The sequence below is a fragment of the Oligoflexia bacterium genome, from assembly GCA_034439615.1.
In the GTDB taxonomy this organism is placed as follows: Bacteria; Bdellovibrionota; Bdellovibrionia; order JABDDW01; family JABDDW01; genus JAWXAT01.
The window spans coordinates 1-57671 of record JAWXAT010000036.1; the positions used below are offsets into that span (position 1 = coordinate 1).

55 protein-coding genes (1 of these 55 running past the window's edge) are annotated in these 57671 nt (G+C 39.3%); 13 read left to right on the forward strand and 42 right to left on the reverse strand.

The genetic code is table 11. The features are described from left to right. From SGI74_08940 to SGI74_08960, 5 genes are all read left to right on the forward strand, one after another. Positions 1-216: hypothetical protein (locus SGI74_08940; protein ID MDZ4677619.1), on the forward strand; the 216-nt coding region annotated here is incomplete at its 5' end. 67 nt (positions 217-283) lie between these two features. After that, the gene (locus SGI74_08945; GenBank protein MDZ4677620.1) at positions 284-1426 is read left to right on the forward strand and encodes an ATP-binding protein; all 1143 of its coding nucleotides are present in this window, start codon (positions 284-286) and stop codon (positions 1424-1426) included. A gap of 257 nt (positions 1427-1683) precedes the next feature. Further along, a complete protein-coding gene (locus tag SGI74_08950) occupies positions 1684-5253 on the forward strand; it encodes an Ig-like domain-containing protein (GenBank protein MDZ4677621.1) in 3570 nt (1189 codons plus the stop codon). A 268-nt stretch (positions 5254-5521) separates the two neighbouring features. After that, positions 5522-5839 carry a hypothetical protein gene (locus SGI74_08955; protein ID MDZ4677622.1) on the forward strand — a complete coding sequence of 106 codons (318 nt, stop codon included), beginning with the start codon at positions 5522-5524 and terminating at the stop codon, positions 5837-5839. Then, entirely contained in the window at positions 5829-9011 is a 3183-nt protein-coding gene (locus SGI74_08960) for a hypothetical protein (protein MDZ4677623.1), read from the forward strand. Before SGI74_08955 ends, SGI74_08960 begins: the two co-directional genes overlap by 11 nt. A gap of 361 nt (positions 9012-9372) precedes the next feature. On the opposite strand, the gene SGI74_08965 is transcribed toward SGI74_08960, so the two are convergent. From SGI74_08965 to SGI74_08985, 5 genes are all read right to left on the reverse strand, one after another. Next, complete coding sequence (locus tag SGI74_08965; GenBank protein ID MDZ4677624.1) at positions 9373-10518, reverse strand: DUF4143 domain-containing protein; 1146 nt, start codon at positions 10516-10518, stop codon at positions 9373-9375. A 130-nt stretch (positions 10519-10648) separates the two neighbouring features. Beyond that, a complete protein-coding gene (locus SGI74_08970; protein ID MDZ4677625.1) occupies positions 10649-11836 on the reverse strand; it encodes an ATP-binding protein in 1188 nt (395 codons plus the stop codon). Between the two features lie 173 nt (positions 11837-12009). Then, on the reverse strand, positions 12010-13206 hold the full coding sequence (locus SGI74_08975; GenBank protein MDZ4677626.1) for an ATP-binding protein: 1197 nt from the start codon (positions 13204-13206) through the stop codon (positions 12010-12012). 136 nt (positions 13207-13342) lie between these two features. Continuing rightward, positions 13343-13642, reverse strand: a complete 300-nt coding sequence (locus SGI74_08980) for a helix-turn-helix transcriptional regulator (protein MDZ4677627.1) — start codon at positions 13640-13642, stop codon at positions 13343-13345. Positions 13643-13644: 2 nt separating this feature from the next. Then, complete coding sequence (locus SGI74_08985; protein ID MDZ4677628.1) at positions 13645-13932, reverse strand: type II toxin-antitoxin system mRNA interferase toxin, RelE/StbE family; 288 nt, start codon at positions 13930-13932, stop codon at positions 13645-13647. Between the two features lie 601 nt (positions 13933-14533). Between SGI74_08985 and SGI74_08990 the strand changes: the two genes are divergently transcribed. Beyond that, positions 14534-15592: a kelch repeat-containing protein gene (locus SGI74_08990; protein ID MDZ4677629.1), complete on the forward strand. Its 1059-nt coding sequence runs from the start codon at positions 14534-14536 to the stop codon at positions 15590-15592. Positions 15593-15685: 93 nt separating this feature from the next. Here the strand turns inward: SGI74_08990 and SGI74_08995 are convergent, their stop codons facing one another. The 15 genes from SGI74_08995 to SGI74_09065 form a co-directional block, all read right to left on the reverse strand. After that, on the reverse strand, positions 15686-16972 hold the full coding sequence (locus tag SGI74_08995; protein MDZ4677630.1) for a flagellar hook protein FlgE: 1287 nt from the start codon (positions 16970-16972) through the stop codon (positions 15686-15688). A gap of 84 nt (positions 16973-17056) precedes the next feature. Further along, positions 17057-17506 (reverse strand): TIGR02530 family flagellar biosynthesis protein, encoded by a 450-nt coding sequence (locus SGI74_09000; GenBank protein MDZ4677631.1) that lies wholly within the window; start codon positions 17504-17506, stop codon positions 17057-17059. After that, positions 17493-18545, reverse strand: a complete 1053-nt coding sequence (locus SGI74_09005; GenBank protein ID MDZ4677632.1) for a flagellar hook assembly protein FlgD — start codon at positions 18543-18545, stop codon at positions 17493-17495. The genes SGI74_09000 and SGI74_09005 overlap by 14 nt, the downstream gene beginning before the upstream one ends. 57 nt (positions 18546-18602) lie before the next feature. Further along, positions 18603-20567, reverse strand: a complete 1965-nt coding sequence (locus SGI74_09010; GenBank protein ID MDZ4677633.1) for a flagellar hook-length control protein FliK — start codon at positions 20565-20567, stop codon at positions 18603-18605. Positions 20568-20611: 44 nt separating this feature from the next. After that, the gene (locus tag SGI74_09015; GenBank protein MDZ4677634.1) at positions 20612-21349 is read right to left on the reverse strand and encodes a hypothetical protein; all 738 of its coding nucleotides are present in this window, start codon (positions 21347-21349) and stop codon (positions 20612-20614) included. Continuing rightward, positions 21349-21798, reverse strand: coding sequence for a flagellar export protein FliJ (gene fliJ / locus SGI74_09020; protein ID MDZ4677635.1), 450 nt, complete (start codon positions 21796-21798; stop codon positions 21349-21351). Before fliJ ends, SGI74_09015 begins: the two co-directional genes overlap by 1 nt. Next, a complete protein-coding gene (locus tag SGI74_09025; GenBank protein ID MDZ4677636.1) occupies positions 21795-23102 on the reverse strand; it encodes a FliI/YscN family ATPase in 1308 nt (435 codons plus the stop codon). The genes fliJ and SGI74_09025 overlap by 4 nt, the downstream gene beginning before the upstream one ends. Positions 23103-23139: 37 nt before the next feature. Next, positions 23140-23910 carry a FliH/SctL family protein gene (locus tag SGI74_09030; protein MDZ4677637.1) on the reverse strand — a complete coding sequence of 257 codons (771 nt, stop codon included), beginning with the start codon at positions 23908-23910 and terminating at the stop codon, positions 23140-23142. Beyond that, entirely contained in the window at positions 23903-24928 is a 1026-nt protein-coding gene (gene fliG, locus SGI74_09035; GenBank protein ID MDZ4677638.1) for a flagellar motor switch protein FliG, read from the reverse strand. The genes SGI74_09030 and fliG overlap by 8 nt, the downstream gene beginning before the upstream one ends. 12 nt (positions 24929-24940) lie before the next feature. Continuing rightward, positions 24941-26596 carry a flagellar basal-body MS-ring/collar protein FliF gene (gene fliF / locus SGI74_09040; protein ID MDZ4677639.1) on the reverse strand — a complete coding sequence of 552 codons (1656 nt, stop codon included), beginning with the start codon at positions 26594-26596 and terminating at the stop codon, positions 24941-24943. A 19-nt stretch (positions 26597-26615) separates the two neighbouring features. Next, positions 26616-26960, reverse strand: a complete 345-nt coding sequence (fliE, locus tag SGI74_09045) for a flagellar hook-basal body complex protein FliE (protein MDZ4677640.1) — start codon at positions 26958-26960, stop codon at positions 26616-26618. 30 nt (positions 26961-26990) lie between these two features. Next, on the reverse strand, positions 26991-27428 hold the full coding sequence (gene flgC, locus SGI74_09050; GenBank protein ID MDZ4677641.1) for a flagellar basal body rod protein FlgC: 438 nt from the start codon (positions 27426-27428) through the stop codon (positions 26991-26993). Further along, positions 27428-27841, reverse strand: a complete 414-nt coding sequence (gene flgB / locus SGI74_09055; GenBank protein ID MDZ4677642.1) for a flagellar basal body rod protein FlgB — start codon at positions 27839-27841, stop codon at positions 27428-27430. The genes flgC and flgB overlap by 1 nt, the downstream gene beginning before the upstream one ends. Then, on the reverse strand, positions 27834-28790 hold the full coding sequence (locus tag SGI74_09060) for a sigma-54 dependent transcriptional regulator (GenBank protein ID MDZ4677643.1): 957 nt from the start codon (positions 28788-28790) through the stop codon (positions 27834-27836). Before SGI74_09060 ends, flgB begins: the two co-directional genes overlap by 8 nt. Beyond that, on the reverse strand, positions 28787-31525 hold the full coding sequence (locus SGI74_09065) for a tetratricopeptide repeat protein (GenBank protein ID MDZ4677644.1): 2739 nt from the start codon (positions 31523-31525) through the stop codon (positions 28787-28789). Before SGI74_09065 ends, SGI74_09060 begins: the two co-directional genes overlap by 4 nt. A gap of 464 nt (positions 31526-31989) precedes the next feature. Here SGI74_09065 and SGI74_09070 point away from each other — a divergent pair, with 464 nt between their 5' ends. The 6 genes from SGI74_09070 (at position 31990) to trmFO (ending at position 37408) form a co-directional block, all read left to right on the forward strand. Beyond that, positions 31990-32484 (forward strand): hypothetical protein, encoded by a 495-nt coding sequence (locus SGI74_09070; protein ID MDZ4677645.1) that lies wholly within the window; start codon positions 31990-31992, stop codon positions 32482-32484. Positions 32485-32496: 12 nt separating this feature from the next. Beyond that, a complete protein-coding gene (locus tag SGI74_09075; GenBank protein ID MDZ4677646.1) occupies positions 32497-33291 on the forward strand; it encodes an ABC transporter permease in 795 nt (264 codons plus the stop codon). Further along, the gene (locus tag SGI74_09080; GenBank protein ID MDZ4677647.1) at positions 33279-34013 is read left to right on the forward strand and encodes an ABC transporter ATP-binding protein; all 735 of its coding nucleotides are present in this window, start codon (positions 33279-33281) and stop codon (positions 34011-34013) included. Before SGI74_09075 ends, SGI74_09080 begins: the two co-directional genes overlap by 13 nt. A 1-nt stretch (position 34014) precedes the next feature. Next, positions 34015-34851 (forward strand): MlaD family protein, encoded by an 837-nt coding sequence (locus SGI74_09085; protein MDZ4677648.1) that lies wholly within the window; start codon positions 34015-34017, stop codon positions 34849-34851. After that, on the forward strand, positions 34848-35738 hold the full coding sequence (locus SGI74_09090) for a M23 family metallopeptidase (GenBank protein MDZ4677649.1): 891 nt from the start codon (positions 34848-34850) through the stop codon (positions 35736-35738). Before SGI74_09085 ends, SGI74_09090 begins: the two co-directional genes overlap by 4 nt. A gap of 362 nt (positions 35739-36100) precedes the next feature. Continuing rightward, positions 36101-37408, forward strand: coding sequence for a methylenetetrahydrofolate--tRNA-(uracil(54)-C(5))-methyltransferase (FADH(2)-oxidizing) TrmFO (gene trmFO, locus SGI74_09095; protein ID MDZ4677650.1), 1308 nt, complete (start codon positions 36101-36103; stop codon positions 37406-37408). Positions 37409-37811: 403 nt separating this feature from the next. On the opposite strand, the gene SGI74_09100 is transcribed toward trmFO, so the two are convergent. Together SGI74_09100 and arfB are read right to left on the reverse strand one after the other, a co-directional pair. Then, on the reverse strand, positions 37812-38075 hold the full coding sequence (locus tag SGI74_09100; protein MDZ4677651.1) for a YkgJ family cysteine cluster protein: 264 nt from the start codon (positions 38073-38075) through the stop codon (positions 37812-37814). Positions 38076-38218: 143 nt separating this feature from the next. Beyond that, a complete protein-coding gene (arfB, locus tag SGI74_09105) occupies positions 38219-38617 on the reverse strand; it encodes an alternative ribosome rescue aminoacyl-tRNA hydrolase ArfB (protein MDZ4677652.1) in 399 nt (132 codons plus the stop codon). A gap of 131 nt (positions 38618-38748) precedes the next feature. Here arfB and SGI74_09110 point away from each other — a divergent pair, with 131 nt between their 5' ends. Beyond that, entirely contained in the window at positions 38749-39957 is a 1209-nt protein-coding gene (locus tag SGI74_09110; GenBank protein MDZ4677653.1) for a hypothetical protein, read from the forward strand. Between the two features lie 24 nt (positions 39958-39981). Here the strand turns inward: SGI74_09110 and SGI74_09115 are convergent, their stop codons facing one another. The 20 genes from SGI74_09115 to SGI74_09210 all read right to left on the reverse strand — a co-directional run. Beyond that, positions 39982-41028: a hypothetical protein gene (locus SGI74_09115; GenBank protein MDZ4677654.1), complete on the reverse strand. Its 1047-nt coding sequence runs from the start codon at positions 41026-41028 to the stop codon at positions 39982-39984. A 10-nt stretch (positions 41029-41038) separates the two neighbouring features. Next, positions 41039-41656, reverse strand: a complete 618-nt coding sequence (gene hisH / locus SGI74_09120; GenBank protein ID MDZ4677655.1) for an imidazole glycerol phosphate synthase subunit HisH — start codon at positions 41654-41656, stop codon at positions 41039-41041. Continuing rightward, positions 41653-42702, reverse strand: a complete 1050-nt coding sequence (gene pseI, locus SGI74_09125) for a pseudaminic acid synthase (protein MDZ4677656.1) — start codon at positions 42700-42702, stop codon at positions 41653-41655. The genes hisH (SGI74_09120) and pseI overlap by 4 nt, the downstream gene beginning before the upstream one ends. Further along, positions 42699-43265 carry a UDP-4-amino-4,6-dideoxy-N-acetyl-beta-L-altrosamine N-acetyltransferase gene (pseH, locus tag SGI74_09130; GenBank protein MDZ4677657.1) on the reverse strand — a complete coding sequence of 189 codons (567 nt, stop codon included), beginning with the start codon at positions 43263-43265 and terminating at the stop codon, positions 42699-42701. Before pseH ends, pseI begins: the two co-directional genes overlap by 4 nt. Before the next feature lie 9 nt (positions 43266-43274). After that, positions 43275-44294 carry a UDP-2,4-diacetamido-2,4,6-trideoxy-beta-L-altropyranose hydrolase gene (pseG, locus tag SGI74_09135; GenBank protein MDZ4677658.1) on the reverse strand — a complete coding sequence of 340 codons (1020 nt, stop codon included), beginning with the start codon at positions 44292-44294 and terminating at the stop codon, positions 43275-43277. Beyond that, positions 44291-46327 (reverse strand): aminotransferase class III-fold pyridoxal phosphate-dependent enzyme, encoded by a 2037-nt coding sequence (locus SGI74_09140; GenBank protein ID MDZ4677659.1) that lies wholly within the window; start codon positions 46325-46327, stop codon positions 44291-44293. The genes pseG and SGI74_09140 overlap by 4 nt, the downstream gene beginning before the upstream one ends. Next, positions 46324-47220 carry an aldo/keto reductase gene (locus SGI74_09145; GenBank protein ID MDZ4677660.1) on the reverse strand — a complete coding sequence of 299 codons (897 nt, stop codon included), beginning with the start codon at positions 47218-47220 and terminating at the stop codon, positions 46324-46326. The genes SGI74_09140 and SGI74_09145 overlap by 4 nt, the downstream gene beginning before the upstream one ends. Continuing rightward, the gene (pseC, locus tag SGI74_09150; GenBank protein MDZ4677661.1) at positions 47217-48380 is read right to left on the reverse strand and encodes a UDP-4-amino-4,6-dideoxy-N-acetyl-beta-L-altrosamine transaminase; all 1164 of its coding nucleotides are present in this window, start codon (positions 48378-48380) and stop codon (positions 47217-47219) included. Before pseC ends, SGI74_09145 begins: the two co-directional genes overlap by 4 nt. After that, positions 48377-49372, reverse strand: a complete 996-nt coding sequence (gene pseB / locus SGI74_09155) for a UDP-N-acetylglucosamine 4,6-dehydratase (inverting) (protein ID MDZ4677662.1) — start codon at positions 49370-49372, stop codon at positions 48377-48379. Before pseB ends, pseC begins: the two co-directional genes overlap by 4 nt. 6 nt (positions 49373-49378) lie before the next feature. After that, a complete protein-coding gene (locus SGI74_09160; GenBank protein ID MDZ4677663.1) occupies positions 49379-49669 on the reverse strand; it encodes a helix-turn-helix domain-containing protein in 291 nt (96 codons plus the stop codon). Positions 49670-49721: 52 nt separating this feature from the next. Next, positions 49722-50375, reverse strand: a complete 654-nt coding sequence (locus SGI74_09165; protein ID MDZ4677664.1) for a class I SAM-dependent methyltransferase — start codon at positions 50373-50375, stop codon at positions 49722-49724. A gap of 190 nt (positions 50376-50565) precedes the next feature. Further along, a complete protein-coding gene (locus tag SGI74_09170) occupies positions 50566-51423 on the reverse strand; it encodes a hypothetical protein (GenBank protein ID MDZ4677665.1) in 858 nt (285 codons plus the stop codon). Positions 51424-51483: 60 nt separating this feature from the next. After that, positions 51484-51888: an MBL fold metallo-hydrolase gene (locus SGI74_09175; GenBank protein ID MDZ4677666.1), complete on the reverse strand. Its 405-nt coding sequence runs from the start codon at positions 51886-51888 to the stop codon at positions 51484-51486. A 13-nt stretch (positions 51889-51901) separates the two neighbouring features. After that, positions 51902-52903, reverse strand: coding sequence for a class I SAM-dependent methyltransferase (locus tag SGI74_09180; protein ID MDZ4677667.1), 1002 nt, complete (start codon positions 52901-52903; stop codon positions 51902-51904). A gap of 53 nt (positions 52904-52956) precedes the next feature. Next, positions 52957-54087, reverse strand: coding sequence for an N-acetyl sugar amidotransferase (locus tag SGI74_09185; protein ID MDZ4677668.1), 1131 nt, complete (start codon positions 54085-54087; stop codon positions 52957-52959). A 10-nt stretch (positions 54088-54097) separates the two neighbouring features. Then, positions 54098-54898, reverse strand: coding sequence for an imidazole glycerol phosphate synthase cyclase subunit (locus SGI74_09190; GenBank protein MDZ4677669.1), 801 nt, complete (start codon positions 54896-54898; stop codon positions 54098-54100). Further along, complete coding sequence (locus SGI74_09195; GenBank protein MDZ4677670.1) at positions 54891-55442, reverse strand: GNAT family protein; 552 nt, start codon at positions 55440-55442, stop codon at positions 54891-54893. The genes SGI74_09190 and SGI74_09195 overlap by 8 nt, the downstream gene beginning before the upstream one ends. Position 55443: 1 nt before the next feature. Continuing rightward, complete coding sequence (locus tag SGI74_09200) at positions 55444-56202, reverse strand: imidazole glycerol phosphate synthase cyclase subunit (protein ID MDZ4677671.1); 759 nt, start codon at positions 56200-56202, stop codon at positions 55444-55446. After that, entirely contained in the window at positions 56196-56816 is a 621-nt protein-coding gene (gene hisH / locus SGI74_09205) for an imidazole glycerol phosphate synthase subunit HisH (GenBank protein MDZ4677672.1), read from the reverse strand. Before hisH (SGI74_09205) ends, SGI74_09200 begins: the two co-directional genes overlap by 7 nt. Beyond that, on the reverse strand, positions 56813-57671 hold the 3' portion of the coding sequence (locus SGI74_09210; GenBank protein MDZ4677673.1) for an N-acetyl sugar amidotransferase. 296 nt of this gene lie beyond the right edge of the window; 859 of the gene's 1155 nt are visible here — the last part of the coding sequence; its start codon lies beyond the right edge, outside the window; its stop codon occupies positions 56813-56815. Before SGI74_09210 ends, hisH (SGI74_09205) begins: the two co-directional genes overlap by 4 nt.

Genomic DNA, 57671 nt, shown 5'->3' on the forward strand with positions numbered 1-57671 from the left:
ACACAAGGTGGTACAGGTGGAGCAAGTGGTTCAAGCAACACAGGCGGTGGCGGTGGTGGTGGAATAACCAGTTTAAAATATTGCATAAATAATTCTAATATCCCGGAACTCTCGGCAAATCTTTCTGTTAGTGGAGGAGGAAGCGGCGGGAATAGTGGAGCTCCTGGAATTAAAACTAAAAGTGAGGGAATGTCAGACATTTGTAGCATCCCTTAAATCTTGTATGAGCGCCACATTGATTTATTGGACTTGACTCCATTTTACTCATGAGTAAAATGGAACTATGTCTACTTTACTCATAAGCAGCCGATACATTAAACCTCAGGTTTTAGACGACTTACAAAGAAAAATGGTCTTTGTCGGAGGGCCTAGACAAGTAGGCAAAACGACTTTTGCTCAATCTCTTATTCGTGGTTACAAACCAAACCACGTGGCCTATTTGAACTGGGATGATCGTGAACAGCGCGATAAAATTCTCAATAAAATATGGCCTGCAAATCAAAAACTAATTATCTTTGATGAAATACACAAATATGCTCGTTGGCGTAATTTACTTAAAGGTTACTTTGATACGCAAAAAGAAAATCACTCATTCTTGGTAACGGGTTCAGCTCGCCTTGATCATTACCGCAGAGGTGGTGATTCACTTCTTGGAAGATACCATTACTACCGAATGCACCCGTTTTCGCTTCCTGAATTAAATTATGAATCTGGCGCATTAAAAACCTTACTGCAATTCGGTGGATTTCCAGAACCGTTATTGCGACAAGAAGACCGCACTTTAAGACGATGGCATATTGAGCGACTCACGCGACTCATCGAAGAAGATCTGCGCGATCTCGAACATGTTCGTGAGTTATCATTAATTGAACGTCTCGCTGAGGCCCTACCACTGCGCGTTGGTTCACCTCTTTCAATAAAAAATTTGGCTGAAGATCTAGAAGTTGATTTTAAAACAGCCGATCGATGGATCACCATCTTAGAAAATCTATACTTCGCATTTCGTATTTCACCCTATGGGGCGCCTAAAATTCGGGCCGTCAAAAAAGAACAAAAACTTTATCTCTGGGATTGGAGCCAGATACCCTCACCGGGCGCACGCTTGGAAAATCTTGTAGCCAGTCATCTTTTAAAATACTGTCATTACATTGAAGATACTGAAAGTTACCGAATGGAACTTCGATTTTTAAGAGATACAGATCGTCGTGAAATTGATTTCGTTGTAATCAAAGATAAAAAACCGATTTTTGCTGTAGAATGTAAGACAGGTGAGAAATCGATTTCTCCACATATCGCATATTTTGCAGCACGCACAAATATTCCAGCATTCTATCAGGTACATCTTGGCAAAAAAGATTTTGGCCATCCAAAATCTGGTCGCGTACTGCCGTTTGAAGTATTTTGCAAAGAGCTCAAATTGGTTTAATTGCGCTGTTTAAAAATAATCAAATAAACATAGCGGTAATAATGCAACGTAATTTTACCACTATGTTATGTGACACCACCTTTCAGCTACTTACAGACATTTAAGTATTCCTAGACTTTAGCCGAGAAGAACTATGGCAGGAGTGTATTCTCTGCCATGGGGGACGTAGATCGTGATTGGTAAGTTCACGCTCAAAAAATTGAGTGTACTTATATTAAACCTGGGGTTGGTGATGACCAATACGGGCTTGCTTACCTGTGACTCCAGAAATTAAATCACTTCTTGATCTCATATCAAAAAATAAATTTGAAATCGTTGGCGTGAAAGCCATAGCCGGAAATGATGTTGTTTATGATGAATGGCTTGGAACCATTACCGACTTTGAACTTCTTTGGAAGGAATCAAAAAAAGCCGCTAAGTACGAAGTCACAATTAAAAATGGAGTAAACTCAGCCATTGTTTGTAATACAATAACAATCTCAGGTGCAATAAAGACGACCATTAATGGCGGCTTATGTACGCCAGCCTTAGTCGTCAATGCTTCCTACACAGCAAATGTAACCGCTATTGATAGCGATGGCAAAAAGATTGAAGCAAAACCATTTCAGTTTACTACTGACATGAGCCCACCCAATACACCCAGCTTCAATTTTCCTTCTGGCGCAACAAACATCACCAATACTGCTTACACATTTGATTGGAACGGTGGCGACGTTGGTGCTTCAGGCATGGATAAATATATGGTTGAAATTCTCACAGGTACAACTTGCGGATCAGGAACTATAGTTTCAACCGCTTATTTTATAAATCAAAATTTCACATTAAATAGTTGGGCAAATGGTGTTAAGCATTTTGCTCGTGTCACAGCTTACGATAAAGCTGGTAATTCAAGTGGACCCGTTTGTTCAAATGACGTCACAAGTGACACTACTCCGAGCGCAACAATGAGTCTTATAAGTGCTACGACCAATCCAGTTACAGCAGGTGCTACTTCTGTAATCACGGTTATGACAAAAAATGCTGGAGGCGTACCCATCACTACAGGTGGCGCTACAGTTACATTTTCTAAAACCAATGGAACAAGTTTAAGTTCAGGCACTTTTTCTGCAGTAACTGATAATAGTGACGGTACATATACAACTATATTTACTGGTACAACTTCTGGTTCAGCGACCACAATTCAAGCTGTGCTTAACGCAACGACAATGTCGAACAACGTAGGAATGACTGTAAATCCCGGCGCCTCCGTAGCTGCAGCTATCGTCTTACCAGGCCAAACCTTTACGAATGGGACTGGTGTAAGTGGATCGCCTCCAGTGTTTAATACCACATCAGGATACACAGCCACAGTCTACGCTGTGGATGCTTTCAATAACATTAACATCGGAGACAATATATCGCCTGTAGATTTCGATACGATTACTGACATCTTAGATACAGAAGTTAGTGCTTCCATTTTTGTAAGTGGAGCTAAAACATTTACTATTGACCCTGTGGAAACAGGAACTAACGAAGTATTTAGAGTATACGCTTTTTCAAATACGTACGATACAGCACCATATACTGTTGTACCTGGAATACCTACCCAGCTAGTGGTTGTAATGCCTGGACAAACATTTAATAATGGCGGACAAATATCTTTAACAAATGCCATCACTGAAACACCCTCACCACAAACAGCTGGCATCGCATATAATATTAATGTTTACGCACTTGATGCTGATTTTAATCTTGTAACAACAGCTACACCGCTTGTGGCAATAACTAGCGACGATGGTGCGGCTGTATTGCCTACTTCTCAGAATTTAGTCAATGGTACAAATACTTTCTCGGTAGAAAACCGAACTGCTGGCCCAAGTATTTGGAAACTCTCTGCCACATCTGATGGTTACTTAAGTCCACTTACCCCGATGTACACTGTAATTCCAGGTGCGATAAATAATTTTATTGTTTCAGGAATCAGTAGCTCCACAACTGCAGGCGTTGCAAATACAATGACAGTCACAGCAAAAGATGCTTTCAGCAATGTGAAAACGAATTATACGGGGACAGTTGTATTCACCTCAGGTGATCCTCAAAGTGTTTTACCTGCAACCTATACATTCGTTGGTGGTGATAATGGTAGTCACACTTTCACAAGTGGCGTCACTCTAAAAACCGCAGGCGTTTGGTCAGTTACAGCTACTGTTGACAGCGCCTCTGGATCTCATACAAGCATTAACGTTAGTGCTGCTGCCGCTACTACATTAGTCTATACAACATTTCCATCAATTCCACAGGCTGATCAATGTATGGAATTTCAAGTCAACGCCAAAGACGATTATGGAAACGCACAAAATGCGACATCAACATTAGCGGTCTCTGGTTATCCAGGCACGGCCACAGTTTACACTAATAATATTTGTACTACGACTGGCTCACTCAATATGTCGGGAATTTCTAACAAGTTTTTTTATATGCGTGATACCGCCATGGGATCTTATAATCTCATCGTCGGTGGTACGAGCGTACCTCTAAGCAGTGTTAGCCAAAATTTAAATATGACCAACAAACTCACGTGGGGTGAAGGGTGGGATGGAATTGGCACTGTTTCATCAAACATAAACGTAATGACAGACACTGCCACAATTTCAGGTCGTACTTTTTCAGCTATACGAAAATTAAATGGCGTTGCCGGCTCAGATAAAGTTTTAACGTTAGGCGGCGCCAGCATTACAGGAACCGACTTTACTGCTGGTGATGAAATTATGTGGATCGTCATGGGCCAAGGCGATGGTTCAGCTTGCAACGGAGGCTCCATTGGCTCGGGTGATTATGGCTTTGCTCGTGTTACATCTACATCTACAAGCACCCTCACTCTTGATCGCCCATTACCCACGGGCATTATTGGAGCCAATTTAATTGCGGCTGCAACACCAGGTACAAATTTTTGTCGTATACAAATTGTGCGTGTCGCAAATTTAATTGATTTAAATATCTACGCTAGCCTTGCCATAACATCCGATCTCTACACCCACACAACTGGCACCGGAGGAATTGTTGCCTTCAGAGTTAAAAATACATTTGCTGTTATCTCAGGTGCATCTTCAATTAATGTAACTGGCATTGGTTATCAAAATGGAAATGCTGGTTCGACCATAGGAACAAGCTTTCAAGGCACAAGTCATACTGGCGATGGACAACAAATTCCTGTAACTTCAAATACAACTGGCGGAGCTGCAGGATTCATCAGCGGCCCCACAAGCACTGGTGGTGGTGGGGCGGGCAATGCTGGTAAGGGTGGTTTCGGTGGTGGTGCAGGTACAGGTTTTAACTCAACTTACGCTCCCGGATGTACTGGAACCGTATGCGATATAAATAAAATTGTAGCAGGCGCTGGTGGTGGCGGAGCTGATAATGATAGTGCTCCCGGAGGAAGAGGTGGAGGTATCATCATGATCTTTGCAAAAAATATTTCTGGTGGAACACTTAATCTCATAGCAAATGGAAACCCAGGTTCAAGCATTACCTCCTCGGATGGAAAAGGAGCGGGCGGTGGTGCCGCAGGAATGATTAGATCACTTACTTGTGAACTCAAATCTGGCTCAACTCTCACACCATCCGCAATTGGCGGTAATGGTGGAGTTGGAGGAGGATCAGGTTCAGCATCAAAAGGTGGTGGAGCTGGTGGTGGTGGCGCCATTTTCAATCAAGTATTTACTCTCAATGGAACAGTAACTTCACCGATTGTGGCTGGTGGTAGCGGTGGTACTTCCTCTGGCGTCAACGGCGTCAGCGGAGAAGCAGGATTCATCTCAAACACATCCGGCGTCAGCTGCCCCCCATAAAAATGCACGGCCTTACTTTTTGTAATTTAATAATAACCTCGCTCCAGCAATACAAAGTAATAAAAGGTAGCGCCGTTTCTTTTATTAATAATTCAAAACTTTTATCACAATCATCTGAATATTACCAAACGCCAACCCCCCGTTTTATAACAACAATACCAGCAGTTCAAAACCGCGGCAAAACCGCGGCTGGACTTTAGTTTTTCCACAATAAGGCCGAAGAATATTCAGGAATAACCGTTGTACGTTTGGGGGACTAAAAATAGCCATGCTTTCAAGAGCCCGTTACAAATCATTTGTAAATACTCGTGTGCTCTTGGCATTTGTTGTCAGCTTTTCGTTTTTACTTACAGCTTGCGTTCCCGCTGTTCCAACGATTACAAAACTTAACAATAAGAAAAAAGAAGGCCCGGATAAATCAAAAAAAATGAGCCTTGCCAGTGCTGCGGGCGTTACGACATCAGGTACAATAAAAATAAAATTTAATATTGGCTATGCACCAGGTGATTTTGCTGGAGCACCAGTAGCAACTTCAGGTTCTACGAAGATCCGCGTATCTTCAGCAGGTGTGCTCAATGGCCAATAAAATAATCTTTGTACTCATTTTCATATTAAATTTTATACTTTTGTTTAACGCGCAAAAAGTTAATGCTGCGGGCACAACGGCTCCACCATTTTTACCATTTCAAGCACAACTCACAGATGCTGCTGATGCTCCGATAACGGGAGCTGTTTCAATACAAGTTCAAATTATTGATAACGCGATATCAAATTGTATTTATTTTGATCAAACACTTGGCGCGGTTGCAGATAGTAAAGGTCTTGTGTTTTTATCCTTAGGAAAATCTGGCGGAACTGTTGCCGCTCCCTTTTCTAATATTTCACAAATTTTTGAAAATGTGCTTTTTGTTACATGTTTAGCCGGAAGTACAACAGGAGCTTACACACCTGTTGCTAGTGAAAGTCGCATGATTCGTTTTAATGTTGGGGGCGCAGGTTTTTCAGCGGCCATGGATATAGGTTCTGTCATGTTCTCACATTATGCGAATCTTGCTCTGAATTCAGAAAATGCATACAAAATTAATGGTGTCACTGTTAATGCTCCCGCACCATCAGGAGGACAAGTTTTAACTTTTAGTGCTGGCCAATGGATAGCTGCCGCAGGTGGAGGTGGTGGAATTACTGCACTTGGTGGTGGCGGTGATGTCACAGCCACCGGTCCTGGAAGTGTCGCTGCAACAGTTGTCACAGTTGGTAGTGTTTCTGCTGCTAACGTTGCCAGTGGAGCAAACCTTGCTAATGCGGCAACAGATGCTAGTACTAATGGTACAATTGTAAAACGGCATGGTACAACAGGAAATTTTTCTACGAGCGGTACGATTACAGCTGCTACATTCTCTGGAAATTTATCAGGTACCGCAACAACAGCTACTTCAGTGACCACCAACGCCGACTTAACTGGCCCTATCACAAGCACTGGTAATGCGACTTCAATTGCTTCTCAAACAGGAACTGGTTCTACATTTGTGATGAATACCAGTCCTACATTAGTAACACCGATCATTGGAGCAGCTACAGGTACATCTTTATCAGTGAGTGGATCTCTCACCTCGACAGTAGCAACTGGAACAGCACCATTAGTCGTGTCATCCACAACTCAAGTTGCAAACTTGAATGCAGCAACTGCTGGTACGGCTGGTAACGTTACTGGAGTTGTTGCGGTTGCAAACGGTGGTACAGGTTCAAGCACACAAAACTTCGTAGACTTAACTACTACTCAAACAATTGGGGGAAATAAAACCTTTAACGGCGCAACAACAATCTCTGGTACAAACACTTTTGCAACAGGTAGTGGCGCTGTTTCACTTAATGGTAATACAACCATCGCTGCTGGTAAAAATTTAACTGTTGGTAACATTGAGTATCTAGGTATCACCACAGGTTCAGCCCCTGCTGTTTCAATAGCTAGCACAGGCCGCATTTACTACAATTCCACAGATCAAAAATTTAAAGTTTCACAAAACAATGGAGCTTATGTCGATTTAGTTGGTGGTGGCGGTGGCATCACCTCTTTAGGTGGCTTAACAAGTGCTACACAAACTTTAAGTGTTGGCACAAGTGGAATTGTTCTAAACTGGTCTACCGCTGGCTCTGATCATGCGCTTAATATTCCACTGGCATCTGCTGCTACTGTAACGGCAGGATTAATTTCAAAAGCTGAATTTGATGGATTCAATGCAAAAATAGATAAAGCGTCTACATTTACAACCGGTTCAATTCCCTTTGCTTCTGGTGGCAATCAATTAAATCAGAACAACGCAAATTTATTTTGGGATAATACAAATAATCGTCTTGGCATTGGAACTAGCTCACCAACTGCAAGATTACATTTACCAGCAGGTACTATCAATGCTAATACGGCGCCATTAAAATTTGTTTCTGGTCCTATTATGACTGCCACACAAATGGGTGCGGTAGAATTTGATGGCACTGATTTTTTCTTAACCATTAATAATGGTACACGCAGTCGCGTCGTCACGGGTGCCGCTGGTGCTGGTAGTTTTTTAATGACTGACGGTGCTAACAACATGACAAACGCAATTAATGCATTTGATGGTAACACTGGACAACCTGGTTTTACATTTTCAGGTGACACCGACACTGGCATCTCTCACCCCGCCGGAAATTCAAACACATTATCGTTCTCTACAAATGGTGTCGAAAGATTAAAAATCAATGGCGATGGTAATATCGGCATTGGTTTGATAAATCCAAATTCACCATTTGAAGTTCAATCAACAAATGCAAATACTGGAAATACTATTGAATCTGGAGTTTACACCAATTTGATTGTTTCTCCAACTGCAGACACCGCTGCTAACGCCTCAAGAACATCATTAACAGCAGAGACATCTGTGGGTAATGGAAATAGTGTTCAATATCTGAAAGGAATATTCACTTCAGCACAGCAATCCCAAAATGGTACCTTCACTGAGATTCAGGGAATCAATGCATCAGCTATGCATACGGGCTTAGGAAACGGTTCAAATATAATAGGTGCAAATATTTATGCAAATTCATCTGCAGGTGCGGTGACTAACATTATTGGTACAAATAATTCAGTAAACTCATCTGGAGGATCAGTAACTACTCTTGTAGGTCAACAAAGCATATTGCAAGTGAGTGGCGCTGGAACGGTCACCAATTTGATTGGTAATTATATTAAAGAAAATATCAGTAGTGGCACTGTTACAAATCGTTACTCACTTTATATTGATATGCCTACAGGCAATTCAGTGATTGCAGACGACTTTGCACTATATCAAATGGGCGGTAGTCGAAAAAACTATTTTGCCGGTAATGTCGGCATCGGAACCACACCATCAGGAGGAGATAAACTGCAAGTGTTAGGTAATGTTGTTTCCACAGGCCAAATTCGTAGTGGTTATTTAAATGCTGGGACGTTTGCTGCAACTTCGATGGCACTCGATATGAATCAAGGAAATACTCATGAATTAGTGCGAACTAGTAATACTGGGAATGTGACGATCACACTTAATAATACAGCTCCCGGTGGTACATATACTGTATTAGTTCAAAATACTTCAGGCAACGCATTTCAAAGTGACTTCGCAATAGGTGGAACTACTATTTTCTATTCACCAATTAATTCAAATATACCAAATGGAGTTAAGAGATTATTTCGCATTACGCCTATGGGTGGATCAAAAGCCTATATCACCTCATCCGATTTCTAATATTTACTAGACTCAAGCTTCCAACAAATACTGACAAAAATCCTGTAAAGGCACAATCTATAGTTGTCTCTGACTTTTATCGCCTCTGCCACTACAAGGTTTTCAAATAAATGACCTGCCTGCGGAACACTTAATATACCATTGAAAACCAGGGCGCACGATTTGAAAATATAGTTGCCTGTCACCTTCTCAAATTATGCCATCACTGGAGTGATACCGGGATGGCGCAGTTAGAACTCAAATATCTTAGAAACAAAGAAAAAAATGAGATTGATTTTATAATTATTTAAAATAAAAAACCTTGGTTTACGGTTGAAGCAAAATTAAATGCAATTCAACTAGATAAAAAATATCAACAAAATTACTTCCCAACTTCGCTTAACTGCGATAGCCCAACAAACGTGACCTTATGCTCACCAATTTTTTTTACATAGGGCTTACTCACATCTTCTGCGACAACATAATTTTTAGTGCCCGGGTGATATGATCGAAAATGATAAAGACACTTTGGGTTAAAATTTTCAGCTTTCCATTTGCATTCGATAGCAATGGGTTCTTTACCTCGAGTTTTAATAACAAAGTCTATTTCATTTTTTGCTTTATCACGCCAATGATGAATATCTCGTATATCGTGAGTGTAAAGCAGCTCGTTCAAGGCTAGATGTTCCCACAAATAACCCAAATCTCGGCTATGGAGCTCGGTCCAACCATGAAAATAAGAAATAAAACCAGTATCGAAAAAAAATATTTTTGAGGCTGAAGTAATTTCTCTATTTTTATTTTTTGAATAAGGCCTTAATCGAAGAGCCACATTAGTGAGTTCTAAAACATTAACGAAAGAATTAATCGTATTATGTGAAACACCACAGGGGGCGGCAAAAGATTGCGCTTCAAATAGACCTCCACTTTGAAGTGCCAAAAGTTCAAAGAATTTAAGAAAGCTGTCAGATTTGCGAATCGAAAATTGACTCTGTACATCTTTTGCCCAAAATGAATCAACCCAGTCTTTAAAATCAGATTCTTGATATTCAGGTTTTAAAGAAAATCCAGGAAGCCCACCCTTTAAGAGTCGATCATTGGTTTTTATATGATCAAAAATATCAAGATCTTTACTATTCATCGGTGTTAGCCATACTTCTCGCTTGCGGTCAGTGAGTGTGTCTTTAAATTTCTTATGGGCCCCCAAAGTTGATGAACCCGTTGCGATAACACGCAACTTAGGAAAATAATCTGCCGCTATCTTTAAAACCTCTGAAGGATTATCTAGGCGATGAATTTCATCAAGAGCTATAGTCTTTGACATGAGGTTTGAGAAAAAACTTTCTGGATCTTCAAGCGAGCGACGGACCCGGGGAAGTTCGCAGTCAAATAATTCGACTCCGGGAATAGACTTACAGAGCGTTGTTTTACCCGAACGACGAACACCACGAAGCCAAACTATCGATTTTTCTTTCCATGCGTTTTCAATTTTTTGAAGCCAATGCTTACGCTTTTCTATAAATACCATATGTAAGTATACTGACATATAGTACTACTATACGTCAATATACTTACGTTTAGTTAGTGACGATATAGACTAAATACCAATCGACCCTATGATTATAAATTAAATTCATCACAATTATTTCTTTTAATTTTTATTTAAGGAGCAGCGATCCTAGACTGTGAATGGGCGAAGCCATTGTCTCTTTATCAAGATTGATTTGCTCACCACCCGCGATGACAACTATTTTTTTATGTGGTAATTTAAATACTTTTTTCGCTTCAGCATCTAATTTAAATGGCATCGCACCATGTATGGCTAATTTTGCTTCAAGAAATGTATAATCGCTTCCATTTTGCAAAATAAAATCAATTTCGTTTTTTTCTTTTGTTCGCCATGTGAAAAGACGCCAATCTTTAAGAAAATTATCTTTTGTTTTAATAATTTCAGAAAACACGAGGGTTTCAAATAACCCACCCGCCTGTGATGAATTCCATAAAAGCGACTCATCGTTATGACCTTGAAGTCTTGCACAAAGACCTACGTCATAAAAAAATAGTTTTTTCATCTTTGTAATTCTTTTAGATAAGTTAGAATGAAATGGCTCAACTAATTCAATAATGTGATTTCTCTGCAAAATGTCTATCCACGATTGAATAGTTTTCTGATCAACTCCAGCTGCCCCTGCAACTTCGCTGACATTTAAAAATTGTGCTGTCCGAGCTGCTAACAGGCCTAATACTGTTTGAAACTCACCGAGTTTTTCAATTCCGGCACTTGCTGCAATATCTTTTTCAATAAAGCTTAATATATAATCGTTTAAATATCTTTGAGGCGACATTTCTTGGTTAATATAAAGTTCAGGAAACCCACCCCTCCATAATAAGGTTTTAATCGGCAATTCAGGAAAATGAGCAAGAATTTCTCGAACAGAAAATCCATGCATAGAATAAAGATGGCAACGCCCCGCCAATGATTCTTTTACATTCTGATCGAGTAAAAGACGATTTGAACCCGTCAGATAATAAAGGGTAGATGATTTTTTACCTGTCTTAAGTCTTGTTCTGCGCAACCTATCAATTCTTAATTTTATCTCAGAAAATATATTAGGAGCATACTGAACCTCATCAATAAGGCATGGAAGTTTGTGATCATCTAATACGAAGGCCGGATCTTTTTGGGCTCTTTGACGAAGTGAAAGATCATCTAAAAAAAGTGTTGAGGCGGGCTTAAGCTCCATTAGCAAAGTAGTCTTACCAACCTGTCTTGGGCCCCAAAGCAAGACCGCCTCTAGGCTCGTTGATGCCTGCAATTTACCTAAAAGGTCTCTCTTTACAATCATTTGTCTATTTTGGATTGTTATTCCATAATTGTCAAATCAAAAGATCATTCAAGTCAATACATGTTCAATGGCCATGGCCCCAGTCTTGCTGACCAAATTATCGCCATATGAAAATATGGTCATGACGGTTTTTTCTCTGCGACCCCCTAGCCATTTTACCGACCAATGTTAACTCAAGCTTCCAACAAATACTGACAAAAATCTTGTAAAGGCACAATCTCAATTCCATCTGCTTCTAAACCTCTTTTACCAACTGCGGTTACAAAAGCCCGACGTATCTTCTTATTTGCAGAAGCTAGGGCCGCTGGTATTTGAAGTTCACCACTGCGTGTTGACCCCAGCTTAATTTGCAGAAGTGTCATGACCGTATCAGATTCAACAATAAGATCGATTTCTTCTTTTTCTTTTGTTCGCCAAAAATGCATGTTCCAGTTTTTACCATAGTGGTCTCTGGTTTTTATCGCCTCTGCCACTACAAGGTTTTCAAATAAATGACCTGCCTGCGGAACACTTAATATAGATTCTTTTTCTTGATGAGACTGCAGTCGAACGCAAAGCCCTGTATCAATAAAATACGCCTTAGGCATTTTAATAAGACGTTTATTCAAGTTAGAGTGATAGGGTTTTAATATGTACAAAATGCCATTTTGTTCTAAAAGTGAAACCCAATCTTTTACTGATTTTCCTGCGACTCCCGCATCATTGCCTATTGATTCAAAATTAAGAAGCTCCCCAATGCGCGCAGCTAGAAGTCGTAATGTTGTTGAAAATGCAGATAGCTTTTCAACCCCCGCAGTTTGTGCAATATCTTTTTCAATAAATGTTGAAATGTAATCATTCAAAAATGAAACAGCATTGAGCTCAGGTCGAATCCATAATTCAGGAAACCCACCATTGAATAAAATTTGTTTGAGACTTGTCGCTGAATCGAATCCCAAAATCTCATGAACCGAAAGGCCGTGAACATGAAATATACTAATTCGACCTGCAAGAGTTTCTTTTAATGCACTATCAATTTCAGTTTGGTTTGAACCTGTCATTCGAAACGCTGCAGGCATCGTCGCACGATTGGTATCAATACGTTCACGCCGCCATTCATCAATATTTTTTTTAATTGAATAAAGAAGCTCAGGTGCCCTTTGAATTTCATCAATCAATGTGGGAAGTTCAAGTTGTGACAATACAAACTCAGGATCCTGCATTGCTTTATGACGCTCATTTGGGTCGTCGAGAAAGATCTTTGATCGTATAGTGGGCTGCATCTTTAAAAGTATTGATGTCTTGCCGATCTGGCGTGGCCCACGGAGTAACAGAGCTTCAAGGCATTGATTTTGGCTCCAATTTTCTAAAAAATCTCTTTTAATCCACATATTTGACTATATTAACCTATTGGGTTAATTTAGTCAATAGATTTGCATATGAGCTCTGTAACATCTGATATACGTTGGATTTAAAAGTACATGCGCCGCTATTTGAAAAATTAGCTAAATAATCTAACAGTAATTCCTATGAAGCGTCATCAAGGTGTCTGAGCTTCTTACGAATAGATTCCAACTTTTGCTGTAAATCTTCACGTTTAAATCCATTGGGAAACAAAATAAACTCAGGCTTTACGCCCAGGGCTTCAGCAATCAAAATAGCTCTATCTTCTCCAAGACGAGAGCGCCCGCTTTCAATATTAGAAAGATTAGCTACGGCAATCCCTGTAATGTTAGAAAGAATTTTTTGTGACCATTCTTTTTTATGTCGCAACTCTTTTACAACTTGTCCAGGAGTGAGCATAATTCTTGATTTTCTTTTATCCATTTTTATCTCCTATAATCGTGAGGTGTTACGCGCACGACATTAACCACTTCTAACGAACCTCCTTGACTAACCTTATAGATAACGCGCCACTTGAGATTGAGCCGAGATGACCTATAGCCCTCCCACTCTTGCTTCAATTTTTCATCGTGATAGCCTCTGAAGTTCCTTAAAATTGCAACTCCATGTTCTTCCACTAAACGTGCCCAGATCTCGTATGATTTCACTATCTCTTTGGGAGCCTTGGCTAATTCTTTTTCTGCACCATGAGTTTCAATAATCCGCGTATTCAATTAAGCCCTTTCTCATAGTTATACTTTAGTATAACTTATATTACAGTATAATGACAAGGAGAAATTTTTTACCTGTTATTAAATCGGTTTATAATACACACTATATTCTTTCTAAGCACCTGTAACTACTTAAGATTCTGATCCGTTTGCCGGACACAATTCAAATGCCGAGTTAATACTGTCTTCTCCAAAAATAAACATTTTCATTATTATTACGATAGCTGAGCCAAGCCTTTAGTTGCTGAAGCACTAATCATTCTAAGGCTGAGCCCAAAACGTCTGAAGCATTATCCAACGGACCTTGAGCCGACAAAACATATCAAGTTTTTCAGAAACAACTCCAAATACCACATTTCCAAATTGTCATTGAACCAAAAATTAATCGTACATTCACAACTGAAACAGGCGTTGCTCACGTCACTAGTTTTGACGGTTTTTTCTCTACTACACCCTAGCTCAACTGACGTAGTTGATGCCTTAGCCGCCGCCATTAACATATAATACCACTCGGTCAAATTTCAACCTAGACTAAAGATCCGTCTTAATTATTCCGAAAATATTATACATGAGAAAGCAATCACACTTACTTTCAATATTGCTCTTGAGTTTATTTTCAGTAGGCTGCACCGATGGTGCACTCACAACCACAAATACAAGCAGCAGTCTTTCATCAAAAGTGCTCGTCTTCGCTGGCCTCACCACCACTGCACAAAATGTGACAAGCACTACAGCACTTTATTCAACTGACTCAGGTGCATGGACTAACACCTCTGCAATTCCCGGAGTACTCCCCGCCTACCCTGCAATAACTATTTTGGGCAATGGCAAACTACTCGCAGCTGGTGGAGCATCAACCGGGGCACTCTCTGACACAAATTGGTTTGCATCAGTTTATAATCCCTCAACAAATACTTGGACTGCCACAGCTAATATGAACAAAGGGCGCAATCAATTCGGAATGACCAAACTCACCAATGGAAATGCCATAGCCGTGGGCGGCTGCTCTGGTGGCTGCATCTCTCCCAATGCGCAAGTACAAACCTTCGCAACTGTTTGCCAATCAGCTGAAATTTACGATCAGACTCTGGGTACCTGGACAAACACTACAGCCATGGTCGCATGTAGAGCAACCACTCCCGCTGTGGTTCAATTACAAAATGGAAATGTTTTAGTTTGCGGGGGAAATAATGGTGCATCAAACCTGGGTACTATACAAACATATGATAGCGGTACCGGAACGTGGACAAATCAGCCATCACCCACAGTAAAACGTAAAGGTCCTTCTGTTGTTTTACCAGACGGACGCGTAGTCCTTGTCGGTGGAATGACTTACGCTGCTGGACCAAATTGGGGACTTTCATCTGCTATTGATATTTTTAATCCAACAACAAACACATGGAGTTCTGGCGGAAATTTACAATTCGCGCGCGGGTATCATCAAGTTTCACTCTTAAATGACGGAAAAATTCTTATTACAGGTGGCTTAAATGGTATAGCCGCTAACGGAACTATCACCTCTACTACTGCTACTGTGGAAGTTTATGATCCTACAACAGGCAAAAGCTCCTTACCTAAACTCAATGGTACCCGATCGTTTTTTCGCCTGGCAAATCACCCTATAATAAAAAAAACGCCCTCAAATTTCTTCAAGGGCGCTTAAAATGCACGAAAATGCACGGCCTTACTTTCTGTAATTTAAGGGCTGTACTCTAATATAACCCATCAATTACAGAAAGTAAGGCCGTGCAATTAATTATCTCTTCAGCTGAATTACTTCTGCCAAGAGCTCATCGGTTGTTGTGATGGTCTTTGCGTTTGCTTGGAAACCTCTTTGATTTTGAATGAGGTTTACAAACTCCATCGCCAAGTCAACTGTTGAACGCTCAAGGCTCTTTGCAAAAATCTTTCCGCGTCCGGCCATATTGGCAGGCCCGATTGAAGGAGTTCCACCCTCGCGAGATTCTTTAAATCGGTTGTTACCGACTTTATACAATTTCTCAGGAGCATCGAACTTCGCCAATGTAAGCTGCGATAGATCTTTAACTTCTCCGTTACTATAAAGAGCACTAAGAACACCCGCATCACTGAAAGACATATTAGTGATAGTTCCTGCAGAAGAACCATCTTGCTTCCATGATAATAAATCACTCTCTTTACCGTACTGAACTGAACCGCTAAGACCCTTACCTTTGTTAGTAATGATCGCATCACCGAAGTAAATCTCAACTTGTTGATTAGCAAGTGCACCCATTGAGAAATTATAATTCTTTTTGGTTTCAACTTGGGTTTCAAGTTTACCATCAACAGTAAAAGTGACTTTACCTGCGGCAACTTCTGAAAACTTTCCTTCTTGACCACCGGTAATTTCTTTACCGTCAACAAGGCCATGCCATTCCCACTGACGATCTGCAACTTTATTAAAGTATGTCGTCATTAAATGTTTATTACCTTGTGAATCAAAAATCTCAATACCAGTTGAATACTGTGAAGTATCATTTGGTTTTTCAATATTAAATGGCAAACCAACTTGAGCGCGGCTATCTAAGTTCATTGTTACTTCTACTTTCTTAGTAGCACGAGCTGGAGTAATCGCTTTTGGAAGCTTAATATCGCCAACTAAACTTGTGAGTTTATTTGAGTCATCAGCTTGATAACCTTGAATGCGTTGATTATCATTTGTCACGAGATAACCGTCTTTATCAAAACGAAATGAACCATCTCGAGTAAAGCTCTGACCATCAGTACCACGTGCTACGAAGTAACCATCACCAGAAACTGCTAGATCTGTAGCGTTCTCTGTTGAATCAACGTTACCTTGTAACAATACTGGATTCACGGCACCGAGTTTTACCCCGCGACCGATTTGGTTACCACCCAAAATACCTTTTAGGTTTTTTGAAATGATATCTTGAAATTCAGCGCGGCTGGCTTTGAAACCAGTTGTGTTTGCGTTTGCGATGTTATCGCCGATTACGCTGAGCGCTTCACCTTGTGCTGTTAAACCTGACACACCCGTATAGAGTGATGATAAAATACCCATGTGACCTCCTGTCAACATTGCGGTGTTGGCTGTCCGTCCAACTCCCGCGTAGAAGGGCCCCCTCGACGAGGACCAGCCCTAAGTTTATAAAATTACAGTGCTATCAATATTTGTAAAAACATTCTCCCTCATGGCTTCGCGATCCATCGCAGTCACCACAGTTTTATTCTTCACACTCACAATGAGTGCGTTATCACCCATTAGAACTAATGTTTCACGTGATCCTTTTTGCGCTGCTCGATCTACGGCATCATTAAGACGCGCAAGATCTTCAGGCTTTAAAGAAATTCCACGAGTCGACATTCTCTCTAATGCGTGTTGGCTAAATTTTACTTCTAATTTCTTATCAGGGGCTATTGCACTTACTTTCGGCTTTTCTGCAATTTTTGTATTGAGCAGATCACCAAAACTTGGCGCATTCGCATTTCCTGATTTAATCTCTTCTTTACCAGGTTTATTAGAAATACCAGTTGAACCAGTTGTTCCACCGATATTTGCTAAACCTGATGTTAGAGGAGATTTACTTTCTACCAAAAGCACCTCCTGAACTTATTCCGTTACCGCCTTGACTAGCAGCATTTATCTCGTTGGCACTCGCCACTTCTAAAGGTAACACAGCTCCATCAAGTTTTGCTTGAGGTTTATTCTCTGGCATCACTGTTGGTGGAGCTTTTGTTTGCTGTTGCTTATAAGCATTCACTTTACCTTGTGGTGCTAACGTTTGTTGCTGTTGCATTAACGTTTCTAACTGGTTTTGCATTTCTTTAACATTACCATCTTCGATATTCTCAACATCTTGCAAACGCACTTTTTGATCGCCAACCATAAGTAGGGGGCCCTCAGAACTATAATTAATTCCTGTGATTGTACCCTTGGTTTCGGTTAGCACACCTACTTTTCGACCAGAACTATTCTCAGCTTCTACACTGAAAAAATAACGTCCAGGTTTTAACTCACGCTCTTGTTTATCTGTACCGTTCCAAGTAATTTTATTACCACCCTTTTTAAGCCCACCCGTTTCGATAAGCTTAATAGTATTACCCGTTTCATCAGAGATTGCGATTTTAAGTTTTGTTGCATCTGCTGCTAAATTAAAGCGCAGATCATTTTTAGAATCACCACCTTGATGAAAAATCTGACGTGAGTCGGCTTTAATAGTTTTGCCAAGTAGGTTTAAGGCCTCATATTTCTGCACAGGGTCTTGGGCTTTACTTAATCCTTCCAAATTCTTGTTCACATTAAAGAGCTGTTCAAGACTGGTGAATTGAGCAAGTTGAGCTGCCATCTCATGACTCTGCATAGGGTTCATGGGGTCTTGATACTTCATTTGCGTAAGCATGAGTTTCAAAAAATCATCTTTATCAAGATTATTGCTCGCGCGACGCGCAGGTTTATTAGGATCTTTTCCTCCAGGATTAGCAATCTGGTTGAGAATATCGCCAACGGCTTTTTTCTCTTCACCAGCTGCTTCTGTATCTTTAGCCGCAGGGGTGTAATTCACCTTTTCGTCTTTAAAGTCGACATGCTGTGCGCCTTTAGAAAACGTCTGCGTACCAATTTTATTTGAAATCATCCTCTTCTACCTTTCACGTCGATTGCTTAAGGGGGAAATGCTCCCCCGATGCAATCTTTAAGCAACTACATCTAATCTACTCATTCCTTTTGCTGTTGATGCTCGAGCGCCGGCCGTACTCACCATGGCAGGTCTTGCTAAGGATTTAACTTGTGGTCTTAGCTGACCTAAATCTAACATGTTGTCACGTCGGTTCTGATTTTGCTGACTAAACTGATTTGCAAAATCTCTTGCAGCGCTAAAATCAGGACGGTTTTGATTGTGGTTTCCAGTATTTTTATCATTCACTGAAACATCAATCTTTTCCATACTCAAATTATGCTGCGCAAGACCTTGTCGAAGCTCTCCAATATTTTGTTCTAAAAGCTTCTTTACTTCATTTTTCTCAGTCATCATCTGCACATCAACACGCTGTCCATCCATTGCAACACGCAATTGAATCTCTCCTAAATTTTCAGGATTAAGAATCATACTCATTTCGCCGCCACCTTTTTGGGCGAGCATTTGCGCATTACTAATAATAGACTTAATCGCTTCATGCTTGGCATCTTGTGTGGTTGGAGCTCCCTCAACTTGTGATGCCGCTACAGTATTAACGGCAGTCAAATTTTGGAGATTATTTACTTCTTGCTTTGCACCGTGATGATTTACTTCATGCATATTCACCACGTTGCTTTTTACATCCACACCAGAAGCTAAGTTTTCTTTTTGAGAATCAAACTTCACTTCATCTTTAATGGAAGCCTTATCAAACTTTGCGATATTTTGTTTCACTAAAGTTTGATTCGGTTGCCCTTGAGGCTGGTTGCCACTTTGGTTTTGTCCCTGATTAGCAAATTCTTGATTTTTGCCATCAGCGAATTTTCCAGCGGTAGTCCCTAACGGCAAAGTTGCATCAGATGTTTTTCTATCAGCAACTTGCGCGCTATCTCCTTCGGGCTTAGCCACAGAGTTTTGAGTTTCTGTAGCCTTAGTTTGATCAATGTTTTGAGCATAACGATTAGCAACAGATTCCTTTAATGCTATTGGGGCTTGCACTGCATTTAGATCAGCTTGTTGAGCGATCTTTTGCGTGGTCAAACCACCAGCTAATAAAGGCGCGGCTTTTAATTGCTCATTTTGATCAACACTTTCCATTTGCGCCAACATTTTAGAATAAAGATTCACAGCTTTTTGCTGATCTTCACTTTGCAAATTTAGGTTCTGAATCACTTGAACCATTGTTTGCTCAGGTGGCTTTTGCATAGCACCTTGGGGTAATTGTTCAAACGCCTTAACAAGTCTGTCAGGCGATACACCCACTTCATTCTCTAACGAGGCCATAAATTGGATGATCGGTTTTTGAACGGGAACCGCTGCCTGTGATTGTACTGGCTGGGTCTCAACTGCTTGAGCCATCAGACTTGTTTTCTGATCAGGCTGAGCCATTACCATGACGGGCGTGTTCCATAATCCTTGCTCCTGCAAAGAGCTCTTTGCTTCTTCATCTAAATGCGGTGCAACTTGACGAATAGGGTAACTGACGGCTGCTGCTTCGTAGCTTTGAGCCATAACACCATTTTTATCATCACCAACACTAAACGCACTATAATCTTGCGTATCTGGTGATTCAGTTTCTTCAACACCTAATGCAGTTTCACTTGCAGTCATTAAACCATCTGCAGAATTTACTTCGTTACTTGCATTGCTATTACTTGCCGGTGCTGCGTCTTGATAAAACTGGGTTTTAATATTTCCAGATTGTCCTTTTGAAGGATGATAAGGCATCCGTGTTTGTGGAAAAAACGGTTCACGATTACCTAACTTAGGTTTATCAGCCTTCGCCAATGATTGCGTTCGCGAATTATTTTTCGCTTTCATTGCATCACCAAGTGATGAATCAAACGTGTCATCGGCTTGTGATTTAGACCTGGAAGCAGTCTTATCAAGCAAAGCAGTGTTTTCGCTCTTTCTAGCAGAAGCGTTTCGTACAGTTGCAATATCCGGAAAAAACGGAATTGAACTAATGCTTTCTTGCGCCATTGAATTTCTCCTTTCTTTTATTCGTTTAACTTCTAATTTAACTTCTAATGCCCAGTTGCAGCTGGTTCTCTGTAACCTGCAAATCGCTCAGAAATTTTCTTCGCTTTTTCTGAATCCATTAGGTTTAATATTTCTGCAGCACTTTTATTTTTCATTTTTGCTAAAACTTCGACGGCTAAATCTTCATTGAGACTTTCGATTACTTTTGCAGCCTGCACGGGCTTCATGTTTGCGTAAACTGAAACCAAAGTATCTACTCGCTGTTGATCCACTTTCACCTTGTCTTCTAGTTTGGCCGAAATTTTCTGTCTAACTTCTTCAAGTGCTGCCAAACGTTTTTCTAGATCTTCCTTTTGTTTATGCAATTCTGTTTCCAGGCTTGCGAGATCAGTTTCTTTAGCATCTAGTTCTTTTTTGCGAGCCTCTAACTTTGTGAAAAGAGACACCTCTTCTGCTGTCCAAGACTTCTGACTAGCAGATGCACCGGACGCATCTTTTGTAGTTTCAGTGGATTTTTTTTCCGCGTCTTTTGGCTTGTCAGCGGCAGGTTTATCCGCTTTAGGAGCTGTTTCAGCAAGGGCTTCCCCCATAATTCCAATCTCTACACGACTAAGAAGTTTTCCGGCTTCGTCACCAGAAAATAAATAACCAGCGACTCCGGCGGTAAGAATAAAGGCTATGGTCATGAGCCAACCCTGATGCACGCGTTGTCGTCTTTTTGGTGATGACTTCTTTTTTAATACTTCATTACGTTTTTTGAAATAGTTTTGATACCCGCTCATTAACTTCCCCCTCGGCGAAAACGTGTGACGACAAGTTCGTCATTCACTTTAGCTTCATGTTTTTTTAATTTTTGTTTAAATGCTGTGAACTGATTTTCTCTTAATTTTTCGTATGTTTTTGATTCTTTTGTAGCAGCGATTAGTATTTCTTGTTTTTGCTCAACGATATGTGTGTGATTGATAACAATCTCTCGTTGACGAGCAATATTAATTTTTTGACCATCAATATAATCATCAATCTGCACGAGCCTAGCTATAGGGGCACCTTCGGGGCGAGCGCGCAATGCCGCACCATCTTCAGCGGCAACGTCTAATTCTTCAAACATGTTTTGATAGCGTTGTTTTTCATTATCCAGATGCGCCATGCTTTCATTGTAATCACGACTAGCGATTTGCTCTTGTTGTTTGTAATATTCCTCTAATTTTTCATAGCTAAATTTAAACTTCACGGCTTCCTCAAGATTTCATCCATCATGCGACATGTATCATCAACTGAAAATTTACTTCCGATTTCTTGCCTTAAAAAATCTTGAATTTGATCATGCACCTGAATAGAGTGGTCAATCTTTGCAGAACTGCCTTTTCGATACGCACCAATATTAATAAGATCTTCTGCTTCACGATAAATAGCCATGTTTTCACGAAGACGCATTGCGATTTCGTAATGCTGTGGATTCACCACATTGCGCATTACTCGACTCGTACTTTGAAGAACATCTATTGCCGGGAAATGCCCACGCTGCGCAATAGAACGGGATAAAACAATATGACCATCAACGATCGAACGCACACAATCTGCGATCGGGTCATCCATGTCATCACCTTCTACTAAAACGCTGTAGAGGCCAGTGATACTACCTTTACCTTCAAAAATACCAGCACGCTCTAAAAGTTTAGGCATCATCGAAAACACACTCGGGGTATAACCCTTAGTTGCCGGGGGTTCACCAATGCTCAAACCAATTTCTCTTTGCGCCATAGAAAATCGCGTGACGGAATCCATCATGAGCAAAACATTTTTACCGGCAGAACAAAAATATTCTGCAATTGCTGTAGCCACAAAGGCCCCTCGCATTCTCACAACGGGGCTTTGATCACTTGTTGCGCAAACAATAATAGATCTTGCCAAACCCTCTGGACCTAAATCATTTTCAATAAATTCTCTAACTTCACGGCCACGCTCACCAATTAATGCGATGACATTGACATCCGCACTTGTTGCTCGCGCGATCATTCCCAAGAGAACAGATTTTCCGACACCACTACCAGCCATGATACCAACTCGTTGCCCCATACCTGCGGTGAGAAGCCCGTTGATACATTTAATACCCAAATCAAGAGGCTTTCGAATAGGTGGCCTTGATAGTGGGTTTTCAATTGGAGCATAAATACTAATTTCATCACTTGTGTGAACAGGCCCCTTGGCATCCATCGGATCACCAAGACCATTAAGCACTCGACCTAAAAGTCTTGGGCCAACTTTTATGGTAGCTTCTCGTCGTGATAATACAATGCGAGCACCCATACCAACACCTCTGATATCACCCAGGGGCATTAATAAAACATTTTTTTCTCTAAACCCTACGACCTCAGCTGAAAATGAACGCTCACCGCTGCTAGGGTAAACTTCACAAACAGAACCGAGCCATGCACCAGGAAGATAACCTTCCATTAAAAAACCCACGACCTTTGTTATTTTACCACTGTCATGAAAAAGTGGATTGCGATCGACCGCAGTCTCATACTTTTTCATATTCAATGTCGTCGTAAGTTGTTCATTCATGGGCTAATCAGCCCTCCGCAATTTTTGGAATTTTTGAATCAAGTACTGCCCACAATTTTTCAATACGCTGACCGATAGTTGCATCAACTACACCGTAATTTGTTTCAACAATACAGCCTCCGCGGGCAACACTCTCAGTAACTTCAATTTTCAGTTTCGCAATACGCTCAAACGGATTTCCCGCTTCACCCTTTACTCGCTCAACAAATTCTTGATCTTGGGGGTTTATTTTTATCTTAATTTCTTCTTCTGACTGTGCGTTTTCTAAAGCCGTTTTTAAAACATTAAAAATGAGCTTAGGATCTATTTGAATTTCTTTAAGGGCCAAAGCTTTTGCCAGGTGAAATACAGTCTTCACAATGTGTGCTTCGTTCTCGATAAAGAGTTGGTTTTTAATAAGCGTTACACTCTCCATCACTTTACTTAAATGCTCAAGTGCGACTTTAATTTCTTGATTTGAGTCAGCGTACGATTTTTCACGGCCATCACGCATACCTAGAGCATATGCTTCAGCAAATGCTTTTTCTTCGATTGCTTTAAGTCTTGTGAGTACCTCATTCTCAACACGTGTATTAAAATTCTTTCGCTCAATCTCACCAAGACCTGTGGTTTCAGCTACGAGTTCGTTGATTTCAAAACCTTTTGAGTTTGGCAATACAACATCTTGATCTTTTACAAAATTAAGCGTTGTTTGGGGCATTACCTGCGTTAGTGGTTGAGGTTTATAATTTAAAATATGCCCCTCTGAATCAGCCTGTTTAAGAATTGATTTAAACAAGCGCGTCCTCCGCTCCACCGCGAGCAATGAGAATCTTACCTTCAGCCTCAAGCTTACGTGCTAGATTTACGATCTCTTGTTGGGCAGATTCTACGTCAGAAAGCTTAGCTGGCCCCATACTCTGTAAATCTTCTTGAAGTAGTGTGGAGGCACGGGATGACATATTTCTAAAAATTTTATCTTTAATTTCATCGTTAGCAGTTTTTAAAGCCAAGAGAAGCTTATCATTTGCCACTTCTTTAAGAAGCGTTTGAACACCTCTGTCGTCAATTTTGACAATATCTTCAAAAACAAACATGAGTTTTCGAATTTCTTCTGCCAAGATTGGGTCTTTCTCTTCAAGCCTAGACATGATTGCAGATTCAGTATTTTTATCCATAACGTTAAGCATCTCAGCAACAGGCTGAACACCGCCCAATTGTGCTTGTTCAACGGTACCCATGGTAGCCAATTCTTGTTTAAGAACTTTATCAACTTCTTCAATAAGTTCTGGTGAAATAAAATCTAAGTTAGCCATTCTCAAAACAACCTCCGCCTGAAGTGACTCAGGCATACGCTTAAGAACTTCACATTTTTTCTCAGGCTCAAGATGTGCTAAAATAACTGCAATTGTTTGTGGATGCTCACTAACTAAAAAGTTTGCCAAAGATTTAGCATCAACCAGTTCGAGAGATTCTAATGTTCGAGCGCCCACACCTGCTGCTAAGTTTAAATGACCAAGAATACCTCGTGCACGCTCTTCACCAACTGCTGCAATGATAATTTCTTTTGTGGCTACTTCACGAGAGAAAATATATTCTTCAGATTCACTTATTTTTTCATAGTATTCTTCAAGTACACGTTTTGTCACGTCAACCGGTACGGTGCGAAGTCTATGCATGTTGTTAATGATTTTACGAATGTCTGCATCATCAAGATGTTTGAAGAGCTCGGTGGCAGCGATGTCTCCGAGGTAATTTAAAAGAATTGCAGCTTTTTCCATGCCCCGTAGTTCTTCAAATGTAATGGCCGTATTCATTATCTATTCTCCTTAGCCTGCACGACGTTCATCAACCCATTGATTCAGAGCATAAGCAGCTTTTTTGCTATCATTCTGAATCAAATTAACAATGCGCTCTTTAAGCAATTCACTTTCAGCCTTATCAGGATCAATAGTTTCTTCAAGCATCGGCAAAGCACCACCCATGCCCGGCAACGAATTGTCCACCGTCTGCAAATCTTCTAGTTCTTCAATTGTTTTTGGTAACATATCTTCAACTGAATCTTGAAAGCTCTCTGTAATCCAACGCATAAAGGGTCTTACAACTACAAAGAAGAACAAACCAAAGCTTAGTGCAATTACGCCCCAACGAATCATGTAAGAAAAAAGTTTTCGACGCTCAAGTGAAGTAATAATTCTTTCGCTCTCATTGAAATCTTCTTTTTGGAATTTTATGTTTTCAATTTTTACAACGTCCCCACGCTTTTCATCAAAGCCCAGTGCGTTTTTAACGATGCTCTCATATTTAACAAGATCTTCAGCTGCTCTGGGGCTCCACTTTTCTGTGATTTTTCCTTCGGCATCAACGACAGTTTCAGTAAGACCGTCAACCAAAACGGCAACACTTAAACGTTCAGTTGCGCCCATTGGTTCTTTAACATTTCGGATTGTTTTTGTGTTCTCATAGTTCGTTGTCTTAAGCTCTTTATCTACATCTTGCTTAAACGCCACACTATTAGGGTCTTCAGCACCAGGCAAATTTGAACGCGCCCCAGGAACACCCGCCGTATTACTGCGATTGCCTCTGAGTTTTTCTTCTTCGGTTTGTATAGACTTAACAGCTTGTCTGTCTGGATCCACAACTTCTTCTACTGAAGATATTTGTCTAAAATTGATGTCGGCATTAACTTTGGCAATTACTTTACCTTGGCCTACAATTTTTGCCAAAATATCTTCAATACGATTTTCATACTCATGCTCTTTTTTATATTTGAATTCTTGCATATCATTTGTCATCGAATTGATACCGCCGGCTAAACTTTTACTTAATACTTTGCCGCGCGAATCAACAACCGTAACCTTCTCTGCATCGAGACCCTCTACTGCACTCGAAACCAAATGTATGATACCCCGGACTTGATCAATATTAAGGCTTTTACCATCTTTAACATCAACAACGACTGAAGCTGTAGGTGATTGGCCTTCTTCTAAAAAAGTTTTCTTTGGAGGCAATGCCAAGATTACTTTAGAATTTTTAACAGCTTCTAAGCTATTGATCGTACGGATGAGTTCGCCTTGAAGAGCACGTTGATAGTTTATTCTTTGTACATAACTTGTGGTTCCAAAACTATCTTTGTCAAAAATTTCAAAACCGATGGAGCCGATCTTTGACAGACCTGTTTCACTCATCAGCATCATTTGCGTGCTATGCAAGAATTCAGGAGGTACAGTTATGGTTTTACCACCATCAAGCATCTGATAAGGAACCTGCTTATCTTGCAATTTACTTACAATCAGCGGAACTTGTTCCGGCGGAATGTTTGTAAACAAAGGCGTGTAGCTTCGACCCGACATCATCACACCAACAACAACGAATGTTGATAGTATGACAAATGACGCCGCTATGACACTGGCCCGTTTCATCGGACTCAGGTTCATGTAGAAGTCTCTTAGCTGAGCATAGAGTTTACCAAATAATAAATTCAAAACACGCCTCCTGTTTTAGTCAAACTTGCATCCGCATGATTTCTTGATACGCTTCAATCATTTTATTTCTAACTTGCACCATTAAACGTAAAGCAATGTCAGCCTTCTCACTTGCAATCATCGTTTCATGAATATTTTGGCTTTTGCCGGTGGCAAGCGCTTGCATTTTTTGATCAGCTTCCATATGAGCTTGGTTGACGGCACCAACGGCATCTTTTAACGTCGCTGCAAAACTTTTTTGCGTACTATCTGCGCCGCCAAGTCCACCTTGGGGTAATAGTGGCTGTTCGACCTTTGTAATTTCTTTGGTCGTTTGCCCTGTGTTGATAACGCTATTAGCGTTGCGAATACTTAAGCCGTCCATGGCTTATCTCCTTAGCGAGTTACCTCGCGTTTATCTTCCTAACTCAATCGCACTTAAGGCCATATTTTTACTTGTATTCATTGCAGCAATATTTGCTTCATAACTTCTTGATGCAGAAATCATATCGACCATCTCTTGCATCATATTAATATCTGGATAAGCAACGTAACCTTCTTCGTTAGCATCGGGATGTGTTGGTTCATATTTTAGAAGCGGGCCCTTACGATCAGGCCTGATATCAACAACCTGAACGCGATCGATATCAGCATCAACTTTGCCAGCGAGAATTTCACCAAAATGACGCTGTTGAGGCAAAGACGAAAATACAACTTCTTTCCGTCGATAAGCTCCACCTTCAGGGGTCTTTGTTGTATTCACATTGGCAATATTTGAGGAAATGGCATTCATCCGCATGCGCTGTGCAGTCATGCCGCTAGCACTGACTCTCATGCCGGTTAAAAAATCCATTATTTACCTCCCTCAGTAATTCCGTACTTTAACATTGCCATCTTTTTATTAATGAGTGCCAGAGCAGCTTTGTATAAAACGCTATTCTCAGACATCGTTGTTATTTCGTTATCCATATCGACTGTGTTTTTATCAGGGTTAATATCAGCTTCTGGATTATCCTCAACACCGACTCGTTCGTTTCCGATAGCTGAACTTCCCATCGCAAAATGATCCGGCGATGAAGTAGTAAGATTATTTAAACCGTCAAGATCAACGGCTCTAGCAAGGGCGTCTTCAAATTCAACGACCTTTGCTTTGTACCCAGGTGTTTCAGCATTTGCTATATTCGAAGAAGTTACGTTATGTCGCAGCAATCTGTAATTGAGTGACGCACCTAAGGCTTTTGTAGTTTTATCAAATAAATCAGCCATGATCCCCCCTGTACTCATGCAACTTATTTCTCAAAGTACGAATACTGATACCCAGTATTCTTGCTGCTTGAGTGCGGTTTTGGTTTGTTTTATCTAGAGTTTTATAAATTAATTCTCTCTCCATTTGTGCAATGGTCATACCGGCTGTCATTCCTGAATTACTTGGTGTGCCAGGTGAGCTTGTGAAATTTTCAATAATAATATGTTCACTTTGAATTTCACCTTGATTAGCCATTAAAACAGCGCGCTCAATAACGTTTTCAAGTTCACGAACATTACCTGGCCAGTTCCATTGTGAAAGTTTATTTAAAGCACCCAGTGAAAGTTTTGTTACATTCCTAGAATTCAGTATTGAAGACACCTTTATAAAATTTTCGGCCAATGCCACCACATCATCAGGACGCTCTCTGAGTGCAGGAATCTGAAGTGGAATAACATTGATGCGGTAGTAAAGATCTTCTCTAAAAATATGAGACTTAACCATTTTCCACAGATCACGATTGGTTGTAGCAATGATGCGAAGATTTACTTTAATGGGGTTACGCCCACCAAGGCGGTCTACTTCTTCTTCTTGCAATACACGAAGAAGTTTTGCTTGAAGTGACAATGGCATTTCTGAGATTTCATCAAGTAAAAGTGTGCTCTCTGAAGCTAATTCAAATTTTCCCATTTTTTGATTGATAGCACCTGTAAATGCGCCTCGTTCATAACCAAAAAGCTCGCTTTCAAGTAAACCCTCAGGAACCGCTGCACAATTAATGGCTACAAACCGTTTTTGCGCTCGCGGGCTCTTATCGTGAATATAACGTGCGAGTAATTCTTTTCCTGTACCACTTTCGCCGGTGATAAGAACAGTGGCTTTACTGTGAGCAACATTTGTTGCGGCGTGAAGCACTTTTTGAAATTGTAGATCACAAGTTAAGAGTGAACCAAATTCAACACATTTCATTTTTTTCCTCCGGCAGGCTTTCTGTCGACGTATCTTTTATATTTTTCATTCCATTGAATTTGAGCCAATTGCTCTTGGGCCATTTTTTCCCAAAGTGCGGCATTTTTATCTTCTTTAAGAACATTCCAAATTTTTGTAGCTTCACCAAAATTCTTTTGATCAAAATAAATTTTTCCTAAACGATAACGTACAGAAGCTGTTGGCATTCCGGCATGATGTTTTTCAAGAATAAGCTTATATGCTTTTCCGGCTTCATTTGGTTTGCCTTCTTTAAGATGAATATCTGCGGCCAATTCAAGGCCTTTGCGAATAATCTCAGGTTTAATATCTGTGTTCTCTTGAGAAACTGTATTAAGTTTTTGAACCCAACCGAGAGCTTCTGAATTTTTATTTTGATCAAAACTGAGTTTTGCTAGACGATACCAGGGTTCTACCAACAAAGACGGCTGACCCTTCCACTGTTCAGTTAAATCTTTTAAAGCAAGCTCTGCTAAGTCAAAGCGCTCACTTTTTTCAGCTACAGAAGCAAGTATCAAACTTCTTTCTACTCTTTCAGCATCAGACATATCTTTGAGTTTTACAATTTTACCAAGATGATCATCTGCTTTTTTAAATTGGTTACTTTCATAACTCACTTTAGCTAAGCGCAAATTGAGTTGATCAGGTGAAGGCAGATTTTCAAAAGCTTTGCTGTACCTTAACCGCTCAGGTGTTAACACTTCATAGTCAACCAGACACTGAGTATAATATTTTGCACTTTCATCTAAGATATTTAAGCCTTCATAGGCTTTGCCTGCAAAATAGCGAGTATCAATTCTTGAGCTCTTTAAAAGCCATGAGTCAGTATTGTGAAGATAAATATCTAAAGCTTTAACGTAATCTTTTTTAGAATTATAGAAGGCTATTTTTTCAGTTAGATTATTAACAATTCGATTTTTAAATATAAACAAATGGGGTGACAACGTATTTGACTGATAAAATTTTACCAATATATCAAAACTTGCATCAAAATTTTTGCGCAGTAATAATCCATCTGCCTCTGCAAGTTTTACGAATGTATCAACATGCTCCATCTTGCCCTCTGGCATTTCGTCTTTAAATTCTTTACGGGCAGCATTGAGTTCTTTCTCTTTCATATTTCCAAAGCGCTCTGAATTAAATCTAACTTTTGCTAAATAGGCCCCGGGGGATCCACGATAACGGAAATAAGATTCCAAATAAGCACCGGTTACCTTATGTTTTGGCGCGCCCAAAATTTCTAAGATCTCTCCAATACGAGTCATTGCGTAACCACCATGCTCGTGTGACGGAAATCTTAGTAAAAAATTTCTAAAACTTTCCAGCGAGGCTTTGTAATCTTTGAGCCAAAATTGCGCCTCAGCATTATTGAAGTAAAGATTAGGCCCAAGCGCCCATTTTGTAGGATAACGATTTAACGCTTCTTTATATTCTTTAATGGCTGTGGAGTAGTCTCTTGATCTGAAGTAAACATCACCTCGTCGATAGCGAGCTTCCACACCAAAGGTAGTTGATCGTGGGTCATTTTCGATGCTTTCAAATTCTTTTATGGCTGCATCATTTTTATTTAGCTCTCGAAGTGCATCACCAACGGCAATACGCATTTGCCAATAAAACGGGCTATCTGGATACCTGGTCATGCCCACTTGAAATGCTGAGAGCGCTCCAAAATGGTTTCCGACATCTATATAATTGAGTCCGACGATCATTAAGGTGCGGTAGCGTTTTGGATCAGTAGGGTACTTATCTAACAACTCTTTATAACGTGCCATTGCACTTTCAAAGTCAACGCGGTTATGATCACGGAGCCAAAGTTTAAAGTAGGTGTCGGCTTCCACATATTCAAGTACGTTATCGTATTTTGATTTTTCAAATTTCTCTCTGAAAAATTTCAATGTTCTCAACACTAACGCAGGCTTATTGTCTTTAAAAAGTTTTATTGCAAGCCTTGCTTGTTGATTTTCTTCATCGTCTTGGGGCTCAATTTCATATGCAATAGTTTCAGCTAGAATATTTTTAAGATACGGTTGACTCACAATAACTTCAGGAAATCGCAGATAAATATTCTCTTGGCTTTTAATGAGAGCTGATTCTTTAATATCTTCATCATAAATATGAAACCGCTTTAGATCTTTATCACCACCATCAAATATTCCATATTTAAGTTGTAAAATCGCATCAGGCGAAGCGCCACTCAAAAGCGCGGGTTGTGGGCCTAACTCCGGGTGATCTACTGATGCTATTTTTCTTTGATTATTTTTACTCTTAACCTGACTTCGAACCACAAGACCCGCCAAAGGATCTGCTTTGATGGCATGTGTTTTATTGATTTTTTTATTTTCTAGATTTTTTTCAACACTCTTTTTTGGCTGGGGCACTTCTTTGTAAATATCAAAAACAAGATTTACAGGGTCAGTGGTTTGATAATCAAAAACCTGCATTCCACGATCGGCTAGTTTAAACTCAATAAGTGCGTCATTGTTTGTACCAGCCTTGATGGTGACCAGCTTGACTCTTTGATCTTTTAGATCAGAAAGTGATTTTATTTCTTCAGGCGTTACACCTTGAAATTGAATCCTCACAATATTGTATTCATCAACCGTAACTTGACTTTTGTCATAGCGCCATTCGTTTTGGCCTGTGATCTCGACGTGAGTCGCGTCTTTAAGACTACGAAATGTCACCTTTAGCCCACGTGCATCTGCCGTGGAACTCAAAATGAAAATCGAAATCAAAAATACACAACTCTGTTTCATCTAGACCCGTTTCTTCTCGACGTTTGTCATGACCTGGACCATTACCGCACTGTCAATTGTTTCACACGACGAGTGGCCAATGTACAAAGTGGGTATTTTGCTAAAGCTCCATAACCCGAAGTATTCTAGAAACTTACGCACCATGATCAACACCCCTTCAGTTTCAAACCAAATCACTCTTAATCCCTTACATGTCCTATTCGCAAAACAAGTGCCACGCTCGCAGCCAATACAAGCACCAAAGAAGTGCAACTCGACCTCGGAAACTTGGCAGGGTGACAAACCGCTGACACCCAATGAATTAATTCAGTTCTGATGCACGATAATTTTTTTGAATTTAAATTCTCTTACCTCCGGAAATGATTAAGAAAAAGATCATTTCCGCCGAAAAATAAAATGAGACACAACAACACGGCTAGGGAGCAATGAAGCACCTCATTTCAATTCATATTTTAATTTTGTTTTTATCAACTTCTGGTTGCGCAATTCTTGGTAGCAATGATGACCCTGCGGTCAAAAGTGTAAACACAAAATTTAGCCCTCCCGATAGCCCCTACGAAAAATCAAACGTGAGCAGTGCCGACCAAGTTTGGCAGAGTAAAAAAACGGGGAGTACTATAGCAGTTAATTCTATGTGCCAAAAATATGCTGATTTGAGTTTAAAAAACTTAGAACAAAATATTTTAACGGGAATTGAAAACCTCAAAGTTATAGAAGAACAAGATACTACATTTGATGAACGCGAAGCTTCAAGAATTCTTGCCGAAGGTACCATCGACGGAGTTCCCATACGCATTGATCTTTTAATTTTTAAGAAAAATAATTGCACATACGATTTAGCTTACATTTCAAGACCTCAAAATTTCACTGTTGAGAAACCAATTTTTGAAAAATTCTTGAGCAACTTCCATGCGCCATAACCGGAGTGTGAAATGATCGCAGGTGTCACATTTTCAATTGGCGCGACCCTTGTGCACTTTCTACATTTTGTAGGTGGCATGAGCTTACTTACAAAAGAAATGTGGCAATCCTTACGCTCACGACCGTTTTATCCAAAACTTATTACTGAGCAAATGTCATCCATCGGTGTGAGTTCACTCCCTCTGGTACTCGCAACAGCATTAAGTACTGGAATGGTAATGGCTCTGCAATTCGGTTTTGGGCTGGAACGTTTTGGAGGAAAATACTACGTACCCAAAGTAGTATCCCTTAGCCTGGTGCGTGAACTCGGACCCGTATTTACTAGTCTGATGCTCGCTGGCCGCGTTGGCGCAGGAATCACCGCAGAAATTGGCTCAATGAATGTCACCCAACAAATTGATGCCATTCGTGCCCTGGGAACAAGTCCACTTAAAAAAATTGTTATACCACGAGTGATTGCCGCAATTATTGTTTTGCCTCTTTTAACTGTTATGGCAAATTTTATTGGCATCGCAGGTGCTATGATTATTTGCGTTTCAGAACTTGGTCTTGACCCTTATTTCTTTTATCAAAAAGTCGTAACCACAATTACATTTACTGATTTTGCAGTCGGTGTTGCAAAAACATTTTTCTTCGCTGCTTTTATTAGTCTCGTTGGCTGCTACTACGGAATGACTACTACAGGTGGCACTCAAGGTGTGGGTATCGCCACAACCAAATCAGTTGTGACATCTTCAATACTTATAGTTATTAGCGATTTCTTTTTAACCAAACTCTTTTGGATATTTGAACGATGGTACTCATAGAAGTTAAAGATTTTAAGAAAAGTTTCGGTTCAAAAATCGTCCACCGCGGCGTGAACCTGAAAATCAACAAAGGCGAGTGCATGGGCCTTATTGGTGGCTCAGGCTCTGGCAAGAGTGTGATTTTGCGAAGTATGATTGGCCTTGAAAAACCTGATTCTGGTCAAGTACTCATTGAAGGCCAAGACATCACACCACTCAATGAAGATCAACTTGTCTCGATTCGTCGAAAAGTTGCCTATGTTTTTCAAGGTGGGGCTCTATTTGATTCAATGAATGTTGCGGAAAATCTTGCCTATCCTTTACTCGAGCATACAAAGTTAACATCCTCAGAAATCAATGCAAAAATCTCAGAAACACTTGAAAGCTTTGGACTTCACGGCACTGAGAAAATCATGCCGGCAAATTTGAGCGGGGGTATGCAAAAACGAGTCGGTCTTGCTCGCGCCATAATTCTGGGTCCAGAAGTAATTCTATATGATGAGCCTACAGCTGGACTTGATCCGTATAATACCAAAAAAATTCAAGAAACAATTTTAACACTTAAAAAATTAGGGGTGACTAGCATTCTTGTCACACACGACATGCCCACTGCATTTGCAGTTTGTGATCGCATGGCACTTTTAGTCGACGGGAAGATCGTTGCCGAAGGCACAAGTAAAGAACTTAAAGAAGGAACACAAGCGGGTGTTTTAAATACATTCATTAACGGAGAAGAGACGTAAAATGGACCGTTCAAAAAAAGTTGAATTTAAAGTCGGAGTATTTGTCACCATTGGGCTTTTACTCACACTCTTTTTCATCATCGCACTTGGTGGCGATAAAACATTCTTTCAAAAACACATTACACTCCATATGCGTGTTGACGAAACGATGGGCCTCTCTTTGGGAAGTGCTATCCAGATTGCAGGAGTTCCAAGTGGAAATGTCAAACTTATAGAATTTGATCGTGGAAGCAATAAACTAGACATTCATTTGCGCATTGAACAAAAATTTGCAGGCCGTATTACCAAAGGCTCATTTGTCGGGCTTCGCACACAAGGTGCCTTAGGTGATAAATATATTACTATCACACCAGGCCCCTATGATGGCGAACCTCTCAGAGACGGTGACACCATTGATGTTGAATTAGGATCAGACCTCCTCACAACACTTAGTAAATCAGGCAATCGCGTAGAACAAGCTTTTGATATTCTCGATCAAGTAGAGCGTCTCGTAAAAGCGCTTAATGATCGAAACCTGGCGCAAAATCTTGCCGACACAGTACAAAATTTAAAAAGCACGAGCCACACAATGGATCAGGTTATGGCAAGCATTAAAGGGAGTGATCCGAAGAACAATAATCTTAAAAAATCAGTTGACCGCATAGCCGTTATTCTTGAAAAAATTGATTCTGGTCAAGGTACTTTAGGTGGTCTTATCAATGACCCAACAGTTCATGAAGATCTCAAGGCTCTTTTAGGTGGAGCAAAGCGAAGTAAACTTTTAAAATATCTCATTCGTTCAACAATTGAAAAAAGTGAAGAAACTGATTCTAATTCTTCAAAAGAAAAAGATAAATGATGAGGGCATTAAGGCACATAGCCTTTTTTGCAATTGTTCTCACAAGTTCATGGGGAACACCACCCCCTTTAAATTCTGAAAATACATTTATTAATTCCGTTGAATTTTTATCTGAAAATCTTCTACCCGGATCAGTCATCGCCATAAGACTGAAAAATACTCCAAACAAAGAAAACTCACTTCGCGTATGTTTTCGTATGCAATGCTTAGCCCTTACAAATCGCTGGGAATTACTCCCGACAAATCCTGATACACCCGATGCTCAACTGTTTTTACTTGAAGATAAATTGAATCGTTGGAGTTTTGAGAAGATTGAACTTGATACAAATATGTTTGATAAAATTAAAATAAAAATTACAAACCTCAGGCTCCCGGCTTCCGTTGCTGATTTGCTCAAGACAAGTGATAAAGCCGTAGAATTTGAAAAATCATATAATAAGCAAATTCACATTAGAAACAGTGCTCTTAGTTGGGGAAAACAATGGACACTCCCCATTCCCTCAGCGATCACTTCACCCTTTGGAACATTACGTACTGCTGAGGATGGAGCTTCGTATACACATAAAGGCGTTGATCTCCGAGCTCCGATGGGTACAGCTGTAGCTACCACTTCAGACGGTTGGGTTGTGGCAACATTAGAACAAATGGTTTCAGGAAAGGTGATCACAATTGATCATGGTCATGGAGTCATGAGTAAGTATCTTCATCTTTCAGAATTTAAGGTGAAAATTAAGGAACAAGTTCGCGCAGGTCAAATCATCGCTTTAAGCGGGACGAGTGGTCGCTCTGAGGCACCACATCTTCATTGGGAGATTCGGGTGCGGGGTTACCCTGTTGATCCCCTATCGACTGCGCGTCTGATGGCACGTCTTTCTTATCCTGAGTGAGCCTGATATCTTTTACCCAAGTTTTACCAGCATAAACGTTTATTTTTTTCACAAGTTCACGACGTACATAAAATAGTTGATTCATCCATGGAGCACTACTCACCCAAATATAAAGCATGCCTTTTGAAAATGCTACAGGGGAGCATTTATCAGCAAGCATAGGCCCTACAACCTTTGCCCAATCAAGCTTAAGACGATAACGTTTGAAGTCTTCTGCGAGAGGTGTATTGCCTTTCTCGAGCAATCCCTGTAATACATCAAGCGCAGTTGGTAGTGTTTTTTTATCGTCTTTTTTCATCATATGGACCTTACTTCAGCAGCGATATAAATTCCAGATTAGACTTTAACTTTAGGATTTTTTCATGACAAAAAGTGTACATATAGTTGGAGCCGGGCTCGCTGGCACTGAATGCGCCCTACAATTAGCAACACGGGGTTACCAAGTTTTTCTTTACGAAATGCGTCCAGAAAAATTAACCCCAGCCCATAAGACCGGTGGTTGTGCCGAACTTGTTTGTTCAAATAGCTTAGGCAGTCTAATGGAACCCAGCGCTCCTTCTATGCTCAAAAATGAAATGGCAGAACTAGGAAGTTTTGTATTAGCAGCAGCCCATCGACATAAAGTTCCAGCAGGCCAAGCATTGAGCGTTGATCGCGAACTTTTTTCTCAAGATTTAACAAATCAAATTGATACTCATCCCAATATCAAGCGCGTAGCAAAAACTGTCGAAAGCCTTGATGAAATTGGCCGCCCTGCAGTCATAGCTACGGGTCCACTTACACATGATTTTTTAGCAGCAAGCATGCGCGATCACTTCGGAGGTGATTTTCTTTATTTCTTCGATGCAATTGCACCCATTATTGATGCTGATAGTATCAATATGGATATTTGTTTTAAAGCAAGCCGCTACGACAAAGGTGGCGCAGATTACATCAATTGCCCGCTTACTAAAGAGCAGTATTTTAATCTTATTGAGGAAATAAAAAAAGCTGAAGTTGTTGTACCCAAAGAATTTGATAAAACTCCTTATTTTGAATCATGCCTTCCAGTTGAAGTCATTGTAGAGCGTGGTCCTCTCACATTAGCGTTTGGCCCTTGTAAACCCAAGGGTCTCAAAGATCCACGTACGGGGCGAGAAGCTTTTGCCATCGTGCAATTGAGACAAGAAAACAAATATGCCACTGCTTACAATATGGTAGGGTTTCAAACCAAAATGAAATACGGCGAACAGACAAGAGTTTTTAGAATGATTCCCGGTCTTGAAAAGGCAGAGTTTTTAAAACTTGGTAGCCTTCATAGAAATTTATTTATTAATTCACCAAAGCTTCTCATGAAAACTCTAAACTCACGAAAAGATCCTCAACTATTTTTCGCAGGTCAAATCACAGGCGTTGAAGGTTATTTTGAATCAACATGCACTGGTATGCTTGTCTCCCAATTTGTCGATGCATTAAATCATGATCGCCCAGCACCCATTCCTCCAATTGATAGTGCACTAGGAGCCTTACTTGCAGCGATTACTGAGCCGAAAGAAAATTTTCAACCGACAAATATTAATTGGGGTCTGTTTCCACCCATGAATGTACCTAAACACGATAAAAAAATCGCTCTAGTAGCAAGAGCGAAGCAGGCCTTTTCAGCTTGGAAAAGTTCTTTAGAACTTCAATAATCTGTCATTATGATACAAACATCATTATATGCACTTGCACATAAAACTATTATTGTCACATAGGGCGTGAGCTACATGGCCGGATAAAAAACACCTTACATAGTACATTGTAAGTTATGATGTAATATGAATTTAAATCTCATACCTTTGACTATTAGAGAAATTAAAGTAAAAACAATTTGCAATTGATACGTTATTAGAAATAGGTAATCGAAAATTTTTTGGAGTTCCTACAAAAAATTGCACTCTCCTTCCTACTACAAAAATTGATATTCTCGAGGAGCCTACAACAGCAGAATATGCTCTGAAGCAATCTCCACCTGTGAATATTGTGAAAGTGAAACATCTCCAAGATGATGGTGAATATCATGAAGGTTGGATCAACGTTGATAGTATTTTAGTTTTACAATAGTAAGGGGCTTGTTAGTTTTTCTAGTTTCGTTAGATACACAGTTGCTTCAAATTCATTTTGACCACAAGTTTCAATTGACGCTTTGAATTGCAAACAAACTTCAGGACGCTCTGGTTTTCCAAATATAAGACATTGATTATTATTACTTAGCTGAATGCATCTTGCTCCAGCAGCTTTTCCGTCAGGCATTCCTGGTATGGGTGATGAAATTGAAGGTGCTATACAACAAGCACCGCATCCTAATCGGCAATTCATAGAGGCGCCAGATTGTTACATGCTGGCGCCCCTGTAAACATTTTTATCTACAAAATCGCGGTACAACTCTGGATCGTGAGGGTACATATCCGACAAAAGGTGAGTTAATGTTATCAAGTGATAATAGAAGTCATATTTACCCATTACCGAATTTTTTGACGTGACTGCTTTAATTCGCCGCGCCTGTTTTTTGATTCTAATTTTCGAAGCTTAGAATTACGAGTGGGTTTCGTGGGCCTTCGAGCTTTAGGTTTATGAAAAGCCTGAATGAGCATTGCTTCTAGTTTTTCAATACAGCGAGATTTATTTTTTTCAAGATCACGAAACTCATCGCTGCGCAGATAAACAAAAGCTTCTTTATTAATTACATTTTTCATATTTTTTCTGATCAAATATTTTTGCTCATCATTCAATGCGCTGGAAGCATTAAAATCCCAGTACAAAACCGCCGCTGACGAAACCTTATTGACATTTTGCCCACCAGGTCCGCGACTTCGAACAGCGCTGAATTTTAGTTCTGAAGTTATTTGCTCTAAATTCACGGGATTTTAAAAAAGAAAGTAAAGATCATAAAATTTTGTTTCATAATGGCATCTTAATTTTGTTCATTTCTGAGTGTCAAGAGTCAATTCTCCAGTTGACAGTGCTACTCGATATGCTTTTATTGAAAGTTATGCATACATTAAAACCAAGTGAAAAGTATTTTCAAATTCTTTTAGCCATACTGGGCTTCTTGGTTGCTAGTCTTATTTTAGCAAAACATATTTATTCAGCCCCTTTTATCGATGAAACCTATGTCATCGGTTCTGCTAAAAATTTTATCCTTGAAGGAAATTACGCAACTCCTGAGTTCCCTGTTTTTTCATCATTGATCAGCACTGGCTTTTGGAGCTCTTACCCCAGTGGGATTGCAGCCGCATTAGGCGCCGACAAACCTACAATTCGAACTACATTTTTTTATTTTTGCTGTTTTATGCTTTTACTATGCTTACGAATGGCCCTAGGTCATTTTCAATTATCAAAGCTTGAGAAAAATACTTGGCCCTTTATTTTTCTGGGTATTTTTTTAAACTACATTCCCTATCCAGAAAGTACGGTGATGAGTTTAGGTGAAATTCCAGCGTGCGCTTATTTATTTTTAAGTCTGCTTTTTTTATATAAGAATAATATCAGTGTCGGATTTTGCCTCTTAGGAGTTTCAGTATTTGGGGGCAAAATGGTCAATATGGCATTTGCTTTACCCTTACTCACCCTCTATACCTTCAACATACAAAAAAAATCACTAACTGAAAGACTCAAGCCTCTTCTTTGTTTTTTAATCCCATTTTTTATTTGGGATACTATCATTGCCTTTTGCGCAGGCCCTCAGGTCGCAGCAAGATGGGTTTTTGACTTTTTTGGTAATCTAGAAAGCTTTTCTAAACTGGCCATAGGAAAAGGCTTTACACCGGCTGATGTTCCCAGACAGACGCTTCTGTCAAGATTCAGTAATCCCGATCTGGAATGGGTTCACTACCCATTACTGCTGCAACTTAAAATAATTTTTTTGTTAGGCGTCCCAACCGCAATTTCGTTTTGGGTTTATCGTAATGAAATTAAAACCATGGGTCTCTTCAAATGGTGTTTTCATAGACCTTTAATTTCAGCACTACTAGTTGGCCAATGGATTTTTGCATTTTGGTATTTTGGCGTACATCCGCAAATGTGGATTCGCCATGTACAACCAGCACTTGTTATCGGAATAGCACTTTTAGGCATGTACGCCTGGCAGTATTATTTAAAGAACAAAAAGCCTCTCTTAACACGGTATGTTCAGATTTTGATTTTTGCCTTCTTTTCTCTCAGAATAATCCAGTTTATTATAAAAGCAGGGGCAAACTAACCATATTCAAATTTCTAAAAAATATTAGGGCTTGATATTATAAGTTAGAAGTCGTCGTGCTAAAGTAAAAACTAATCGTCCTTTTCTACCTGCGTTTGATCTAACCATCGCTCTCTGCAAAGGCGTCAGCAAAAGAGATGAAAGCTTTGGATTCTTACGTAAACTCAAATAATCAACAATACTTGGTCGAACATGAACTTGATCGCAGATATAATTAATTTGAAATAAAATCCTTTCTCTTTCTTTGCAAAACCCACCCTTGTGATAACAAGAAGCAGAATCAACTAAAGCCGCTGTTCCGATAGGGCCTTTGAGATGAACAAGATCGCTATCGGGAACAAATTTACGCAAGTACGAATCTGAATGGCGTCCGTTTTTCCATATTGATTTATCACCATCAACACGCTCTAAAGGAATCGCTTGATGATAGTTTAAATTCCGTTCACTCACCGCTGAGTATTGTCCTGAATTTTCATCAAGATCTGTAAGACAGATATAAAGGCTTAGCATTTTATAAATATCACCGTCACGGTGCCACCGCTGACTTCCTTCAGGGCCACCAAGATCTGGCTTTGGAATATTATAGAGAACAAACGCCGTATCAATCCGAGGAATTATTTTAAAGTAAGGCAAAACTTTATTTAAAACAGGAGCACTCATAGCAAACTCTAAGATTCCCAGTCGTGTTTCTTCATCTAACTGAAGTTCTAAAGTTTCTGCATAGGCCAATTCGTCTGTTCTTTTATTCATCTCCTCACGTTTTTTTTGAATCACAGACTCAGGGATTCGAGATTTGAGCCAAAGTGCAAATTCTTTAAAAACAGGATCATTCTTATAAATTTCAATAGCATCGCGTTTAAGATTCTTACTATCAGCATCAATGTAGGGGCTTTTGAGGTAGATTATTTTTTCATTAAAATGAAGAATCCATGACCAGAAAAATTCAAAAGCGGGAACAGTTAAAATAACAAAAAGTCGCCACAGCGGATTAGCTTTAAATTTAGCAGCCCAAGGTCGCAGTGGACGAGGTTGTGATTGCATTGCACCAGATTGTGACATCATGGGATTCATTTTTTATCCTTCAAAGTTCTACAAAATTCTTAATTAACTGGATACCCACTTCTTGACTTTTTTCAGGGTGAAATTGAACTCCAAAGATATTTTCTCTCTCAATAGCAGCTGTGAATTTCGCGCCATAATTCACGGTACACGATGTTGCTCCCGGCTCTTTAGGAACAAACAAATAGCTATGCAAAAAATAAAATGATGCGTCTTGGGGTATTTTTTTAAATAATGGGGAATCATTTTTAAATGAAACGTTATTCCAACCCACGTGAGGAAGTCTTAACTTTTCTTCTCCCACTTCAATTTTTTTAACAACACCCGGTATAACACCTAAACCTTGGTGCTCACCAAACTCATAACCCACTTCCGACATAACTTGCATGCCGACACAAATTCCCAGACAGAGTTTTTTGTCAATCAACAGTGCTTTTCGCAAACACTCATAGAGATCTTTTTTACGTATACGCTCCATGGCATTACCGTAAGTTCCCACTCCTGGAAAAACAATTTTTGAAGCTTTACTTAATGCAACTGGTGAATCGGAGGTTTCAAAATCCGCACCAATATATTCTAAAACATTGGCTACTGATTGAATGTTTCCGATTCCTGTATCAAGAAGAATTATTTTGCTCACACTAAATCCCAAGACATAGGTGTGCCTTTTTCTACATCTTTTTTTATTTTCTTACCTAAAAGTTCTGGCAAGTGTTTTGGAGCAAGTCCAAGACCAGGCCTTACACTTCGAATATTTTTGGCTGTTAAAACTTCTCCAGCTTTCATGCTCTCAGCAATATATAAAGAACGCCTAAATTGAAGTGATGGTTTTTCGGCTTCTGTTGGGCCATACGAAACACTTCCAAGGCTTTGCCATGCGCGCTCTGTTTCAAGCACTAAAGACTGTAATTCATGGGGCTCAAGTGAAAACGCAGAATCAACACCACCATCTGAACGTTTTAACGTGAAATGTTTTTCAATAACGGTTGCACCATGTGAAACAGCCGCCACAGATACGCCCACACCCATGGTGTGATCTGACAAGCCCACTTGAGTTCCTAAAATTTTACGCATATCAGGAATTGTTAAAATATTTGAATTTTGCGGCGTTGCCGGATACGTGCTAGTGCATTTTAGAACTACAATCTCTCTACAACCCTCTTCACGTGCAGCACTCACAGCTTCTTTAATTTCATCTATTGTAGCCATGCCCGTAGACATGATCATGGGCTTTTTAGTTTTTGCTACAAGTCTAATCAGTGGAATATCAACTAACTCAAATGATGCAATTTTATAGAATGGAACATTGAGTGATTCTAAAAAATCTACAGATGTTGGATCAAAAGGTGTACTAAAACCGATAATTCCTAATTCACGACAACGATCAAAGATAGGTTTATGCCACTCCCACGGTGTATGCGCCTCGTTATATAAATCGTGAAGTGATCGCCCATTCCAAAGACTTTTTGGGTCATTAATAACAAACTCACCTTTTTTTACATTCAATGTAATCGTATCGGCGGTGTATGTTTGAATTTTTAAAGCCTGAACACCGGTCTTTGCAGCAGCATCAACGATCTCTAAAGCTTTCGTTAATGATTGATTATGATTACCCGACATCTCCGCAATAATAAACGGGCGATGTTTTGCACCAACAGTATTTCGACCCAATTGAATATCCATCATTTTAAAAATATCTTCTCATGAAGTTCCTCTTTGTTTTTCAACCAATTTTCTTTCGTAAGCTGATAACTCTTTATGATTTCGTAGCGACCATCTTTTTCAACACCAGGTTTGTTAGTTTCAATAGGAGAAAAACCTAAGCGTTCATGAAATTTTTGACTGGCTTGATTTGATCCAATAGCTTCGCCATTAACCAGGTTGAGACCTAATTCTTCAAATCCAAAACTTAAACCCAAAAAACCAAGTGTCATGCCAGTTCCGATGGGTAAATCTTCTCTGCCCATATAAAATCCCCAATTTGCGGTATTATTATTTGTATCAATGCCTGTGAATTGCACAATACCAACGGGCTGGGATTGATACTCAAAAAGTCTGAAACAAACCTTTTTGTTTTCGGAAAGCTTTGCAAACCAAGCCTTATGTTCTTCCCAAGCAATAATATGCTCGGTGTACATCTGGATACGAACACGCGGTGAATTTCTCCACGTAAGTACTTGGCCCAAATCTTTTTCAGTAAGTTCTCTTAAACTACAATCTTCAAACTTATGTTGTGCTATATCCGCCATAATCACTTTCTATTTCTGCAAAAATGCAATTAACTTGAGATGATTCTCATTTACCTGAGAACCATCACTTCCCATAATTTCAAAGGCACGATCACTCATATTTTTTAATTCTTGAGGATTATCTACGGCCCATCGAATTTGACTTCGCCAATCATCGATACTGACTTTTTGATGCCAGCCTAAATTTTGAATAATTCCTTTTTCAGCTAAAGCTTGTGACATTTCCACCTGATTTTCGGCAACCTGCACTGTTAAGGCCGGCAAACCTAAAAAACATCGCTCCCAAGTAGCTGTGCCTCCAGCCCCTAATGCCAAATCAGCTTGAGAAATAAGCTCTGCCATATTTTTAATTTGAACATGAAGTTTGGCTTGAGGCAATTGCTTCATTATATCTTGAATCTCACGACTGTGGGGATTCATACTCCCAATTACAATATCATAAGTAAGTTTTGGCTTATTGAGTTCAAGTAATGCACGCAAGGCCTTCGTGGTTTCGCCCGCCTGATCGGCTCCTCCAAAAAACAAGAGCAGCCTCTGCACTGCACCATCTCGAGTTTTAAGATTTTTTCTTGCCTCATAAAATTCAGGCCTCAAAAGTGCAAATGTTGGCCCCAAAAGAAGTTTACATTTTTTTGAGACAAGCTCTGCATAGCGAACTTCCATGTTTAAATAATAATTTTGGTCTAATAAAAGATCACATTCATGTGGACGGTTGGCTAAATCATCAATTACTGCGATCTTGCCAACATGGGGCGCCATTAATTTTTCCCACTGCGCATCAAGTTCATAGTGATCCACTATGAGAAAATCTGGTTTATCACTTAGTTTAATAATTTCTCTAATATCGTTTAATTCTAGAAATTCAAAATTTGAAGCCTTTAACTGCGCTTGCCAAGTTTTAGGTAACTGGTAACTTGCAAAAATAACCTTATGATTTTTATTTTTTAAGGCTTGCGCAAGCGTAAGACAACGGACAATGTGTCCCGTTCCAATCTCAACACTTACATCTGTACGAATTAAATAATTCATCTCACCTTAAATAACGGTTCAAGTGGTTTACACTGCAATTGTTTTTCTAAATCACCATTGTTAATGGATTGGCTGATGATTCCAAATACTTCATCATATGTTTTTAAAAGGTGAGTAATGTCTTCATCTTTATGTGAATAACTCAAATTATGAGTTCCTAAAGTTAAAACACCTCTGAGAAAAATCTCTTGAAAAAATAAGGTCTTAATTTGCCAGACACTGTATTGGCTTTTGTCTTTAAAATTTAAAAACGACCAAGCGGGATTTCCGCTAATCGACAAATAAGAGCCTATATCGTACTTAGTGATTAAAACTTCAACACCTTTTATAATCTTATTCCCTTGGGTTTTAAAATGTTCGATAACAGGTTCTTTTTGCATCTTCTCCATTGTTGCGAGAGCCGCTGCCAAAGATAATGTTTCGCCACCAAATGTGAATGAAAAGAAAATTTCTTCCATTAACTTCATGATTTCACGTTTACCTGCAACTGCAGAAACAGGAAAGCCATTAGCTATTCCTTTACCAAATGTTGCAAGATCAGGTGTCACGCCAAAAAATTCTTGAGCACCACCTTTTGCGAATCTAAAACCTGTGATGGTTTCATCAAACACAAGTACTGCACCATTTTCAGCAGCTAAATCTTTTACACCTTGAAGAAATCCTACTTTGGGCTCAGTCACATTCATGGGCTCTAAAATAACTGCAGCTATTTGATTTGGAAATTCTTGAAAAATCTTTTCTAAAGAACTTAGATCATTATATGTAAATGTATGGCTTAAATCACGGGTTGCCTTTGGAACTCCCCGATTACGCGCAGTTGCCCCAATATACCAATCTTGCCAACCATGATACCCACACATCGCCACATGATCACGATTTGTATAAGCGCGAGCTAACCTAATTGCTCCAGATGTTGCGTCAGAACCGTTTTTCCCGAAGCGCACCATTTCAGCACAGGGAACCATCTCTTTGATTTTTTCAGCCACCTGCATTTCAAGTGGGTGCGGGAGAGTGAAAATCACACCGTCTTCTAGTTGATTGCGAACGGCATTATTCACATCTGAATCACCATAACCTAAATTCACAGCACAAAGACCATTAACAAAATCAACGTATTTATTTCCATCAACATCCCAAACATGACAGCCCTTACCTTTTTGTATGAAATAGGGGGAAACACCTAATGGGTACTGAGTTTTACTTTTACTAAAAGTTTGACTGCCAAGTGGTATGGTCTGTGTGGCTCTTGTAAGTAAACTTAGCGATTTTTCATAACGCTTTTGATAGATGTCTTTTTTTAATGACACTTCAAAGCCCTCATTTCTTTTTGTATTTTTGTTAAGATTTGAAACTTGAGGATTTTTTTCTAAGAAATTTATTATATCATCCATTCCAAATTTTTGATTCTCAGGATACAAACTTGAATAAACTTTTTCTACTAATTCAAAATCAGCTGCATTATCGACAGTCCAGCGCATATGTGAATGATCTTTTTTATTTTTATAATGTGAAATTTTAAACCGTGAAGGTTGTGAATGAATAAATGGAGTTACATGCTCTCGCTGTGAAGTTAATTTAGCTTCATTCCATGCTTGCTTGAGAACATCAAACTCAAAGATTTCAACATCTAGGCCATCGGGAAAAGTAGGCTCAATTGCATTACTTGTGTATTGGGCTTTTTCTTTTAAATGAAAGGCAATCACTTCATCAATGATCACAGGGTCAATAAGTGGGCAATCACCAGTTAACCTTACTATGTGCTCGGGTTTATTTAAAAGGGCTGCTTGATAAAACCGATCTAATACATCATCAAGGCTGCCGCGAAAGCACTGAATATCGTGTTCACGACACATTTTTTCAATAGCGTCATCAGTAGCATCAACACTTGTTGCCACGATTAGCTGAGAAATCATTTTTGATTGTTTCACACGCTGAATTTCATGAAGAAGCATAGGTTTATCTAAAAGATTTTTTAAAACTTTACCTGGCAATCTTGATGAGGTGAAGCGCGCCTGAAGTACGGCTAAGATCATAACTTACCCCACAGACCTGGGTTTAATATTCTTACATCTTCAAATTTTGAGGCAGAGGTAAGTTTTTTAATTTTTGATGAGTAATTTTGAACTTTACCAACTGCGCTTAAGATTTCTTTAAATTCTGTAGTGTTGTTGACACCAACAATGACGCGATCGATTTCTTCTTGCATAAGAACAAATCCTAAAGCTGCCTCTAAAACAGTAAGACCTTCAACCTTTACACTGAGATTGAGTTTTTTAAGATGCTCACAAACTATTTCTAAATGAGACGGCAATTGATCAAAATCCATAAGCAATAGGCCTTGTAAGAATGCTGAGCGCCCATGAATTTCAATACCTGCTTGCTTAAGTTTTTTAAGATGCCCACTTTCAATAAGTCTTTGATCTAAAATATTAATAGGGACTTGAACAATATCAACTCCACCCATATCTAAGAGCCAATCGATTTGTTTTTCATCATAAACGCTAACACCGATTTTTTTTACTAATCCCTGTGATTTGAACTCTTGCATTTTTTTAAAGAGACGCGTGCCGCCAGAAGCAATGAGATCGTCAGGCTGATGAATAAGTAAGGCATAAACAAAGTCTTGCTTAAGATGTTTAAGAGACGTATGAAAAACCTCTTCTAAACGAGAAATTTCTTTTTCTCCAACGGGTCTTTTTCCAAAGGTGTCCGTTTTTGTTACGATCTGCCACGGAAAATTCAAAGGCAATGCTTCGCCTAAAACTTCTTCACTGCTACCGTATAGTGCTGCTGTATCAAGGCATTGAATATTGTTTTCACGTGCTAAATTTAAGATTTTTTTCACTTCATCAATGGGAGTTTTCCCATGTCTATTGGCAATTCCATAATTCATTCCAAATTGAACAGTGCCTAAGCCTAATTTCATTTTAAAATCTCTTTTAGCTCAGAAATAACACGGTTCTGATCAGGCTCCGTAAGACGTGAATACATAGGAAGACTTATCGCTTCACCATAATACTTCTCAGCCTCCGGAAACTGACCTTTTTTAAACCCCAGTTTTTCATAATAGGGTTGAAGGTGCACAGGAATGTAGTGAAGGTTCACCAAAACACCACGCTCATGAAGGGATTCAAAAACTTGCCGCTGAGATTTTTTAATTTCATTTAATTTTAAACGCACAACATAGAGATGAAGTGCTGAATAAGCAGCGTTTGTTTGTATTGGCAAAGTTAAGGGAAGGGATTTTAACTCTGCATTATATTTTTGAGCAATTTTATGTCTTTTCTCTATAAATGAATCTAAGCGAGAAAACTGACTTAAACCTAAAACGGCTTGAATATCGGTCATTCTATAATTAAAACCCAAATCAATTTGTTGATAATACCAAGGGCCTTCGGTAGGTTTTGTCATTAATCGCTGATCGCGCGTAATACCGTGGGTACGAAGGCGAAATAATTTTTCATAGATATTTTTATCATTAGTAAGAACCATTCCACCTTCACCAGTGGTAATGATTTTTACAGGATGAAAACTAAACACCGTGATATCAGAAAATTCACAGGACCCAACTTTTTTTGACTTGTAACTTCCACCTACTGCGTGGGAAGCGTCTTCGATAATTTTAAAGCCATATTTTAAAGAGAGCGCTTTAATTGATTCCATATCACAAGACTCACCCGAGTGATGAACTGGAATTACAACTTTGGGCAATCGCCCCTTTTTTTCTGCTTCTTTTAATTTTTCAGACAAACGATCAACACTCATGTTGTAAGTTTGCGGATCGATATCCACAAAATCTATATTTGCCCCGACATACAAAGCGCAATTACTTGAAGCGACAAATGTGTTTGGAGATGTCCAGACAAGATCACCAGGCTTCACATCTAATGCTAAACATGCCAAATGAAGTGCCGCCGTAGCATTACTTACGACCACTGCATGCCGAGCACCGCAGTACAATGACAACGCACTTTCAAATTGTTCAATAACAGGACCTTGCGTGAGAAAATCTGAACGCAAGACATCAACAACCGATTTTATATCTTCTTCAGAAATATCTTGTCGACCGTATGGGATTTTGTTCATTCGACATCCGCGTTGATGTCCCTAAGTTGCTCAACGGTAAGAAAGTGTGGGTTTTTCCCTGAATCATATACAAACCCATCTTCAACTGGCTTTCCCTTTTCTTTTAGTGCATTGGTTTCATAATTTACTTCATGCACGAAATTGATTGTGGGCTTAATGACAAAGTGATCATTAAATTCGAGAGTTAAATGAGAATCATCAGCCGGACACATTACTTCGTGAAGTTTTTCACCAGGTCTAATACCAACATTTTTAGTGGGAAGCCCCGGCGCAACTGCAGCGGCTAAATCTGTAATTTTAATAGATGGAATTTTAGGTACAAAAATTTCTCCACCTTGCATGCGTGAAAAGTTCTTTAAAACAAAATCAACACCTTGTTTTAAAGTAATCCAAAATCGTGTCATGCGCACATCTGTGATAGGAAGCTCTTTTGCACCCGACTCAAGTTGCTTAGTAAAAAAGGGCAATACAGAACCCCGTGAGCCAACAACGTTTCCGTAACGAACCACGGCAAAACGAGTTTTATGTCCACCGGTGATATTATTAGCTGCGACAAATAATTTATCTGAAACTAACTTTGTAGCTCCGTATAGATTAATTGGATTTGCGGCTTTATCAGTTGAGAGAGCAATTACTTTTTCTACTTCATTGGCAATTGCCGCATTAATCACATTTTCAGCACCATGTACGTTGGTCTTAATACATTCAGTGGGGTTATACTCAGCGGCAGGGACTTGTTTTAATGCGGCTGCGTGAATAACATAATCCACACCGCGCATTGCCTGTGTTAAACGCGCAAGATCTCTCACATCGCCCAAGAAATAGCGCAGGCGCTCATCGCTCATATCTTGTTGCATTTCATATTGCTTGAGTTCATCGCGTGAATACACGATTATTTTTTTGCAATTATATTCACTCAAAAGAGTTTTAATATATTTCTTACCAAAAGAACCCGTTCCACCTGTGATTAATATCGATTTACCATTAAACATAATTCCTCACTTCACATTCTTATTATTTTTGAGTTCGTGCTGTTCTTTTTTTAATTCTGATTCCATATGATGAACTTTTTTACGACTTTGACGATAAACTTCTCTGACAGTTTCATAACCCGTTGGAGGCAAAAATTGCCTCAAAAGTTCAGCACCCAAAATTCGATACTGACCACCGATTTTGGCCGCTCGAATTACACCACTTTTGATCAAACGGCGCATGGTTGACTGAGAAATTTGCAGAAGTTTTTCAGCTTCTTCTCTCGTGTATATCTGATTATCTTTAATTTCAAGCATATGTAAAAACCTATCAATTCTTGTCAAAATAAGTCAATTTTAATCAACAATGCTACCTCTTCCCGCAATAGGCGATGATGTCTCTACCCACCTTTGCTTGTGCGCAGCCCTTTCTAAAATTAATTAAATTTTCAATATTGATACTACCAAGTAAATTTTCAAACATAACTCTTGCAAGGTGACATTTTTTGCCTTTCAGAGGATTTTTTTTATAATTCGAATCTGGGTTATATAGAAAAACATCAACTGGAAAATCACAAAGCATTTCTATAATGCGAAATTCAGCCGCATCCAAAATTTTTAAAAAACTATCTACATTAAAATAATTTAAATGTTCGGGCACTGACACCCAAAATTCAGGATCAGCGAATTCCCTTTCAACAACATCCCTTTGTAGAATACTGTCATCATTTGGGACGACAATACGACATATGCCATCAACAGATAATATTTTTCTTATCTTTTGAAGCAGAGCAAAAGGGTCAACAACATGTTCAAGAACGTTATTGCAGATAATTAGATTGTATTCTCTTTTTTCCAATACTAACCGATCGATGGTGGCAAATAGATTCCCTGTCATAATATATTTCTCAAAACTTGGAAAAAATCTTTTGATTCCATCCAGCGTAAAGTCAGCACCCTGAACATTCCATCCACGTTCATGAAAAAAATTAAGACTAAATCCTTCACCGCAACCAAGATCCAAAATTTACCGACTTTTTCTTTAGAAAAATACTGACACTCAATTGCGTCTAATAATTTATGCTTTATTTCTATTTCACTATATGAAGCCTGATACTCTTCACTGGCACCATAGTATTTATCATTATAGTATTGTGCCAATTCATCATTTGTAGGTTTCGGACTAACTTCTAAAAATCCAAATTTGCTTCGTTTTAACATTTCGTTTCCGCTGGTAAATGAAAAAAGCACAATAATGTTAATATATCTGGCTCATAAACATTTGGATAACGTGTAAAATCAATGTGACAACCAGTAAGAGCATTATCCCAATGTGCTTGACGCTTTAGAATCATGCACAAAAGACGATTATCCATTTTTGCTACAAGACACGGCTCTATTTTCTTTACGTCCTTTGCTACAAAATGAGTGTCTGACGAAGAAAGGTTGAAACTAAAGTATTCTTCTTCCAAATCTATATAGATGTTCCACTTTAAGCTGCTCTGTAATTTAGTAGATTGTATATTCCAGAGATGCATGCGTGCTGGCTGTAATGATTTTCGGATGAAGCGTTTCAATTCATTCGAAGCTTCTGTATCTAAATCGAACTCATAGGAATACTTTAGAGATCTCAATACAGAACTGATATATTCTGTCATTGCGTGTTCATCAATTGGTACATAGGTACCATTGGTAATTTTTTCTGTCACAAGATCAAATGTTAGCCCTTCATTAAGAACCAATGTCTTTTGCTCGTGCAACTCAGAAGTTACAAATTGCGCAGCTTTATCCCAGGTAACATGGGCTAAAAATCGATTTCTATCCCATAATTTTCCACCCAATACATAATGCCCGGCAAATGGCATCATGTATTTAGGTTTCAATATTTTTGTAATATCGACCAGATGTTTTAAGTTCTGTTTAATAATTCGTTGTTTTTCAGTTAATTTTTCAACATCTGTAAGATTGCTATAGCAAATTGGATAATCGCCAGCTGCATTATACAACAATTGAGCAACGGTAAATGACCCATGCTTTTTTACCAACATCTTAGCAGCATTAACTGAAAGCATATTGTCATTGGAATTGAGTATAGAATACTTTTCGGTTTCAATAACAAGAGCACTATCAATTTAATTTCCAATAGTAGAACTATGAAAAACATGTTTCTCAAACGGCGCATAAATAGTTAGTTTATAAGGACTCAATTCAATACTCTGTCCATCTGGAAGTAAAATAATATTTTCAAACCCAAGTTTTTGGACCATGCGCTCTAAATAATTGGGTTTAGAATCTAATAAAATAATGGGAATATTTTCTGGAAGGAGAGAAAGCGTCTTACTTTCAAAATGATCTGGGTGGAGATGACTTAAATAAATTGCATCCACATTGTTTAAATCTATGGGCTTTGTTTTAAGTGGTGGATAATGACACCATGAGCCTTCGAATGCGCCATCAAAGAGCCAAGGATCTGACAAAATACGAAAACCAGACTCCTCAACTATACAACTGGCATTAGCAATAAACGTTAGTTTCATGGCTCTTTCTCTTTCAGTTTGGTTTACGAGCTATTATCATCATGTTTGATGATAACCCAGAAGCTGTCAAAAAATTTTGAAAACCATCTCTAACATCTCTACTCTCATCTAATAAAATGCGTTTAATGAAAGGATCAACTACAATAGATTCCTTCTTTTTATCCAATAGACGGGACGCAACAATATCGCAATCTAGTACGCCAGGGGTTTTAACCTCAACCACTTCAAAACCAACACGGCTTACGAGTAGACTTAAAGATTCAGGCAAAAAATAATTAAGATGCTCATAATCTACGCTGTCGGAAAAACGACCTAACATTTGAGTTTCAAAACCATTTATATTTGGACAGGTAAGAACAATAAATCCATTTGGCTTTAATATATTATAACAATTTTCTAAAAAAGCTTTCGGCTCAAATAAATGCTCAATAACTTCAAAGCTCACAACTACATCAGCTGCTGAATAAAATTTTATATCTTCAATTACCGACTCAATAACCTCTATCCCTTGTTCACGACATATTTGGGCGAGGTGCGGCGTAGGCTCAATTCCAATAATTTTCTTGAAAACATTTAATTCCTTCATCTTCTCGCAGAAAAATCCAAAACCAGATCCAACTTCAATAAGCAACTCTGAACCTACATTGTATCGCTTACTGATTTCTGAAACTAATTTTGCACGCGGTGCAAATATTTTTTCTTTCCTAGTTACAGCTGTCATTGGGAAAAAATATTTTGCCCAATATTCATAATTGGCAGAATTTGTATAGTGGGCTTTTAAAATTTCTGGAGTAGGACGAGGAGAAATATATTGGGTTTTACAATTGTCACATATCACAAAAGTCATCTCGTACTTTATATAGGCGAGAGTATATTTATCAAAAGCACAAGCGGGACAGGGCACCTTTACGAACTCAGCCTTTCTCTTTTGCAAAGCTTTTAGATCAATAGCGATAGCTGTTTCATGACCCAGCTCTAATGCTTTAGGGCTGATATCTTCATATAATAATGACATTATTTACACTCCAAATGCATAAAGTTTATTACCAGTTAATAGGTGAATTTTTCTCACTTTTTTTGATCCCAGAGATTTGCTTTTATCCAAGTTCCACTTTTATCTTTTGACCAAACTCGTTTATCTCTAAAGGTATCGGCAATGCGGTCAAAATCAGCCTCACTCATGCCTACATAATCTAGCCAATTATAGATATCGCTTGATTTCACATGATCATATTTACGAACCATCTCAACACCTTGTTCGCGGGTCATATAGCCTTTACGAATATCTTTAGAAGCATGATCAGAAGCGCGACCATAGCCGAACTTGATATACTTTAAATAATCATGCCCACCGTTTTCGTGAATATCATCTAGATTTGAAAACATACGATAAGTTCTTTCAAAAGACTGACGCGCTTTTTGAAATCCATATTTTTCTTCAACTAATTTTGAATGTTTGTTTTCATCCCATTTAATATAATTACCAACATACAAACCACGAATACCAACACGCTTGATCTCATCATCTGATGGGTAACGCGCCCACAGCAGATCTTTAGCTTCAAGCCCTTCAGTGCCCACAAAGTCAAACCAATCAAAACCGCGTTGACCATGTTCAAGACGTTCACGGGCACTCATTTCTGGAAAATCATCGGCACCAAACATGCCAGAGATATCCCAAGGTGTTTCACCCCAAATAATAATAGGAATATTTAATTTTGCCGCAGTCTGTACGGGGTAAGAATAAATTCCACAATGATTATGCCAATTCATATCACCAGTTTTTATAAAACCTGCGCGATTGAGTTTTTTAAGCATTTCCGTACTTGGTCTAAAAATCATATGATCTACGCCAAAAACGTGGCGCATGTTTAAAAGATTTTCTTCACCTTCGGGCAAAAATCGATTGCCATGATAAGTAACTAAAAGGGGATTAAGTTTATAAACATTCTTAATCAAATGAGTTTGCCAGTAACTGTCTTTTCCACCTGAAACAGGAATAATGCAGTCATAGTTATCTTGTTTTTTATTTCGGTAAGATTCTAAAAGCTCTCCAAATACTTTTTCTCTTTTACTCCAAAAATCAACTGGCAGCTTTTCAAACTCTTCGTACGAACGACAAGCAGAACAAACTCCGTCATCATCGAGTAAAAGGTTGACCGCAAGCTCTGGATACACACACCTTGAACAATAACGCATAAGTCCCCTCTTAGCTTAGACCCTCAGATCTAAAATTCAGACCCGCATCTACAAGAAATTTTTTAGCCTCTAAAATACTTTGCTCTTTATAACTAAAAATATTTGCTGCGGCCACAGCTGAAGCCCCACCATTTGTGATTCCTTCAGCTAAGTGCCCCCAATTGCCAACACCGCCACAAGCAATAACTGGAATATTCACAGCGTCTGAAACTTTCTTAATTAATTCGATATCATAACCCTGTGCTGTCCCATCACGATCCACTGAGTTTAGAAATATCTCGCCAGAACCCAATTCTTCACCTTTTTTCGCCCACTCAACAACATCAAGCTCTGTGGCGGTTTTTCCACCTCGCATGACGATATGCTTACCCTGTTCATTTAATTTTGCATCGATGGAAAGAATAATACATTGAGAACCAAATTCCTTAGCACTTTCAGAAATAAACTCAGGCCTATCAACAGCAATGGTGTTCACAGTAATTTTATCAGCACCAACGGAGAGACGCTGACCGATATCTTCTAATGTACGAATACCACCACCGAATGTGAGGGGCATAAAACATTTTTTTGAAACATCTTTGATAATATCTAAAATATTGGTGCGTCCATGAAGTGCAACGTCATCTCGACCAATACCCGCATATGCACCAGGAGTCATATCGATATAAACAAGCTCATCCACACCCCACTGATTGTAGCGATCAACAGCCACAATGGGGTTTCCCAGCAATTGATAGCGCTTAAAGCTTCGGCTTTGAACCAAAACTCCATTACGCAAAAACAAACAGGGAATCATACGATGTTTAAGCATTATTTTTTATTCCACTCTTATAATCTGAGAATTTAATACCTAATAAAACCACGTCGGTTTCTTTACCGTCGCAGATGGCTTGTCCGCGAAGTAAACCTTCACGTTGCCATCCGCACTTTTCAAATGCGCGAGCACTGCCTTCGTTTTCGCTGTAACACCCAGCTTTTAATTTATTAAGTGCTAATTTTTTAAATGCATACTCTGTGACAAGACCAATGGCCTCTGAGGCAAAACCTTTACCCCATGCACTTTTTTCGCCGATAACTAAACTCACATCTGCTGATTTATGGTGTGGGTTAATAGGCCCAAGCTTAATGTTTCCAATATGTTCATGTGTTTCATTCACGCAGATCGCAAAAAATGGTTCATCTTTTTTTGAAATCATTTTTTCAACATACGAGCGAACATCATTTAGACTTTGAGGAGAAAAACGCACTTCTAAAAACTTAGTGACCTCAGGGTCATTCATCCAGCGGTGATACCGCTCACCCACATCACTGAGTGCAACAGGTCGTAAGTAAAGTTTTTCACCTAAAAGTTTCATCTCATACCTTTTTAAAATTCAAATCGTAATTGCTTAAAAATGCTTTTGCTCGAATAGGATTATTATCTCCAAAATTAAAAAGACTCCCACACGCTAAAGCGCTCACACGTGTTTCAAGAAATGCTAGTTTCATATGCTCATAAGTTCCAGCACCACCACAGGCAATCACAGGAACCGAAGCACACTTCATTACCCGCGAGATAAGACCCAAATCATAACCAGTCATGGTGCCGTCTCGGTCAATGGAGTTAATAAAGATCTCCCCTGCTCCACGCTCTATCAAATCTTTGACATGATTCTCTAAACTGACATTTTCACGTTTGGTTCCACAATTTGAGTGAAGAACATATTCCCCATTTTCAAAACGCGCATCAATAGACGCAATTGCTGCTTGCGCACCAAACTTATCGGCGATTTGAGTAATGAGATTTTTATTTTCATAGTTTGATGAATTCACAATAACTTTATCAGCCCCGTTTTTAATGAGCTGTTCTGCATCTTCTAGCTTCACAATGCCCCCGCCAAAAGAAAGGGGCATAAAACAAACTTCTGAAACTTTTTCTATTAACGCAAGAAGCGTATTCACAGAGCGGTTTTTTCGATTGATATTTAAAAAAACCAATTCATCAGCATATTGAGAATTATAAACCCGAGAACTTGCCACGGGGTCACCCACATCCCGGTGGGTATCAAACTTTGCCGTTTTCACAAGTCGGTCATTCATTAAAAGCTGTACAGGGATGATTCGTTTTTTCAGCATTTGCCATCCCAATCACAGAAATTCTCTAAAAGCCTTAAACCATTGGCTTGGCTTTTTTCAGGATGAAATTGAAACCCCAGCACATTGTCTTTACCCACAATGGCTGAAATCTTATCTCCGTATTCAACTGTTGCTAAAAGATCTTGTGAATTTGCGCATTCATATTGATAAGAGTGCACGAAATAAAAATCCACACCACTTTTTACTTTATCAAAAATAGGATGCTTAGAATTTGTCAGTTCAATATTATTCCAACCTACATGAGGAATAGCTAATCCAAGAGACTCATCAAGCTTTAAGACTTTTCCCGGAACCAGTTTTAACCCCGGCATAATGCCACCTTCATCACCACTCTCAGAAAGGATTTGCATACCGAGGCAAATTCCTAAAACAGGGCGACCACTTTTTGCAAAAGTACTGATGGCCGTTTCTAATTCAAATTTTTCAACTTGTTTCATGGCTGTGGTGTACGAACCCACACCTGGGATAATCAAATGAGTTGCATCTTCGAGTTTTTGAGCACCGCGTGCGATTTCAAAATCAAAACCAAGACTATATATGGCGTTTGAGACTGATCTGAGATTTCCCATGTCGAGATCGACGATGGCGATCATTTAGACTCCCGATACCATTTATCAAAATCCCAAGTCTTAGGTGAGCTTTGGATATTGTTAAAATCAGGGCTAAACGGAGGAATCACTGTTTTACGAACAATGTCATTAAACTCTTCTTCACTTAAACCGAGATATTCTAAAAACAAAAGGAGAGAAGGTGGCTTTCTCCCTTCAAATTTATTCACTAACTCATCTGCTTCTTTTTTATCAATGCGCTGATTACGTAAATCAAGAGCTGTCATTTGTGTTACACGAGAGTACCCACGCTTTAAAAACTTAATGTAGTCTCGCACTCCTTGCATATAACATTCGATTTTTTCATACGGGTATTTCCCGGGAGGCATACCTTCAACGTCATCACCCTTCCAACCAAGCTCTGATTGAATTTCAGCAACGTTTTGTTTTACATCCCAGGGAATAAATGAACCCAAGCATACTGATCTGTATTTTAATTTTTTAAGATCATGGGTTTTTGGATAAGTGTAAGGAGCAAGATCTCGTTTATCTAATTTAAAATCATCTTTGATCATGCCCTCCATATCTTCAGCGGTGATTCCAAGATTTACGAAACGATTAAATCTTGTTTCATCTACTTCTTCAATTTCATCATCACGGTAATCATAATAAGCAGTGTATTCAGAAGAGGGCTCACCCCAAAGAACAAGTGGAGTGTTATATTTAATTGCTACGTGCATGGGGTAAGAGAAAATTCCTGTGTGGCAATGCCAACAAAAATCACCTTTACGAATTAATGCCTCAAGCATCAAACGCTTAACGACTTTCCAGTTAGGCGTGAAGCTAATTACATCAACACCTAATTGTTTAAAAGTGCGCTCATTATTTTTTAAAAGAGTC

Coding starts and splice junctions, on each gene's coding strand:
- SGI74_08980 (MDZ4677627.1), bottom strand. CDS start 13,642: ATGGATAAAAGAAAATCAAGAATTATGCTCACTCCTGGACAAGTTGTA.
- hisH (MDZ4677672.1), bottom strand. CDS start 56,816: ATGATCGCCATCGTCGATCTCGACATGGGAAATCTCAGATCAGTCTCA.
- SGI74_09195 (MDZ4677670.1), bottom strand. CDS start 55,442: ATGAAACTTTTAGGTGAAAAACTTTACTTACGACCTGTTGCACTCAGT.
- SGI74_09060 (MDZ4677643.1), bottom strand. CDS start 28,790: ATGAAATGTGTTGAATTTGGTTCACTCTTAACTTGTGATCTACAATTT.
- SGI74_09080 (MDZ4677647.1), top strand. CDS start 33,279: ATGGTACTCATAGAAGTTAAAGATTTTAAGAAAAGTTTCGGTTCAAAA.
- SGI74_08960 (MDZ4677623.1), top strand. CDS start 5,829: ATGGCCAATAAAATAATCTTTGTACTCATTTTCATATTAAATTTTATA.
- pseH (MDZ4677657.1), bottom strand. CDS start 43,265: ATGGCGGATATAGCACAACATAAGTTTGAAGATTGTAGTTTAAGAGAA.
- fliG (MDZ4677638.1), bottom strand. CDS start 24,928: ATGAATACGGCCATTACATTTGAAGAACTACGGGGCATGGAAAAAGCT.
- trmFO (MDZ4677650.1), top strand. CDS start 36,101: ATGACAAAAAGTGTACATATAGTTGGAGCCGGGCTCGCTGGCACTGAA.
- SGI74_09090 (MDZ4677649.1), top strand. CDS start 34,848: ATGATGAGGGCATTAAGGCACATAGCCTTTTTTGCAATTGTTCTCACA.
- SGI74_08945 (MDZ4677620.1), top strand. CDS start 284: ATGTCTACTTTACTCATAAGCAGCCGATACATTAAACCTCAGGTTTTA.
- SGI74_09175 (MDZ4677666.1), bottom strand. CDS start 51,888: ATGAAACTAACGTTTATTGCTAATGCCAGTTGTATAGTTGAGGAGTCT.
- SGI74_09180 (MDZ4677667.1), bottom strand. CDS start 52,903: ATGTCATTATTATATGAAGATATCAGCCCTAAAGCATTAGAGCTGGGT.
- SGI74_09015 (MDZ4677634.1), bottom strand. CDS start 21,349: ATGAGCGGGTATCAAAACTATTTCAAAAAACGTAATGAAGTATTAAAA.
- fliE (MDZ4677640.1), bottom strand. CDS start 26,960: ATGGACGGCTTAAGTATTCGCAACGCTAATAGCGTTATCAACACAGGG.
- SGI74_09025 (MDZ4677636.1), bottom strand. CDS start 23,102: ATGAAAAAGTATGAGACTGCGGTCGATCGCAATCCACTTTTTCATGAC.
- SGI74_09085 (MDZ4677648.1), top strand. CDS start 34,015: ATGGACCGTTCAAAAAAAGTTGAATTTAAAGTCGGAGTATTTGTCACC.
- SGI74_09110 (MDZ4677653.1), top strand. CDS start 38,749: ATGCATACATTAAAACCAAGTGAAAAGTATTTTCAAATTCTTTTAGCC.
- pseG (MDZ4677658.1), bottom strand. CDS start 44,294: ATGAATTATTTAATTCGTACAGATGTAAGTGTTGAGATTGGAACGGGA.
- SGI74_09160 (MDZ4677663.1), bottom strand. CDS start 49,669: ATGCTTGAAATTAAAGATAATCAGATATACACGAGAGAAGAAGCTGAA.
- SGI74_08955 (MDZ4677622.1), top strand. CDS start 5,522: ATGCTTTCAAGAGCCCGTTACAAATCATTTGTAAATACTCGTGTGCTC.
- SGI74_08975 (MDZ4677626.1), bottom strand. CDS start 13,206: ATGTGGATTAAAAGAGATTTTTTAGAAAATTGGAGCCAAAATCAATGC.
- SGI74_09115 (MDZ4677654.1), bottom strand. CDS start 41,028: ATGAATCCCATGATGTCACAATCTGGTGCAATGCAATCACAACCTCGT.
- SGI74_09200 (MDZ4677671.1), bottom strand. CDS start 56,202: ATGCTGAAAAAACGAATCATCCCTGTACAGCTTTTAATGAATGACCGA.
- SGI74_09170 (MDZ4677665.1), bottom strand. CDS start 51,423: ATGCTTTCAGTTAATGCTGCTAAGATGTTGGTAAAAAAGCATGGGTCA.
- SGI74_09005 (MDZ4677632.1), bottom strand. CDS start 18,545: ATGATTTCAAATAAAATTGGTACGCAGACGTTTTCTAAAGGCGCACAG.
- SGI74_09075 (MDZ4677646.1), top strand. CDS start 32,497: ATGATCGCAGGTGTCACATTTTCAATTGGCGCGACCCTTGTGCACTTT.
- SGI74_08995 (MDZ4677630.1), bottom strand. CDS start 16,972: ATGGGTATTTTATCATCACTCTATACGGGTGTGTCAGGTTTAACAGCA.
- SGI74_09190 (MDZ4677669.1), bottom strand. CDS start 54,898: ATGCTTAAACATCGTATGATTCCCTGTTTGTTTTTGCGTAATGGAGTT.
- SGI74_09145 (MDZ4677660.1), bottom strand. CDS start 47,220: ATGAAATTAGGCTTAGGCACTGTTCAATTTGGAATGAATTATGGAATT.
- SGI74_09100 (MDZ4677651.1), bottom strand. CDS start 38,075: ATGAATTGCCGATTAGGATGCGGTGCTTGTTGTATAGCACCTTCAATT.
- pseI (MDZ4677656.1), bottom strand. CDS start 42,702: ATGATGGATATTCAATTGGGTCGAAATACTGTTGGTGCAAAACATCGC.
- SGI74_09010 (MDZ4677633.1), bottom strand. CDS start 20,567: ATGGCGCAAGAAAGCATTAGTTCAATTCCGTTTTTTCCGGATATTGCA.
- flgC (MDZ4677641.1), bottom strand. CDS start 27,428: ATGGATTTTTTAACCGGCATGAGAGTCAGTGCTAGCGGCATGACTGCA.
- pseC (MDZ4677661.1), bottom strand. CDS start 48,380: ATGAACAAAATCCCATACGGTCGACAAGATATTTCTGAAGAAGATATA.
- SGI74_08970 (MDZ4677625.1), bottom strand. CDS start 11,836: ATGATTGTAAAGAGAGACCTTTTAGGTAAATTGCAGGCATCAACGAGC.
- flgB (MDZ4677642.1), bottom strand. CDS start 27,841: ATGGCTGATTTATTTGATAAAACTACAAAAGCCTTAGGTGCGTCACTC.
- pseB (MDZ4677662.1), bottom strand. CDS start 49,372: ATGTTTAATGGTAAATCGATATTAATCACAGGTGGAACGGGTTCTTTT.
- SGI74_09070 (MDZ4677645.1), top strand. CDS start 31,990: ATGAAGCACCTCATTTCAATTCATATTTTAATTTTGTTTTTATCAACT.
- SGI74_08965 (MDZ4677624.1), bottom strand. CDS start 10,518: ATGGTATTTATAGAAAAGCGTAAGCATTGGCTTCAAAAAATTGAAAAC.
- SGI74_09185 (MDZ4677668.1), bottom strand. CDS start 54,087: ATGCGTTATTGTTCAAGGTGTGTGTATCCAGAGCTTGCGGTCAACCTT.
- SGI74_09140 (MDZ4677659.1), bottom strand. CDS start 46,327: ATGATCTTAGCCGTACTTCAGGCGCGCTTCACCTCATCAAGATTGCCA.